The 54197-nt window shown below is 70.0% G+C and carries 52 protein-coding genes and 1 pseudogene; 22 read left to right on the forward strand and 31 right to left on the reverse strand.

The annotated features are described in order from the left end of the window. Nucleotides 1-40: 40 nt before the first annotated feature. The gene (uvrA, locus tag N4G66_RS08660) at nt 41-3076 is read right to left on the reverse strand and encodes an excinuclease ABC subunit UvrA (RefSeq protein WP_261703399.1); all 3036 of its coding nucleotides are present in this window, start codon (nt 3074-3076) and stop codon (nt 41-43) included. Between the two features lie 223 nt (nt 3077-3299). On the opposite strand from uvrA, the gene N4G66_RS08665 reads away from it, so the two are divergent. The 5 genes from N4G66_RS08665 to N4G66_RS08685 all read left to right on the forward strand — a co-directional run bounded on the left by N4G66_RS08665 (nt 3300) and on the right by N4G66_RS08685 (nt 7636). After that, complete coding sequence (locus N4G66_RS08665) at nt 3300-3989, forward strand: maleylpyruvate isomerase family mycothiol-dependent enzyme (protein WP_261703400.1); 690 nt, start codon at nt 3300-3302, stop codon at nt 3987-3989. A gap of 10 nt (nt 3990-3999) precedes the next feature. Beyond that, the gene (locus N4G66_RS08670) at nt 4000-4656 is read left to right on the forward strand and encodes an MBL fold metallo-hydrolase (RefSeq protein WP_261703401.1); all 657 of its coding nucleotides are present in this window, start codon (nt 4000-4002) and stop codon (nt 4654-4656) included. Between the two features lie 423 nt (nt 4657-5079). Continuing rightward, on the forward strand, nt 5080-5964 hold the full coding sequence (locus N4G66_RS08675; RefSeq protein WP_261703402.1) for an ABC transporter substrate-binding protein: 885 nt from the start codon (nt 5080-5082) through the stop codon (nt 5962-5964). Continuing rightward, nucleotides 5961-6872 carry an amino acid ABC transporter permease gene (locus tag N4G66_RS08680; RefSeq protein WP_261703403.1) on the forward strand — a complete coding sequence of 304 codons (912 nt, stop codon included), beginning with the start codon at nt 5961-5963 and terminating at the stop codon, nt 6870-6872. Before N4G66_RS08675 ends, N4G66_RS08680 begins: the two co-directional genes overlap by 4 nt. Then, nucleotides 6869-7636: an amino acid ABC transporter ATP-binding protein gene (locus N4G66_RS08685; protein WP_315903621.1), complete on the forward strand. Its 768-nt coding sequence runs from the start codon at nt 6869-6871 to the stop codon at nt 7634-7636. Before N4G66_RS08680 ends, N4G66_RS08685 begins: the two co-directional genes overlap by 4 nt. Nucleotides 7637-7679: 43 nt before the next feature. On the opposite strand, the gene aroQ is transcribed toward N4G66_RS08685, so the two are convergent. After that, the gene (aroQ, locus tag N4G66_RS08690) at nt 7680-8153 is read right to left on the reverse strand and encodes a type II 3-dehydroquinate dehydratase (RefSeq protein ID WP_261703404.1); all 474 of its coding nucleotides are present in this window, start codon (nt 8151-8153) and stop codon (nt 7680-7682) included. 101 nt (nt 8154-8254) lie between these two features. Here aroQ and N4G66_RS08695 point away from each other — a divergent pair, with 101 nt between their 5' ends. Both N4G66_RS08695 and N4G66_RS08700 read left to right on the forward strand, forming a co-directional pair. Then, complete coding sequence (locus N4G66_RS08695; RefSeq protein WP_261703405.1) at nt 8255-9301, forward strand: S66 family peptidase; 1047 nt, start codon at nt 8255-8257, stop codon at nt 9299-9301. A 60-nt stretch (nt 9302-9361) separates the two neighbouring features. After that, nucleotides 9362-10663: an MFS transporter gene (locus N4G66_RS08700; RefSeq protein ID WP_261703406.1), complete on the forward strand. Its 1302-nt coding sequence runs from the start codon at nt 9362-9364 to the stop codon at nt 10661-10663. A 7-nt stretch (nt 10664-10670) separates the two neighbouring features. On the opposite strand, the gene N4G66_RS08705 is transcribed toward N4G66_RS08700, so the two are convergent. From N4G66_RS08705 to N4G66_RS08735, 7 genes are all read right to left on the reverse strand, one after another. Next, entirely contained in the window at nt 10671-11771 is a 1101-nt protein-coding gene (locus tag N4G66_RS08705) for a calcium:proton antiporter (RefSeq protein ID WP_261703407.1), read from the reverse strand. A gap of 100 nt (nt 11772-11871) precedes the next feature. Further along, entirely contained in the window at nt 11872-12174 is a 303-nt protein-coding gene (locus N4G66_RS08710) for a hypothetical protein (RefSeq protein WP_261703408.1), read from the reverse strand. Nucleotides 12175-12301: 127 nt separating this feature from the next. Further along, nucleotides 12302-13291: a TerC/Alx family metal homeostasis membrane protein gene (locus tag N4G66_RS08715; protein WP_261703409.1), complete on the reverse strand. Its 990-nt coding sequence runs from the start codon at nt 13289-13291 to the stop codon at nt 12302-12304. A gap of 318 nt (nt 13292-13609) precedes the next feature. Then, on the reverse strand, nt 13610-15640 hold the full coding sequence (locus N4G66_RS08720) for a TerD family protein (protein ID WP_261703410.1): 2031 nt from the start codon (nt 15638-15640) through the stop codon (nt 13610-13612). Between the two features lie 43 nt (nt 15641-15683). Further along, nucleotides 15684-16262, reverse strand: coding sequence for a TerD family protein (locus N4G66_RS08725; RefSeq protein WP_261703411.1), 579 nt, complete (start codon nt 16260-16262; stop codon nt 15684-15686). Between the two features lie 161 nt (nt 16263-16423). Continuing rightward, nucleotides 16424-18556 (reverse strand): excinuclease ABC subunit UvrB, encoded by a 2133-nt coding sequence (uvrB, locus tag N4G66_RS08730; protein ID WP_261703412.1) that lies wholly within the window; start codon nt 18554-18556, stop codon nt 16424-16426. Nucleotides 18557-18596: 40 nt separating this feature from the next. Continuing rightward, on the reverse strand, nt 18597-19469 hold the full coding sequence (locus N4G66_RS08735; protein ID WP_261703413.1) for an MHYT domain-containing protein: 873 nt from the start codon (nt 19467-19469) through the stop codon (nt 18597-18599). 278 nt (nt 19470-19747) lie between these two features. Here N4G66_RS08735 and N4G66_RS08740 point away from each other — a divergent pair, with 278 nt between their 5' ends. Then, nucleotides 19748-20614, forward strand: coding sequence for a glycerophosphodiester phosphodiesterase (locus tag N4G66_RS08740; RefSeq protein ID WP_261703414.1), 867 nt, complete (start codon nt 19748-19750; stop codon nt 20612-20614). 80 nt (nt 20615-20694) lie between these two features. Continuing rightward, nucleotides 20695-21249: a methylated-DNA--[protein]-cysteine S-methyltransferase gene (locus N4G66_RS08745; protein WP_261703415.1), complete on the forward strand. Its 555-nt coding sequence runs from the start codon at nt 20695-20697 to the stop codon at nt 21247-21249. 181 nt (nt 21250-21430) lie between these two features. On the opposite strand, the gene N4G66_RS08750 is transcribed toward N4G66_RS08745, so the two are convergent. Then, complete coding sequence (locus N4G66_RS08750) at nt 21431-21793, reverse strand: cupin domain-containing protein (protein WP_261703416.1); 363 nt, start codon at nt 21791-21793, stop codon at nt 21431-21433. A gap of 325 nt (nt 21794-22118) precedes the next feature. On the opposite strand from N4G66_RS08750, the gene N4G66_RS08755 reads away from it, so the two are divergent. Together N4G66_RS08755 and N4G66_RS08760 are read left to right on the forward strand one after the other, a co-directional pair. Continuing rightward, the gene (locus N4G66_RS08755; protein WP_261703417.1) at nt 22119-23024 is read left to right on the forward strand and encodes a pseudouridine-5'-phosphate glycosidase; all 906 of its coding nucleotides are present in this window, start codon (nt 22119-22121) and stop codon (nt 23022-23024) included. A gap of 20 nt (nt 23025-23044) precedes the next feature. Next, nucleotides 23045-24019, forward strand: coding sequence for a carbohydrate kinase family protein (locus tag N4G66_RS08760; protein ID WP_261703460.1), 975 nt, complete (start codon nt 23045-23047; stop codon nt 24017-24019). A 59-nt stretch (nt 24020-24078) separates the two neighbouring features. Here N4G66_RS08760 and N4G66_RS08765 read toward each other — a convergent pair whose 3' ends face one another. Further along, a complete protein-coding gene (locus N4G66_RS08765) occupies nt 24079-24873 on the reverse strand; it encodes a methyltransferase domain-containing protein (RefSeq protein ID WP_261703418.1) in 795 nt (264 codons plus the stop codon). Nucleotides 24874-25133: 260 nt separating this feature from the next. Between N4G66_RS08765 and N4G66_RS08770 the strand changes: the two genes are divergently transcribed. After that, entirely contained in the window at nt 25134-26261 is a 1128-nt protein-coding gene (locus N4G66_RS08770) for a magnesium and cobalt transport protein CorA (RefSeq protein ID WP_261703419.1), read from the forward strand. A gap of 336 nt (nt 26262-26597) precedes the next feature. On the opposite strand, the gene N4G66_RS08775 is transcribed toward N4G66_RS08770, so the two are convergent. Together N4G66_RS08775 and N4G66_RS08780 are read right to left on the reverse strand one after the other, a co-directional pair. After that, complete coding sequence (locus tag N4G66_RS08775; RefSeq protein ID WP_261703420.1) at nt 26598-27035, reverse strand: CBS domain-containing protein; 438 nt, start codon at nt 27033-27035, stop codon at nt 26598-26600. Nucleotides 27036-27299: 264 nt separating this feature from the next. Beyond that, entirely contained in the window at nt 27300-27941 is a 642-nt protein-coding gene (locus N4G66_RS08780; RefSeq protein WP_261703421.1) for a uridine kinase, read from the reverse strand. A 132-nt stretch (nt 27942-28073) separates the two neighbouring features. Here N4G66_RS08780 and N4G66_RS08785 point away from each other — a divergent pair, with 132 nt between their 5' ends. From N4G66_RS08785 to N4G66_RS08795, 3 genes are all read left to right on the forward strand, one after another. Further along, complete coding sequence (locus N4G66_RS08785; RefSeq protein ID WP_261703422.1) at nt 28074-28769, forward strand: DUF2293 domain-containing protein; 696 nt, start codon at nt 28074-28076, stop codon at nt 28767-28769. 169 nt (nt 28770-28938) lie between these two features. Beyond that, nucleotides 28939-29418 (forward strand): anthrone oxygenase family protein, encoded by a 480-nt coding sequence (locus N4G66_RS08790; protein WP_261703423.1) that lies wholly within the window; start codon nt 28939-28941, stop codon nt 29416-29418. A 303-nt stretch (nt 29419-29721) separates the two neighbouring features. Continuing rightward, nucleotides 29722-31215: a glutamate synthase subunit beta gene (locus N4G66_RS08795; RefSeq protein WP_261703424.1), complete on the forward strand. Its 1494-nt coding sequence runs from the start codon at nt 29722-29724 to the stop codon at nt 31213-31215. 50 nt (nt 31216-31265) lie between these two features. Here N4G66_RS08795 and N4G66_RS08800 read toward each other — a convergent pair whose 3' ends face one another. Next, nucleotides 31266-31838 (reverse strand): carboxymuconolactone decarboxylase family protein, encoded by a 573-nt coding sequence (locus N4G66_RS08800; protein ID WP_261703425.1) that lies wholly within the window; start codon nt 31836-31838, stop codon nt 31266-31268. Nucleotides 31839-31879: 41 nt separating this feature from the next. On the opposite strand from N4G66_RS08800, the gene pdxR reads away from it, so the two are divergent. Then, a complete protein-coding gene (gene pdxR, locus N4G66_RS08805) occupies nt 31880-33319 on the forward strand; it encodes a MocR-like pyridoxine biosynthesis transcription factor PdxR (RefSeq protein WP_261703426.1) in 1440 nt (479 codons plus the stop codon). Between the two features lie 169 nt (nt 33320-33488). Here the strand turns inward: pdxR and N4G66_RS08810 are convergent, their stop codons facing one another. The 3 genes from N4G66_RS08810 to N4G66_RS08820 all read right to left on the reverse strand — a co-directional run bounded on the left by N4G66_RS08810 (nt 33489) and on the right by N4G66_RS08820 (nt 35517). Further along, a complete protein-coding gene (locus N4G66_RS08810) occupies nt 33489-34292 on the reverse strand; it encodes an SAM-dependent methyltransferase (protein ID WP_261703427.1) in 804 nt (267 codons plus the stop codon). An 85-nt stretch (nt 34293-34377) separates the two neighbouring features. After that, a complete protein-coding gene (locus tag N4G66_RS08815) occupies nt 34378-34656 on the reverse strand; it encodes a DUF397 domain-containing protein (protein WP_261703428.1) in 279 nt (92 codons plus the stop codon). Then, entirely contained in the window at nt 34657-35517 is an 861-nt protein-coding gene (locus tag N4G66_RS08820; RefSeq protein ID WP_261703429.1) for a helix-turn-helix domain-containing protein, read from the reverse strand. It abuts the gene before it with no gap. 260 nt (nt 35518-35777) lie between these two features. On the opposite strand from N4G66_RS08820, the gene N4G66_RS08825 reads away from it, so the two are divergent. After that, the gene (locus N4G66_RS08825) at nt 35778-36578 is read left to right on the forward strand and encodes an ATP-binding protein (protein ID WP_261703430.1); all 801 of its coding nucleotides are present in this window, start codon (nt 35778-35780) and stop codon (nt 36576-36578) included. Continuing rightward, nucleotides 36575-37021 carry a hypothetical protein gene (locus N4G66_RS08830; RefSeq protein ID WP_261703431.1) on the forward strand — a complete coding sequence of 149 codons (447 nt, stop codon included), beginning with the start codon at nt 36575-36577 and terminating at the stop codon, nt 37019-37021. The genes N4G66_RS08825 and N4G66_RS08830 overlap by 4 nt, the downstream gene beginning before the upstream one ends. A 338-nt stretch (nt 37022-37359) precedes the next feature. Here the strand turns inward: N4G66_RS08830 and N4G66_RS08835 are convergent, their stop codons facing one another. The 5 genes from N4G66_RS08835 to N4G66_RS08855 form a co-directional block, all read right to left on the reverse strand. After that, the gene (locus tag N4G66_RS08835; RefSeq protein WP_261703432.1) at nt 37360-37533 is read right to left on the reverse strand and encodes a hypothetical protein; all 174 of its coding nucleotides are present in this window, start codon (nt 37531-37533) and stop codon (nt 37360-37362) included. Between the two features lie 226 nt (nt 37534-37759). Beyond that, nucleotides 37760-38446 (reverse strand): DUF899 domain-containing protein, encoded by a 687-nt coding sequence (locus N4G66_RS08840; protein ID WP_261703433.1) that lies wholly within the window; start codon nt 38444-38446, stop codon nt 37760-37762. 215 nt (nt 38447-38661) lie between these two features. Then, nucleotides 38662-40560 carry an FUSC family protein gene (locus N4G66_RS08845; protein ID WP_261703434.1) on the reverse strand — a complete coding sequence of 633 codons (1899 nt, stop codon included), beginning with the start codon at nt 40558-40560 and terminating at the stop codon, nt 38662-38664. Nucleotides 40561-41253: 693 nt separating this feature from the next. Further along, nucleotides 41254-41991 carry a DUF7873 family protein gene (locus N4G66_RS08850; protein ID WP_261703435.1) on the reverse strand — a complete coding sequence of 246 codons (738 nt, stop codon included), beginning with the start codon at nt 41989-41991 and terminating at the stop codon, nt 41254-41256. A gap of 231 nt (nt 41992-42222) precedes the next feature. Continuing rightward, nucleotides 42223-43041 carry a nucleotidyltransferase domain-containing protein gene (locus N4G66_RS08855; RefSeq protein WP_261703436.1) on the reverse strand — a complete coding sequence of 273 codons (819 nt, stop codon included), beginning with the start codon at nt 43039-43041 and terminating at the stop codon, nt 42223-42225. A 176-nt stretch (nt 43042-43217) separates the two neighbouring features. Here N4G66_RS08855 and N4G66_RS08860 point away from each other — a divergent pair, with 176 nt between their 5' ends. Then, a complete protein-coding gene (locus N4G66_RS08860) occupies nt 43218-43655 on the forward strand; it encodes a RidA family protein (protein ID WP_261703437.1) in 438 nt (145 codons plus the stop codon). A 105-nt stretch (nt 43656-43760) separates the two neighbouring features. On the opposite strand, the gene N4G66_RS08865 is transcribed toward N4G66_RS08860, so the two are convergent. Next, a complete protein-coding gene (locus N4G66_RS08865) occupies nt 43761-44615 on the reverse strand; it encodes a uracil-DNA glycosylase (protein WP_261703461.1) in 855 nt (284 codons plus the stop codon). Between the two features lie 322 nt (nt 44616-44937). Here N4G66_RS08865 and N4G66_RS08870 point away from each other — a divergent pair, with 322 nt between their 5' ends. Next, nucleotides 44938-45630 carry an RNA-binding S4 domain-containing protein gene (locus tag N4G66_RS08870; protein ID WP_261703438.1) on the forward strand — a complete coding sequence of 231 codons (693 nt, stop codon included), beginning with the start codon at nt 44938-44940 and terminating at the stop codon, nt 45628-45630. A gap of 81 nt (nt 45631-45711) precedes the next feature. On the opposite strand, the gene N4G66_RS08875 is transcribed toward N4G66_RS08870, so the two are convergent. The 3 genes from N4G66_RS08875 to N4G66_RS08885 form a co-directional block, all read right to left on the reverse strand. Continuing rightward, nucleotides 45712-46164 (reverse strand): DoxX family protein, encoded by a 453-nt coding sequence (locus N4G66_RS08875; protein ID WP_261703439.1) that lies wholly within the window; start codon nt 46162-46164, stop codon nt 45712-45714. Nucleotides 46165-46244: 80 nt separating this feature from the next. After that, nucleotides 46245-46934: a class I SAM-dependent methyltransferase gene (locus N4G66_RS08880; RefSeq protein ID WP_261703440.1), complete on the reverse strand. Its 690-nt coding sequence runs from the start codon at nt 46932-46934 to the stop codon at nt 46245-46247. Nucleotides 46935-47179: 245 nt separating this feature from the next. Further along, nucleotides 47180-48166, reverse strand: coding sequence for an acyltransferase domain-containing protein (locus N4G66_RS08885; RefSeq protein ID WP_261703441.1), 987 nt, complete (start codon nt 48164-48166; stop codon nt 47180-47182). A 93-nt stretch (nt 48167-48259) separates the two neighbouring features. Between N4G66_RS08885 and N4G66_RS08890 the strand changes: the two genes are divergently transcribed. Next, complete coding sequence (locus tag N4G66_RS08890; RefSeq protein WP_261703442.1) at nt 48260-48571, forward strand: DUF6343 family protein; 312 nt, start codon at nt 48260-48262, stop codon at nt 48569-48571. Nucleotides 48572-48713: 142 nt separating this feature from the next. On the opposite strand, the gene N4G66_RS08895 is transcribed toward N4G66_RS08890, so the two are convergent. From N4G66_RS08895 to N4G66_RS08910, 4 genes are all read right to left on the reverse strand, one after another. Then, nucleotides 48714-49094, reverse strand: coding sequence for a tetratricopeptide repeat protein (locus N4G66_RS08895; protein ID WP_261703443.1), 381 nt, complete (start codon nt 49092-49094; stop codon nt 48714-48716). Between the two features lie 50 nt (nt 49095-49144). Further along, nucleotides 49145-49753, reverse strand: a complete 609-nt coding sequence (gene coaE / locus N4G66_RS08900; RefSeq protein WP_261703444.1) for a dephospho-CoA kinase — start codon at nt 49751-49753, stop codon at nt 49145-49147. A 60-nt stretch (nt 49754-49813) separates the two neighbouring features. Further along, nucleotides 49814-50752, reverse strand: coding sequence for a PAC2 family protein (locus N4G66_RS08905; protein WP_261703445.1), 939 nt, complete (start codon nt 50750-50752; stop codon nt 49814-49816). 174 nt (nt 50753-50926) lie between these two features. Continuing rightward, nucleotides 50927-52453 (reverse strand): flavin monoamine oxidase family protein, encoded by a 1527-nt coding sequence (locus N4G66_RS08910; protein WP_261703462.1) that lies wholly within the window; start codon nt 52451-52453, stop codon nt 50927-50929. 300 nt (nt 52454-52753) lie between these two features. Between N4G66_RS08910 and N4G66_RS08915 the strand changes: the two genes are divergently transcribed. After that, nucleotides 52754-53716, forward strand: coding sequence for a right-handed parallel beta-helix repeat-containing protein (locus N4G66_RS08915; protein WP_261703446.1), 963 nt, complete (start codon nt 52754-52756; stop codon nt 53714-53716). A 92-nt stretch (nt 53717-53808) separates the two neighbouring features. Here the strand turns inward: N4G66_RS08915 and rpsA are convergent. After that, nucleotides 53809-54197: pseudogene (gene rpsA / locus N4G66_RS08920) on the reverse strand (30S ribosomal protein S1); the annotation flags it as partial.

Here is a 54197-nt window from a genome sequence, read left to right on the forward strand (position 1 = left end):
TGGTGGTGAGTTGCCGGACCGGCGCTTCGGTACGGCCGGTTCAGGCCTTGCGAGCCCGCGTGGTCTTCTTCACGGGGGTCGCCTTCGTGGCGGTCTTCTTCGCCACGGCCGCCTTCTTGGTGGCCGTGCTGTTGACGGTCTTCGTGGTCGTCTTCTTCGCCGTCGTCCCGGCCGCGACCGTCTTCTTGGCCGCGGTCCTGCGAGGGGCCTTCACGGGAACGGCGTCGCTGATCCGGTCGGCGCCGAGGATCTCCCGCAGGAACTTGCCGGTGTGGCTGGCGGGGACACCGGCGACCTCTTCGGGCGTGCCCTCGGCAATCACGAGACCGCCGCCGTTGCCCCCCTCGGGGCCCATGTCGATGACCCAGTCCGCGGTCTTGATGACATCGAGGTTGTGCTCGATGACGATGACCGTGTTGCCCTTGTCGACCAGACCGGACAGCACCGTGATGAGCTTGCTGATGTCCTCGAAGTGCAGACCGGTGGTCGGCTCGTCGAGTACGTACACGGTGCGGCCGGTGGAGCGCTTCTGGAGCTCGCTGGCGAGCTTGACCCGCTGCGCCTCACCGCCGGACAGCGTCGGCGCGGACTGGCCGAGCCTGACGTAGCCGAGGCCGACGTCGTTGAGCGTCCTGAGGTGGCGGGCGATCGCCGGCACCGCCTCGAAGAAGCCGAGCGCCTCCTCGATCGGCATGTCCAGGACCTCGGAGATGGACTTGCCCTTGTAGTGGACCTCCAGGGTCTCCCGGTTGTAGCGCGCCCCGTGGCAGACCTCGCAGGGGACGTACACGTCCGGCAGGAAGTTCATCTCGATCTTGATGGTGCCGTCGCCGGAGCAGTTCTCGCAGCGGCCGCCCTTGACGTTGAAGGAGAAGCGGCCCGGCAGATAGCCCCGCACCTTCGCCTCGGTGGTCTCGGCGAACAGCCTGCGGACATGGTCGAAGACTCCGGTGTACGTCGCCGGGTTGGAGCGGGGCGTACGGCCGATGGGCGACTGGTCGACGTGCACGACCTTGTCGACGAGGTCGTCGCCGTCCACGCGGGTGTGCCGCCCCGGTACGTTCCTCGCGCCGTTCAGCTCACGGGCCAGGTGCGTGTACAGGATGTCGTTGACCAGCGTCGACTTGCCGGAGCCCGACACACCGGTGACGGCCGTGAGGACGCCCAGCGGGAAGGACACGTCGATGTCCTGGAGGTTGTTCTCGCGGGCGCCGTGCACCGTGAGCCTGCGGCCGGGGTCGGCGGGGCGGCGGATGTCCGGGGTCGGGATCTGCCTCTTGCGCGACAGGTACTGGCCGGTGATCGACTCGGCGTTGTCGAGGAGTTCCTTCAAGGGTCCGCTGTGCACGACCTTGCCGCCGTGCTCGCCCGCGCCGGGGCCGATGTCCACGACCCAGTCGGCGACCTTGATGGTGTCCTCGTCGTGCTCGACGACGATGAGCGTGTTGCCCATGTCACGGAGTCGGACCAGGGTCTCGATCAGCCGGTGGTTGTCACGCTGGTGCAGCCCGATGGAGGGCTCGTCGAGGACGTACAGGACGCCGACGAGTCCGGAGCCGATCTGCGTGGCCAGGCGGATGCGCTGGGCCTCGCCGCCGGACAGGGTGCCGGCCGCGCGGTTCAGCGACAGGTAGTCGAGGCCGACGTCGACCAGGAAGCGCAGGCGTTCGTTGACCTCCTTCAGGACGCGCTCGGCGATCTTCTTGTCGCGCGCGTTGAGCTTCATCGCCCCCAGGAAGTCCGCGCAGTCGCTGATGGACATGGCGGCGACCTCGGCGATCGACTTCTCCATGACGGTGACCGCGAGGACGAGCGGCTTGAGGCGCGTGCCCTGACAGGTGGGGCAGGGCACCTCGCGCATGTAGCCCTCGAAGCGCTCACGGCTGGCGTCGCTCTCGGACTCGCCGTGCCGCCTCTTGACGAAGGGGACGGCTCCTTCGAAGGGCGTGGTGTACACGCGCTCGCGTCCGTACCGGTTGCGGTAGCGGACCTCGATCTGCGTCTTGTGGCCGTAGAGCAGGGCCTTCTTGGCGCGCTGCGGCAGACCGGCGAAGGGGATGTCGGTCCGGAAGCCCAACGCGTCCGCGAGGGCGCTGATCAGCCGGCCGAAGTAGTCCTTGGTGTGCCCGTGCGACCACGCGTGGATGGCGCCCTCGTCGAGGGACTTCTCCTCGTCCGGGACGATCAGCTCGGGGTCGACCTCCATGCGCGTGCCGATACCGGTGCACTCGGGGCAGGCGCCGAAGGGCGAGTTGAAGGAGAAGGAGCGGGGCTCCAGCTCCTCGAAGGAGAGGTCGTCGTACGGGCAGTACAGGTGCTCCGAGTACATGCGCTCGCGCTCGGGGTCGTCCTCGGGGAGGTCGACGAAGTCGAGCACGACCATGCCGCCGGAGAGGCCGAGGGCGGTCTCCACGGAGTCGGTGAGGCGGCGCTTGGCGGAGTCCTTCACCGTGAGGCGGTCGATGACCACCTCGATGGTGTGCTTCTCCTGCTTCTTCAGCGTCGGCGGCTCGGTGAGCTGGATCGTCTCGCCGTCGACCCGGGCACGGCTGTACCCCTTGGTCTGGAGATCGGCGAAGAGGTCGACGAACTCACCCTTGCGCTCGCGCACCAGCGGCGACAGGACCTGGAAGCGGCTCCCCTCCGACAGCTCCAGGACCTTGTCGACGATGGCCTGCGGCGACTGTCGGGAGATGGGCCGGCGGCACTCGGGACAGTGCGGCTTGCCGATGCGCGCGAAGAGCAGCCGGAGGTAGTCGTATACCTCGGTGATGGTGCCGACCGTCGAGCGCGGGTTGCGCGAGGTCGACTTCTGGTCGATGGACACGGCCGGGGAGAGACCTTCGATGAAGTCCACGTCCGGCTTGTCCATCTGGCCGAGGAACTGCCGGGCGTACGAGGACAGGGACTCCACGTAGCGCCGCTGGCCCTCGGCGAAGATCGTGTCGAAGGCGAGGGAGGACTTGCCCGACCCCGACAGGCCCGTGAAGACGATGAGCGAGTCGCGCGGGAGGTCGAGCGAGACATTCTTCAGGTTGTGCTCGCGCGCTCCACGGACGATGAGACGGTCGGCCACGCCGGTCCGCACCTTTCTTGAGAGAAGTGACAGGGGCCGCAGGCCCCCGTCTTCTCAGACTAGGGGGAGCCACTGACAGCGCCGGTTGCTTTCCACGGTTCACAACAATCCCGGGCCATCCAGCATGCCCGACGCCACCGCCGAGCGTATAGCACGCGTATTCGATTTGCGGGGGTGGTGGACCACCTTCACCCGAACGTGTGGCGGAGCTAGGGTCGACCTCATGATTGATCATGTGCGCGACCTGGCGTCTGTACGTGACGCGACCGATCGGCTGCTCACCGCAGCCGCCGAACTGGACAACGCCGCCGTGGCCGAGCCGTCACGGCTTCCCGGCTGGAGCCGTGGGCATGTGCTCGCTCACCTGGCCCGCAACGCGGACGCTCTGGCGAACGTTCTGGAGGGGCGTCCCATGTACGCCTCCGCGAGCACCCGGGACGCCGACATCGAGCGCGACGCGCCGCGCCCCCTGGACGTACAGCTGGCGGACCTGCGCGAGAGCGCGGCCCGTTTCGGGGAGACGGGAGCCGCCCCCGCGGACTGGTCCCGCACGGTCGAGCTGCGCAACGGGGTCACGGACTCCGCGGCGCGGGTGCCGTTCCGGCGGTGGGTCGAGGTCGACCTGCACCACGTGGATCTGGGGATCGGATACGAGCTCGAGGATCTGCCGGAGGAGTTCGTCACCCGGGAGATCGACTTCCTCGCGGAGCGGTTCGGCGGCCACAAGGACGTGCCCTCCACCGGGCTCGACGCCGGTGGCGGCCAGGTGTGGACCACCGGCGGGGGCGCCGAGGGCGGACCGGTCGCGGTCCGGGGCTCGGCCGCCGATCTGCTCGGCTGGCTCTGCGGCCGCCGCGACGGCACCGGTCTGGCGGTTCGCGGCGGCCCGCTTCCGGCCCTCCCGCCGCTATAGGCTGGCCGTCATGACGTACAGCGGAGCGGTGACGGTCGGCGGCCCTGCCGACGTGCACGAACTGCAGAACCTGATGATCTCCAAGGTCGCGGTCGGTCCGATGAACAACAACGCGTATCTGCTGCGCTGCCGGGCCACCGACGAACAGCTCCTGATCGACGCGGCGAACGACGCCTCGACGCTGCTCACCCTGATCGGTGACGACGGCATCGCGTCCGTCGTGACCACGCATCAGCACGGTGACCACTGGCAGGCGCTCGCCGAGGTCGTGGCCGCGACGGGCGCGCGCACCTACGCGGGCCGGGACGACGCCCCCGGCATCCCGGTACCGACCGACGTCCCACTCCAGGACGGCGACACGGTCAAGGTGGGGAACGTGGAGCTCACCGCGCGCCATCTGGTCGGGCACACACCGGGATCGATCGCCCTCGTCTACGACGACCCGCACGGTCACCCTCACGTGTTCACGGGCGACTGCCTCTTCCCCGGCGGGGTGGGCAACACGCGCAAGGACCCGGAGGCCTTCGCCAGCCTCATCCACGACGTCGAGACGAGGATCTTCGACGTGCTGCCGGACGAGACATGGGTCTACCCCGGCCACGGCGACGACACGACGCTGGGCGCCGAGCGCCCGCATCTGCCGGAGTGGCACGCGCGAGGGTGGTGAAATTGGCGCCGGGCAGCGCGCGGGCGTGACCCCTCGCGTACGCCCGGCGCGCGGCAAGAACTCGCACCCGGTGTGAACCAACTGCACACGCCGGGGGACGCACGCGCTCCCCCCGATCCGGTACTGGTGCAGTCCACTGGAACCGGTCCCGCCCAGGATGACGGTTCCGGGCGGCAGGGGGGCCGCCGGCCTGTCGATCCCCGCCCTCGGCCGACGGCCCCGACAGCGTTGGCGGCCCTGGCAGTTCGCAACTCCGCAGCTCCGGCGGAACCCCTCCCCCTGTCCGCGGCTGATGAGTCCGAGTCGCGTGCCTGGACCCTTCGCGTCCAGGGTGTTCACAGGACTGCAACACACGTTCCCACCATGCGGACAATTACCGCCGTGACCTGGACAAAGAGCATGGTTCGCTGTCACTCTCCCGCCATGCATCTCGCCCAACACGCCCTGCGTCGTGCCGCGTCCGCCGGCACTGTCGCCCTGCTCGCCCTCGCCGTGGGTTGTGCCCCGCAGCCGGAGGAGAAGGCGTCCGGCAAGCCGTCCGGAAGCACCGCCGAGACCTGCGCCAAGGGCTCGTTGAGCACGCAGACCTCGGGCAAGCTCACCATCGCGACCGACGAGCCCGCGTACGAGCCGTGGTTCAAGGACGACAAGCCCGCCAACGGCAAGGGCTTCGAGTCGGCGGTGGCGTACTCCGTGGCGCGGCAGCTCGGCTACGCCGAGGGTGATGTCGTCTGGCAGAGCATTCCCTTCAACAAGGCCTTCGCGCCCGGTGCGAAGACCTTCGACTTCGACATCAACCAGGTGTCGATCAGCGCCGAGCGCAAGAAGGCCGTGGACTTCTCGTCCGGCTACTACGACGTGCGCCAGGCCGTCATCGCGCTGGAGGGCTCCAAGGCCGCGAAGGCGAAGAGCCTCGCGGACCTCAAGGGCCTGAAGCTGGGCGCCCAGGTCGGCACCACCAGCCTGAACTACATCGACGACGTGGTGAAGCCGGCCCGGCAGCCCGCCGCGTACGCGAAGAACGACCAGGCCAAGTCGGCGCTGAAGAACGGCCAGGTGGACGCCATCGTCACCGATCTGCCGACCGCCTTCTACATCACGGCCGCCGAGGTGACCGACGCGAGGATCGTCGGACAGTTCGAGAACCAGGGTGGTACGCCCGAGCAGTTCGGGCTCGTCCTCGACAAGGGCAGCGCGCTGACCTCCTGCGTGACGAAGGCCGTGGACGCCCTGCGCGCGGACGGCACGCTCGCGAAGATCGAGAAGGAGTGGCTGTCCGAGGCCGTCGACGCCCCGGTGCTCAAGTGACCGAGATGAAGGAGGAGTCGGGAGAGGACACCGCCGAGGGCGACATGCCCGGCGAGGGCGGAGCGTACGTCCCCTCGCTGCGGAGGATCGAGCGCGAGCGCCATCGGCGCGCCCGCGCCCGCCGTTCGGCGGCCGTCGCCGCGCTCTCCACGCTCGTCACGGCCGTGGTGCTGTACCTCGTCGTCGTCGACGCGCCGGGCTGGCCGCGCACGAAGGAGACGTTCTTCGACGCGTCGTTCGCGCGTGAGGCCTTCCCGAAGGTCCTCGAAGGCCTCTGGCTGAACCTCCGGTTGTTCGTCGTGTGCGGTGTCGTGGTGCTGGTGCTCGGCACGCTGATAGCCGTGGCGCGCACCCTGCGGGGCCCGATGTACTGGCCGGTGCGCGCCCTCGCCACGGCGTACACGGACTTCTTCCGCGGTCTGCCGCTGATCATCTGTCTGTCGATCGTCGTGTTCGGCGTTCCGGCGCTCCAGTTGCAGGGCGTCACCAACGACCCCGTCCTGCTCGGCGGCACGGGCCTGGTGCTGACCTACTCGGCGTACGTAGCCGAAGTCGTCCGCGCCGGCATCGAATCCGTCCATCCCTCACAACGGGCCGCGGCACGTTCGCTGGGCCTCACCACGCGACAGACCCTGCGCCATGTGGTGCTGCCGCAAGCCGTCCGCCGTCAGGTGCCCCCGCTCCTCAACGACATGGTGTCCCTGCAGAAGGACACCAGCCTCGTCTCCATCGGCGGCGCGGTGGAGGCGATGCGCTCCGCGGACATCATCGTGGGCCGCAGCCTCAACTACACGGCGTACATCGTCGCGGCGCTGCTCTTCGTGGCCCTGACCATCCCCATGACGCGCTTCACCGACTGGGTCACCGCCCGTACGGACCGGCGCCGCAGCCAGGGAGGCACCGCATGAGCAAGACCCCCGTCCCCGGCGGTCCGATGTTGCGGATGGAGTCCGTCCGCAAGACCTTCGGCGACTCGGTCGTGCTGCGGGACGTCGATCTGGAGGTCGCCCCGCACACAGTGACCGCGCTGATCGGCGCCTCCGGGTCCGGCAAGTCCACGCTGCTGCGCTGCGCCAACCTCCTGGAGGAGATCGACGACGGCGCGATCTGGCTGGACGGCGAGGAGATCACCGACCCGCGGGCCGATCAGGACGCGGTGCGCCGGCGGATCGGCGTCGTCTTCCAGGCGTACAACCTCTTTCCGCACATGACCGTGCTGGAGAACATCACCCTCGCCCCGCGGCGGGTGCACGGCGTGAGCCGCGCGGAGGCCGAGGAACACGCGCGTGAACTGCTCGAACGGCTCGGGCTCGGCGCCAAGGCGGACGAGTATCCGGACCGGTTGAGCGGTGGCCAGCAGCAACGGGCCGCGATCGTCCGCGCCTTGGCCGTACGCCCCAAGCTGCTCCTCCTGGACGAGATCACCGCCGCCCTGGACCCCGAACTCGTAGGCGAGGTCCTCAACGTCGTCCGTGACGTGAAAGAGGACGGCATGACCATGGTCCTGGCCACGCACGAGATGGGCTTCGCCCGCGAGGTCGCGGACCAGGTCTGCTTCCTGGACGGCGGCGTGATCCTTGAGCGCGGCACGGCCGAGCAGGTCTTCGGCGACCCGCAGCAGGAGCGCACGCGACGCTTCCTCAAGCGGATCGTGGCGGCAGGGCGCCTCTGACCTCAGGCGTCCGCGGCCTCGGGCGGACGCCTCCCCACGACGGTCAGGTGTCCGCGCGCCCCGTCCCCGCGAGCGCAGCCACCCGCTCCACCGCGAACGCGTAGCCCTGCACGCCACAGCCCGCGATGACCCCGTCGGCACGCAGCGACACATACGAGTGGTGCCGGAACTCCTCGCGCCGGTGGATGTTGGAGATGTGGACTTCCACCACCGGCAGTCCGTCACAGGTGTTGAGCGCATCGAGGATGGCGACGGAGGTGTGCGAGTAGGCCGCCGGGTTGATCACGATCCCGGCGTGGTTCTGGCGGGCCTCGTGGATCCAGTCCACCAGCTCGCCCTCGTGGTTGGACTGCCGGAAGTCCACCGTGCCACCGTGCGCTGCCGCCGCCTTGGCGCACAGCGCCTCGACGTCCGCGAGCGTGTCGGAGCCGTAGATCTCCGGCTGCCGCTGCCCGAGGAGGTTCAGGTTGGGCCCGTTGAGAATCATGATCGGGGCGTTGGCGAGGGTGCGGGGCACGGTTCCTCCGGTCCTTCGGGTCTGCCGGCCCGTCAAGGACCGCTGCTCGGACCCGGTTTATCACGATGCACCGAAAGGGTGACGGCTCGTACCCTGTCGCCATGACGACGCCGGCGTACCCTCCCAAGCCCGTACCCGGCGACCGCGTAGCCGTGATCTCGCCGTCCAGCGGGCTGCCCGGCCTCTTCCCGCTCCCGTACGAACTGGGCCTGGAGCGGCTGCAGGAGGAGTTCGGCCTGGAACCGGTCGAGTACCCGACGACCCGGAAGATGGGTTCGACTCCGCGGGAACGGGCCGACGACATCCACGCCGCGTTCGCCGATCCGACCGTCAAGGCGGTCGTCGCGTCCATCGGGGGCGACGACCAGATCACCGTGCTGCCGCTGCTGGACCGCGAGTTGATCCGCGCGAACCCGAAACCGTTCTTCGGGTACAGCGACAACACGAACCTCCTCGTCCACCTGTGGAACGCCGGGATCGTCGGCTATCACGGCGCGACGGTCATGTGCGAGCTCGGCCGGCCGGGTGCCATGGACCCGCTGACCGCGGAGTCGCTGCGGGCCGCCCTGTTCACGTCCGGGCCGTACGAACTGCGTCCCGCCGACCGGTTCCGCGATGTCGACCTGCCCTGGGACGCGCCGGAGAACCTTCTCGCCGAGCCGCGGACCGAACCGGGCACCGGCTGGACCTGGCTCCGCCCGGACCGGGTGGCCGAGGGCCGCTCCTGGGGCGGCAACATCGAGATCCTGTCGTGGCTGCTGATGGCCGACCGCGAGATCGCCCGCGATCCTTCCGTGTACGACGGTCACGTGCTGTTCCTGGAGACCTCGGAGGACATGCCCGGCGCGGACGACGTCTTCCGGATCCTGCGCAGCATGGGCGAGCGCGGCCTGCTGGGCCGCTTCCCGGCACTCCTCATGGGCCGCCCGAAGACGTGGTCGTTCGAGCGGCCCCTTGAACCGGAAGCCAGGGCCCGTTACGCGCACGATCAGCGCGAAGCAGTCCTCCGGGCCATCGACATATATGCCCCGGACATGATGGTCGTCTTCGATGTGGACCTCGGTCACACCGATCCGCAGATCGTCATCCCCTATGGAGGGGCTGTCCGCGTCGACGGCCCGGCCCGGCGCATCACCGTCACCTACTGACGCACACCGCACTCCCGCGCGCCCCCGTAACTGGCGGTCACTGTGGGTAGTTGATCCGGCATGCACGACGTACGCACCGTAAGGGCACCCTCCATGCTGCGGCTCGCGGCCGCCTCGCTCGCCGGGACGGCCATCGAGTTCTACGACTTCTTCGTCTACGGGACCGCGGCCGCGCTGGTTCTCGGCCCCCTGTTCTTCCCGACCTTCTCGCCCCTGGCGGGGACACTGGCGGCCTTCGGGACGTTCGGCGTCGGTTTCCTCGCCCGTCCGCTCGGCTCGGTGCTGTTCGGGCACATCGGGGACCGGCGCGGGCGGCGGCCGGTTCTGCTGGCCTCGCTGCTGCTGACCGGCGCGGCCACCGTCGCCGTCGGCTGTCTTCCGACGTACGACCGCATCGGCGCCGCCGCTCCCGTGCTTCTTCTGGTGCTGCGTTTTCTGCAGGGGCTCGGACTCGGCGGCGAATGGGGAGGTGCCGTGCTGCTGACGGTCGAGCACGCGCCCGCCGAACGGCGCGGGCTGTGGTCGAGCTTCCCCCAGATCGGTCCGTCCCTCGGATTCGTGCTGGCCAATGGCGTGATGCTGGCGCTCTCGGCGACGCTGTCCGACGCGCAGTTCGCGCAGTGGGGGTGGCGGGTGCCCTTCTGGGCGGCGGGTGTGCTCGCGGCGGCAGGGCTGTGGCTGCGCGGTTCGCTCGAGGAGAGCCCGCGGTTCCTGGAAATGGGGGACCACGCGCGCGTGCCGCTCGCCGAGGTGGTGCGCGACCACTGGCGGCTCGTCCTGCTGACGGCCGGCGGACTCGCCGTCGGATACGCCGTGTTCTACGCGGTGACGACCTGGGCGCTCGCCTACGGCGTCGAACGGCTCGGCGTGAGCCGCACCGTCATGCTGACCTGCATCATGGCCGCCGTGGTGGTGCAGGGAGCCCTGACACCCTTGGTGGCCCTGCTGGGAGATCGCTACGGACGGCGGCCGCTGTGCATGGCGGGGTGCGCGGGCGCCTCGCTGTGGATGTTCCCGATGATCGGGCTGCTGTCGACCGGCGAACCGCTGCTGATGTTCCTCGGCTTCCTGGTGGCACTCATCGCGTTCGTCACCATGTTCGCGGTGATCGCCGCGTATCTGCCGGAGCTGTACGAGCCGCGCGTGCGCTGCACGGGCGCGGCCGTCGGATACAACCTGGGCGGGGTTCTCGGGGGCGCGCTCACCCCGGTCGTGGCGACGGCGGTGGCGAGCGGGGAGCGCGTGCCGTGGGGCGTGGCCGCCTATCTGACGGGGATCGCGCTGCTGAGCCTCGGGTGCTTCGCACTGCTGCCGGAGACCCGGCCGGTGCCCCGGCTGACGGTCGTACCCGTCGCCGAGTGACTGCTGGTCAGGGGTTGACGGCCAGCTCCAGGTAGGCGGCGAACACGACCAGATGGACACCTCCCTGGAGCGGAGTGGCCCGCCCAGGAACGACCGTCAGGGAGCTCACCACCACGGTCAGCGCGAGCAGAACCATCTCGGTGGCGCCCAGACCGAGCACGAGTGGTCCGGAGAGCCAGAGTGACGCCAGGGCGACGGCGGGGATGGTCAGTCCGATGCTGGCCATCGCGGAGCCGAGGGCGAGATTCAGGCTGGTCTGCACCCGGTCGCGGCGGGCGGACCGCAGGGCCGCGATGGTCTCGGGGAGCAGCACGAGCAGCGCGATGATCACACCGACCACGGAATGCGGCATGCCGGCCGCCTCGACCCCGGACTCGATGGTGGGCGACACACCCTTGGCGAGGCCGACCACGCCGACCAGGGCGAGGCCGAGAAGTCCCAGGCTGATTCCGGCCTCACGGGCGGACGGGGCGTCGGCGTGGTCGTCCACGTCGATGACCTGGCCCTGTCGGGTGATCGGCAGGAAGTAGTCACGGTGTCGCACGGTCTGGGTCGTCACGAACAGGGCGTACAGGACCAGGGAGGCGACCGCGGCGAAGGTGAGCTGGGCGGTGGAGAACTCCCGGCCCGGCTTGCTGGTGGTGAAGGTGGGGAAGACGAGGCTGAGTGTGGCCAGCGTGGCGACGGTGGCCAGGGCGGCTCCGGTGCCTTCCGCGTTGAAGACAGCCAGCCCGTGGCGCAGTGAGGCGACGAGCAGACACAGGCCGACGATCCCGTTGCAGGTGATCATCACGGCCGCGAACACCGTGTCGCGGGCCAGTGTCGAACTCTTGGCGCCGCCGTCCGCCATCAGGGTGACGATGAGCGCGACTTCGATGATCGTGACCGCGACGGCGAGGACCAGCGATCCGAAGGGTTCACCCACCCGGTGGGCGACCACCTCGGCGTGATGCACCGCGGCGAGCACGGATCCCGCGAGGACCAGCGTCACCAGTGCGACAACCGCTGCGGGCAGGTCGCGCCCCCAGGTGAACACGAGCAGCACCACCGCGATCGCGGGCACCACGGCGGTCCACCGCCTCGCGAGCGACCTGAGCGGAACGATCATGCCGCGATCGTCGCAGTCGCAGGCGTGCCCCGCACCCCGGCGGCGCGGGGCACGCTCCAAAAGAACCGCGGCGGACGAGCCCGTCCCCGGGAGTGGACCGCTACTTCAGCTCGGTCATCTCCTGGACGTCGCAGTCCGTGAAGGACGGCGGCCTGGTGCACAGCGCCGCCAGCTGCTCCGCCATCTTTCCCGTCTCCGGGTCGCCGCTGTTGCGCATGGCGTCCTCATAGGACTCGAACTCGATCAGTACGAGGTAGCGGTTGGGCGTGTTGCGGTCCTTCAGGACGAGCCGGTGGGTGGGGCCGCCCTCGCGGCCGGCGTTGCGCTGTTCCGCCTCCTGGACGAGCCGACGCATCTCGTCCATCCGCTCGGACTCGATGTCGATGATCTGCACGAACTTCATGGATTCCTCCACCCGGCCCGGGCGCTCCCGGACGGGAGACGCTCGGGATCCAAGCAAGCACCGGGAGCGGTGGTCGGCAATTCGCCACGCACCGCTCCCGGGGTGGTTGTCGCTACGTTCGACGTGGTCAGACGTCGATGCTTTCCTTCGGAGCGCTCTCGGCCCGCTCGCGCGCCGCCTGCCTTCTTGTGGCGGTCAGGCTGGTGATCGTGGTGACCACGAGGACCGCGCAGATCACGCCGAGCGAGACCGGGATGGATATCTCGGGAACATGGACGCCGGACTCGTGCAGCGCGTGCAGGACGAGCTTGATGCCGATGAATCCGAGGATGACCGACAAGCCGTAGCTGAGGTGGACCAGTTTCTTGAGCAGGCCGCCGATGAGGAAGTACAGCTGTCGCAGACCCATCAGCGCGAAGGCGTTGGCCGTGAAGACGATGTACGGGTCCTGGGTCAGGCCGAAGATCGCGGGGATCGAGTCGAGGGCGAAGAGCACGTCGGTGGTGCCGATCGCCAACATCACGACCAGCATCGGCGTCATGACGCGCTTGCCGTTCCGGCGGATCCACAGTTTGGTTCCGTGATAGCGGTCGGCCACGCCGAACCGCCGCTCGGCGGCCTTGAGCAGCCTGTTCTCCTCGAACTCCTCCTCGTCCTCGTCGGCCCTGGCCTCCTGGATCAGCTTCCAGGCGGTGTAGATGAGGAACGCGCCGAAGATGTAGAAGACCCAGGCGAAGTTCGCGATGATCGCGGCGCCGGCGGCGATGAATATCGCGCGCAGGACGAGGGCTATCAGGACGCCCACGAGGAGTACGCGCTGCTGGTACTTCGAGGGCACCGCGAACTTCGCCATGATCAGGACGAAAACGAAGAGGTTGTCGACGCTCAGCGACTTCTCGGTGATGAAGCCGGCGAAGAACTCTCCGGCCGGCTCTCCGCCGGCGAAGAGGAACAGTCCGAGTCCGAACAGCCCGGCGAGGGCGATCCAGACGACGGTCCAGACTCCGGCTTCCTTGATCGATACGTCGTGCGGCTTGCGGCCGATGAAGAAGTCGACCGCGATCAGTGCGGCCAGCCCCACGATGGTCAGGACCCACAGGGTCAGGGAAACATCCACTGCGCCTCCGGCAGTTCGTAACGGCAGATTTCAGCGTCGTCGCGCTACCGGAGGTCTCTTCCACCCGCGGCTGCCGGGGCGCTGGGTGCGCCCGGGAGCCTGCGGGCCGACGTCCCGGGATCAGGCTCGATCCGTATTGACGGGTGCGTCGCAGCAGGTAGGGAGTACTCCCCTCCGTATGGAAAAAGAGTACCCGAATCACCAAGGAAAGGTAAAGGGATTAGTAAAAGAAAGGCCAAGTTACCTGGTCAGGGCACTTTACGGACGCTTGGCAAAGCGGCTTGACCTCTGAGGTCCGGGGGTCCGGAGGGGGCAGGGTCAGCGGTTCCACGACCGGCGGGCCGCCGCCACCTGCGCGAGGACCTGATGGAGCACCTGGCTGTTCGCGGGAACGAGCGAGGGCTCATAGGTCCACGCATGTCCGACCCACGGGTCGGCGAGATGGTCGTCGGGAACCGGCGTGATCCGCAGCAGCGACCGCCAGAGGGGGTCGAGCAGTGGTCCGTACGCGGCCGCGTCCTCCCGGTCGGCCACCATCATCAGATGGACGCCGACGGCCGGCCCCTCGTCCGCCAGGTAGCGGAGCTGGGTCACGGCGCGATCGTCGAAGCCGTGCGGGAAGTCGTTGACGATCAGAAGCTGTTCGGCGGTGTCGAGACCGGGCGGCAGCGAGTCGGCCGCTCCCCCGCGCAACGCCATCTGCACCAGGTCGACGCGCTGGGTGAGACGGGTCAGTACGTCCGCCACGCCCGCGGCACCCGCGGCCGGGGGGCTGCCGAGCACCCCGGACTGTGTCAGAGGCGCCAGGGACGAGGCTCCGGCGCCGGCCGGATCGATGACATGCACGGTGATCTCGCCCGCGGGATACACGGCGAGCAGCCGGGCGGCGTGCGCCACGGCGGTGTCCATGGCGAGGCGGCGCACTTGGTCGGAGTCTGCGAGCGTGCCCTCCAGGGAGGCGCGACCGCTGTCGATCCACAGGCCGCGCTCCAGTGGCAGGCGCACCAGCATCGGAATGCTCAGGTTCTCGCTCTCGGGCAGACGGAGGTCGCCGAGCCGCAGCGCCATGGGGATTTCCATGGGCGCGCGGTAGCCGTGCCAGACCGGGTTGTCCCAGCGCGCGTAGGCCATCGGCAGCGCCGGCTCCACGACCTCGGCCTCGGCCGTGAGCTGGGCGAGGTCCCGGTCGAGGACGGCCCGGGCCTGGTCGACCAGGTGCATGTGTTTGGCGCGGGCGGCCTCGCGCGCGGCGTCGCCCTGCCCGCCGATCCGGCTGCGCGGGTCGGACAGGACGTGGTCGAGCTCCTTCTCCATGCGCGAGTCGGCGAAGTCGACGGCGCTGCGGTACGCGGCAACGGTCCGGGCCAGGTCCTCGAACATTCCCCACACCTGGTTGTACAGGCGCTCCTCCATGGACCAGCCGGTCGCGTCTCCAGCGACGGGCTGGGCGGGCTGTCCGGGCTGGGCCGGCGGAGCGGTCGGTGGGGGCGGCGGCGGGGCTGCGGTCTGCCGACCGGGGTGGCTGTAGTCGACCGTGCCACCGGCGGTGGGCGACGACGGCTGGGCGACCGAGGAGGGGTCGGGTTGCGTGGAACCCCCCGGACGGCCGGTCTGCGGAGCTGCGGCTCCCTGTGGACCGGGCCTGTCGTACGGGGACTGCTGCGGCGTCACGAGCCCGGGGGTGCCCTGCGGTCCAGGTCCGGCGTACGGCTGGTCCGGTCCCGGCGCCGAGGCGGCCGCCTGTCGCGACCGGTCCGCGTCCGGGGTGCGCGGCGGGGGCGCCGCCACCGACCGCGCGAGGCCCTGGGCCACCGCTTCGTTGATACTGCCCGCGAGTTGCCGGGCCTCAGGAAGCCCCTGGTCGGTGAGGAGTTCGGCGAGGCCGCCCGTGTAGCCCTGGCCGACCGCGCGGACCTTCCAGACGCCCTGCCTGCGGTAGAGCTCCAGGGCCACGACGGCGGACTCGGCGTCCAGGCCGGTGAGCGTGTAGCTGGCCACCTCGGAACCGTCGAGGCCGGTGACCGCGACGAAAGGGGCGGCGACGGCGCCGAACCGGACCGGGCCGCCGACCCCGATGGGCAGCGCGAGCAGCACGCTGACCCGGTGCACGGTCGGCGGCAGGGCGTCAAGGTCGAAGGCCAGGCGATGATCGGCCGCCGCCTGTTTGGAGACCTCGAGCCCGGGAAGCGTGGGCGCGCCCGGGTGGGCCACCCACTCGACGCCCCGGACCCTGCCCTGCTCGTCGCTGAGCGTGGCCCCTGCCACGATCGGCTTCCCGGCCGAGACACGGACCTCGAGACGGACCTGGGGGAGCGGGTGGTTCTGCCCCCTGACCAGCTCGGCCGTCATCGTCTTGTCCCCTTATGTCGCTGTGTGCGTGTGCGCCGGCCGCCTACAGGTGCGGCAGGATCGCGGGCATCAGGTCCTGGAACGTGCGGCCGTTGGCCGGAGTGCCGAGGGCCGTCATCTGCCAGCCGGTTCCGGAGCGGTGCACCTTCGCCATGATCTGGGCCGTGTACTGGCCGCCGCCGGCCAGCGTGTAGCGGGCGAGTTCCTGGCCGTTGGTCTCGTCGACCAGACGGCAGAACGCGTTCTGCACTTCCTGGAAGGTCTGGCCCGTGAAGGAGTTCACGGTGAAGACGATCTGGTCGATGTGGACCGGGATGCGCTGCAGGTCGACGAGGATGGCCTCGTCGTCGCCGCCTTGGCCCACGCCGCCGACGAGGTTGTCACCGGTGTGCCGCACCGAGCCGTCGTCGCTGACGAGGTGACGGAAGAACACCACGTCGACGGGCTGCTTGTCGGCGAACAGCACGGCGGAGGCGTCGAGGTCGATCTCCCGGGTGCGCGAGCCGAACAGGCCGCGCCGGGGGGCCGCCTGCCAGCCGAGTCCCATACGGACCGCGGTCAGCGTGCCTCCGTCGTTCTTCTGCAGACTGATGGCCTGGCCCTTGGTCATGTTGACCGTCACGCGCTGTTCCCCTCTCGAACTGTCCCCTGTTGCCGCGGAGTCCGCGGATGAGCAGAACCCTACGCAGCGGCACTGACAGCGCCGAACCCTGGGGCAGACTTTGTGTCGGTCTTGCAACACACCGCGCGTCGGCCGAGGCCCGGGCGCCACCGGCGTGACCGTCAGGCGATTCCCGCCTCCTTCATCTGCCGCAGCTCCTTCTTCATCTCGGACACCTCGTCGCGCAGCCGGGCCGCGATCTCGAACTGGAGGTCGGCCGCCGCGGCGCGCATCCGTTCCGTCATCTCCTCGATCTGCTGGGCGAGTTCGGCAGCGGGACGATCGGTCGGGACGGCGTCCTTGCCCTTGGCGGACTTGGCGGCCCGGGTCGCCTTGCCGCCCAGCGCGGGGACGGGGGCCTTGGCGCCCTTGCCGTCCTTCGTCTTGCGGTAGCCGGAGCCGAGCAGTTGCTCGGTGTCGACGTCCTCGCGGGCGATCTGCGCCACGATGTCGTTGATCTTCTTGCGGAGGGGCTGCGGGTCGATGCCCCTCTCCTTGTTGTAGGCGATCTGCTTCTCCCGGCGCCGGTTGGTCTCCTCGATGGCCTTCTCCATCGCCGGGGTGATCTTGTCGGCGTACATGTGGACCTGGCCGGAGACATTGCGCGCCGCGCGGCCGATGGTCTGGATCAGGGACGTTCCCGAGCGCAGGAAGCCTTCCTTGTCGGCGTCGAGGATCGCCACCAGGGAGACCTCGGGAAGGTCGAGGCCCTCGCGCAGCAGGTTGATGCCCACCAGGACGTCGAACTCGCCGGCGCGCAGTTCGCGCAGCAGCTCCACGCGGCGCAGGGTGTCGACGTCGCTGTGCAGGTAGCGGACCTGGATGCCAAGTTCGAGGAAGTAGTCGGTGAGGTCCTCGGCCATCTTCTTGGTGAGCGTGGTGACCAGGACGCGCTCGTCCTTCTCGGTGCGCTGCCGGATCTCGTGCACCAGGTCGTCGATCTGGCCCTCGGTGGACTTGACGACGACCTGCGGGTCGATGAGGCCGGTAGGACGGATGATCTGCTCGACAAAGCCGTCCGAGCGGGAAAGCTCGTACTTCCCCGGGGTCGCCGAGAGATAGACGGTCTGGTCGATGCGCTTCTGGAACTCCTCCCATTTCAGGGGGCGGTTGTCCAGGGCTGAGGGCAGCCGGAAGCCGTGGTCGACAAGGGTGCGCTTGCGGGAGGCGTCACCCTCGTACATGGCGCCGATCTGCGGAACGGTGACGTGCGACTCGTCGATGACGAGCAGGAAGTCGTCCGGGAAGTAGTCGATCAGCGTGTTCGGCGGGGAACCGGGTTCACGGCCGTCGAAGTGCATCGAGTAGTTCTCGACACCGGAGCAGGAGCCGATCTGGCGGAGCATCTCGATGTCGTACGTCGTCCGCATGCGCAGCCGCTGGGCCTCCAGGAGCTTGCTCTGCTTCTCCAGCTCGGCGAGGCGTTCCCCCAGTTCCTTCTCGATGTCGTTGACGGCGCGCTCCATGCGTTCGGGACCCGCCACGTAGTGGGACGCCGGGAAGACGTAGATCTGGTTGTCGTCGCTGATGACCTCACCGGTCAGCGGGTGCAGCGTGGACAGGGCCTCGATCTCGTCGCCGAACATCTCGATGCGGACGGCGAGCTCCTCGTAGACCGGGAAGATCTCGATGGTGTCGCCCCGGACCCGGAAGGTGCCGCGCGCGAAGGCCACGTCGTTGCGCGTGTACTGGATGTCGACGAAGCGGCGCAGCAGGTCGTCGCGGTCGATCTCGTCGCCGACCTTGAGGCTGACCATCCGGTCCACGTACTCCTGCGGAGTGCCGAGGCCGTAGATGCAGGAGACCGAGGCGACCACGACGACGTCACGGCGGGTCAGCAGCGAGTTGGTCGCGGAGTGGCGCAGGCGCTCCACCTCCTCGTTGATCGAGGAGTCCTTCTCGATGTAGGTGTCCGACTGCGGGACGTAGGCCTCGGGCTGGTAGTAGTCGTAGTACGAGACGAAGTACTCGACCGCGTTGTTCGGCAGCAGCTCTCGGAACTCGTTGGCCAGCTGGGCGGCCAGCGTCTTGTTCGGTGCCATGACGAGCGTGGGGCGCTGGAGCTTCTCGATCATCCACGCGGTGGTCGCGGACTTGCCGGTGCCGGTCGCACCCAGCAGGACGACATCCTTCTCACCTGCCCGGATGCGCTTCTCCAGGTCGGCGATGGCCGTGGGCTGGTCACCGCCCGGCTGGAAGGAGCTGACGACCTCGAAGGGCGCCACCGAACGTTCGATCTTGGATACGGGCCGCATGGAATCCACCGTACGACCCCGCACTGACAACCGGGCCCGATCACCTGCTCTGCGGAGCGCGGGAGCGGCGGTACGCGCGCTCCGGCACTCGGCGGACGGCCGGGCGACGGCCGACGTGCACGGCGACGGGATGGGCCGGGATGCCCGGTCGCCTGATCTCCGCGGGACGCCGTTCGGGCCGGCCCATGACCATCTGCGGATCGAACATCATGACGACGCCCGCCAGACACAGGAAGGCCAGGGGGCCGATCATCATGGGCGCGAGCAGCGCCGCCGCCGAGTCCCCGGCAGGGGCCGCGCCGGTCGAACCGTGCAGATGGACGCTGAGCGCGGCCATGCCCGTGTAGTGCATACCGCTGACGGCCAGCCCCATGACGAGGCTCGCACCCACGCTCCAGAGGAATCCACGCACCTGTCCCGCGGCCCAGAGGGCGGCGGTGGCGGCCACGACGGCTATGACGACCGAGGCCGAGACCGTGAGGGTGTTGTACGCGAGCTTCCCGTTGAGCCGCATCCCGGCCATGCCCAGGTAGTGCATCGAGGCGATGCCCAGGCCGGTGACGGTCCCTCCGGTGAAGAGCGCCGTCCCGGTGGCGCCCTGATAGCCGACGATGAAGATCCCGGCGCCGACCATCAGGACGGCGACGCCCAGACTCGCGAACGTCGTCGGCTTGTCGTAGTGGACGGGGGTCTGCTCGACCGTGAATCCCATCATCGCGATGAAGTGCATCGTCCATATGCCGGACGCGATCGCGAACGAGCCGAGGGCGAGCCACCCGGCGCGCCAGGAACCGGCGACGAGCAGGGATCTGGTGGTGCAGCGAAGCCCCAGCGCTCCGCCCAGACAGGCCATGAAATACGCCACCAGCGGTGTGACGAGTCCATAGGTGAAGCCGTCGACCGTGCCCTGCATACGCGGCTGCCTTTCCCGCCCTGTTACTCCTGGAACTGCCCGGAACACCCCCGCCCTCCGGACCGCCGGAGCGGACCGGGTTGAGGCGAGAGTATGACCCCCACCGGAATGGTCGAACGATAATCCGGCAAAGAATCACGACCTCTCCTCACTTGTACGGCGCCAGTGACCGGACTTGGACAACTCCATTCAATCCGCGGCCATCTCGCCCCACCCCTCCGTCGACTCTCTGCTGTCAGTCTTGTACTGTCCGTGATCGTCCGACGCGAGGAGAACGCATGCACGCGCGCGTTGCCGCCGCCACGACCGCCGCGCTTCTTGGGGGAGCCGTTTTGATACTGCCCAGCCCGCACGCCAAGGCCGGCGGCCGGATCACGGCACCGCTGGTCGTCGCCCACCGCGGCGCCTCGGCCTATGTGCCCGAGAACACTCTGGACGCCATCGACCGCGCGGCCGAGCTGGGGTTCGACTGGGTCGAGAACGACGTCCAGCGCACCAGCGACGGTCAGCTGGTCGTCCTGCACGACGCATCGCTGGCGCGCACGACCGACGTCGAGGAGGTCTATCCCGGGCGAAGCCCCTGGAAGGTCAAGGACTTCACCGCGGCCGAGATCGCCCGCCTGGATGCCGGTAGCTGGTTCGACCCCCGGTTCGCGGGCGCGAAGGTGCCGACGCTGCGGGAGTACATGGAAGGCGTCTCGCGCAACCACCAGAAGCTCGTCCTGGAGATCAAGAACCCGGAGCTCTATCCGGGCATCGAGCGACAGACGCTCAGGCTCCTGAGCAACGAGGGCTGGCTCGACCCGGTGCACCTCAGGGACAGGCTGATCGTCCAGAGCTTCAGTGCGGACAGTGTCCGGACGGTGCACCAGCTGCGGCCCGGCATCACGACGGCCTTCCTGGGGACGCCTCCGGTCGCGCGGCTGCCCCAGTACGCGGAGTTCGCCGACCAGATCAACTCCGATCACCGGTCGCTGTCGTCCGACTACGTCTCCGCGGTCCACGCGCTCCATGGTCCGCACGGCCCGATGAAGGTCTTCGCCTGGACCGTGGACGAAGCGGCCACCGCGCGGCGTCTGGCGGGCTTCGGCACGGACGGCGTCATCACGAACGTGCCCGACGCGATCCGCGAGGCTCTGCGCTAGCGCGCCATCGCCCGGGGTGCGGACGGGTGCCGGCGTGGGTGCCCCGGGCGTTGTCAGTGGCGGGCCGTACGGTGGATCGCATGAACAGCCACGGGCGGTACGAGCAGCAGGTCGTGTGGTCCGTCGTCGGCACGGACATCGGTCCGCTGCTCCTCGCGGCGACGTCCCACGGCCTGGTCAATGTCGTCTTTCACGCGTCGGACGCGGTGCGCGACAAGGCGCTCGACCGGCTCGCGTCCCGTCTGGGCAGCGAGCTCGTCGAGGCCCCGGAGTCCCCGCTGCTGGCCGAGGCGATACGCCAGGTCGAGGCGTACTTCGCGGGCGAGCGGCAGGATTTCGACCTGCCGCTCGACTGGTCGCTGATCTCGGGGTTCAACCGCCAGGTGCTGCGCGAGTTGAACTCGGGCGTTCCGTTCGGTTCCGTCGTGGCCTACGGCGACCTGGCCGGGCGGGTCGGTGAGCCCCGGGCGGCGCAGGCCGTGGGGGTGGCCATGGGCTCGAATCCGCTGCCGGTCGTGGTGCCCTGCCACCGGGTGGTCGAGAGCGACGGAGGGATCGGTGGTTTCGGGGGCGGCCTGGAGACCAAGCGGAAGCTGCTGGCGCTCGAAGGAGTCCTCCCGGAACCGCTGTTCTGAGGTCGCGGCGGGAGCTGAAGGGGCATGGTGCGCATCACGCCCTCCCGGCTGCAGCCCACGCGGGAGAACGACCCGCGTGAGTACGCCCCGATGAGCGGCTCGCGGCACACCTCTCCGGCCTTCGAGCGGAGGGCGGGGAGGGTGCGCTGCGCGTGCGGCGGAGCATCCGCTCCTCGGATCCTCAGAGGCTGATGTGGTACGCCTTGCGCAGCGTCTCGTGGACGGTCCACGTCGTACGGTCGCCCTCGCGCAGGAACGCCGCGTCACCAGGACCCACCTCGATGACGTCGCCGCCCTCCACCTCGATGGTGGCGCGGCCACTGACGACGACAAAGAGCTCGTTCGCCTCGGTGTCGGTCACCACGCCGGGCGTGATCTGCCAGATGCCGCGCAGCTGCTTGCCGTCGGCGGACTCCCACAGCACCTTGCCCGTCACCGCGGGGTCGCCGGAGACGATCTGGGCCGGGTCCAGCGGCTCGGGTTCGAGTTCGGCGTCGGGAATGTGCACGGCGAAGGACGGTGCGGCCTGGGAGTTCATGGTCATGAGCGGACACCCTAAGGGCTTGCCCGCCGCCCGGGGCGACGAGGGTCTCCCTGTCCGGCCCGGCGCCGCACGGCACTTCGACAAGGTCCTGACGCGCAGGGTGGCCGTACCGCGCGGCCGCAGCGCAGTCCGACCGCCTTCTCGTAGGAGTCGCCGAGGTGACCGGATCACGTACCCGCAGGACGACATGGCCGAGACGTGGCGAGTTGTCCGTCATGCCCCCAGGCTGGTGTCGTACACCGCTGGTCACATGGGTTTGGCCGGGCGCGCCGCTCGCCAGAGATCCAGGGACGGGGAACGTCGACCGACGACAGGAGGCAGGCGCGTGATCGTGGTGTCCGAAGAGGTGCGGGAGGCGCTCGGCGCGCGCCGGCCGGTGGTGGCCCTGGAGTCGACGATCATCGCCCACGGGCTGCCCCGCCCGCGCAATCTGCAGGTCGCACTCGAACTGGAGGAGGTCGTCCGGGAGGAGGGCGCCGTACCCGCGACGATCGCCGTGCTCGACGGTCGGCCGCACGTCGGTCTGGACAAGGACCAACTGGAGCGGGTCGCGAACGAGGACGGCATCCGCAAGCTGGGCCACCGTGACCTGCCGCTCGCGGTGGCCGCGGGGGCGAGCGGCGCGACGACCGTGTCCGCGACGGCCCTGTTGGCGGCCCGCGCGGGGGTACGGGTGTTCGCGACGGGAGGGCTCGGCGGTGTGCACCGCGAGTGGACGGTGACCCAGGACGAGTCCGCCGATCTGGGCCTGTTGGCGCGCACCCGGATCACGGTGGTGTGCGCGGGCGTCAAGTCGATCCTGGACGTGCCGGCGACCCTCCAACGCCTGGAGACGCTGGGCGTGGCGGTGGCCGGGTACGGCACGGACCAGTTCCCCGGCTTCTATCTGTCCGACTCGGGGCACCCCGTGGACTGGACCCTGGAGTCTCCCGAGCAGGTGGCGGAGGTGATGCGCGCTCAGGACGCGCTGCACGCCCCGGACTCGTCGCTCATCGTCGCGAACCCCGTCCCCGAGGAGGAGCAGCTCGATCCCGCGCTCCACGCGCGCGTGCTGGCCGAAGCGCTGCGCGCGTGCGAGGAGGAGGGTGTGACCGGACAGGCGGTGACACCGTTCCTGCTCGGCTATCTGGTCCGGCACACGGACGGTGCCTCACTCGGCGCCAATCTGGCGGCGGTACGCGGCAACGTACGCCTCGCGGGGCGGATCGCAGCAGCCTGGGCGGGGGCGTGAGCGACGCGGACCGAGGCGACCTGGGCGGCAGCGCCGAAACGGCTGACCGAGGCGACCTGGCCGAAGGCGCTCTGCTCGTCGTCGGGGACGTGGTCACGGACGTCGTCGCCCGGCATCGCGGACCACTGGCGGCCGGCACCGACACGGTCGCGGCCGTCCGGACCGTGCCGGGCGGCGCGGGCGCCAACGTCGCGTGCTGGGCCGTGTACGACGGCTGCGCCGACGTACGGCTCCTCGGCAGGGTGGGCGGCGACTCCGCGGCGTGGCACGAACGCGAACTCGCTGCGAGCGGCGTACGGCCCCTCCTGGTGACCGATCCGGAGACGCCGACCGGAACGGTGATCTGCTTGGTGGACACCGGCGCGTCGGCGGAACGGACGTTCCTCACGGACAGCGGGGCGTCACTGCGGCTCGCACCGGGCGACTGGTCGCCCGCGCTGCTCGACGGGGTCGCGCGGCTGCATCTGTCGGGCTACCTGTTCTTCTCCGAGCCGAGCCGGGCGCTGGTCTCGGTGGTGTTGGAAGCGACACGCGCGCGTGGTGTGCCGGTGAGCCTCGACCCGGCGTCGGCGGGGTTCCTGGCCGAGCTGGGTGTGGACCGCTTCCTCGAACTGTGCGCGGGCGTGGACGTCCTGCTGCCAAGCCGTGACGAGGCGCGTCTGCTGACCGGGCTGCCCGATCCGGCCGACGCGGCGGCCAAGCTGAGCCGCCACTTCCCCTTGGTCGTCGCCAAGCTGGGGGGTGACGGGGCCCTGATCGCCCGTTCCGGATCCGTCCGGGCCCATGTCCCGGCGCTGCCCGCGACGCCTCGTGACACGACGGGCGCCGGTGACGCTTTCACCGGCGCTTTCCTCGCCGCACTGCTCGCGGGCGCCGAACCCGAGGAGGCGGCGACGGCGGGATGCGCGGCGGGAGCGAAGGCCGTGGAACGGGTCGGCGGAAGACCGCCCACGGGAAGCCGACGGCGACGCGATGGAGAGACGCGGGCCCGCTGAACGCCTCGCCCGCAGGAGGGCGTACCCGTGGCACCCGATTCCCGGCTTCCCGCTCTCGCTCAGTTCTTGCGCCCCCAGGCCGAGATCATCGGCGCCGTCGCCAGGTCCATGGACCCCGCGGCGACGTTGGCCAGGTGCCGGTCGATCTCCTCCTGGGTGGCCAGGCCCGCGGTGACGAGCTGGTCGCGGATCTGACGGATCGTCGCGGATTCCAGCGTGCCGCAGGCGGGTGAGGTGACGGGGAAGTACGCGTCGGCCTCCACGCCCCGCAGCCCCGCTTCCCGGAGCAGTCGCGGGAGTTTGCGGCCGTACGCGAGGTCGGCGCCGCGATCGGCGAGCAGTTTGCGAAAGCCCTGGCGCAGCCGGTTCGCGAGCTGCTGCTCGGGGCCGTACTCGTCGGGGCAGAGCAGAGGCTGCAGGGCGGGGTCGGCGTCCTCGACAAGAATCCGGCCGCCGGGCCGCAGTACCTTGATCATCGACCGCAACGCCCTCTCCCGGTCCGGCACATGGACCAGTACGAGCCGGGCGTGCACGAGGTCGAAGCCCTCCCCCGGCGGTTCCTCGGCACCCACGTCGTGGACGCGGACCTCGACCGGCGAGCGCGCTACGGAGGCCGCCCATGAGGTGTCGATGTCGGTCGCGACGACCCTCCCCGTCGGGCCCACCTTCTTGGCCAGCCAGGACACGACGGACGTGCCGCCCGCCCCGACCTCCCAGCAGCGCCAGCCGGACCCGACGCCGAAGCGCTCCATGTGCCGGAACGTCGTGGGGTCGAAGAGAGCGGCGAGGGCGTCGAAACGCTGTCCCGCCTCGGTCTGCTGGTTGTCGAGGAGATACCCGTCGGCTCGCGTCATGAGGAGATCATCCCAGTTGACCCGCTTGTCGGGAATCGTTGACGCTCCCGTTGTCGGCACCCGCATCACCTGAGGAGTTCCGCCCGGCGACACCGGGCGCCGGGCGGCTGACGCCGTGCGACGTCGAGTCGTCGGAGTACCTCGCGTCACGGAACGGAATGTTCCGTTCCCACAGCCTTTTCCGGTGTCCGACCAGGCCTGGCAGACTGGCGCGCCAGGCGCAAAGTGCGGCCCGAGGAGATCCACGCGAGGAGATCCAGATGTCCATGGCAGGGAATTTGCGGAGGGTGACGGCTCTCGGTGCGGTCGACGGCCTCCGCAGAGTGGCACGGCTGACACGGCGGCGGCGCCGTGTCGACCTGAGTCACCCGGCCCGGTCGCCTTTGGGCTCCGCGGTGGTGAACTGCGTGGCGTACAGGAACGGCGCCCGGATCCCCGAGGGCCGCGATCTGGTCGACACCGTGCAGCGGATCCGCAAGCGCGACGAGGGATTCGTCTGGCTCGGACTGCACGAACCGACCGACCTGGAGTTCGCGGGCATCGCCGAGCTCTTCGACCTGCATCCGCTGGCCGTCGAGGACTCGGTCGAGGCGCATCAGCGTCCGAAGGTGGAGAGGTACGGCGACACGCTGTTCGCGGTCTTCAAAACCGTCTGCTACGTAGAGCACACGGAGTTGACCGCGACCAGCGAAGTGGTGAACACCGGCGAGATCATGGTGTTCGTCGGGCCGGACTTCGTCATCACTGTGCGGCACGGACGGCACGGATCCCTGGGCCCGCTGCGCGAGGAGCTGGAGTCCGATGCGCAGAAGTTGTCCAAGGGGCCGGCCGCGGTCCTGCACGCGATCGCGGACCATGTGGTCGACGACTACATGAGCGTCGCGGACTCGGTCCAGGCGGACATCGACCAGGTCGAGGCCGATGTGTTCGCCGAGAACGGCGCACGCACGGACGCGGGCCGCATCTACCAGCTCAAGCGTGAACTCCTCGAACTGAAGCGGGCTGTGGTCCCGCTCGCCCGGCCCGTCCAGGAGCTGGCGACCCGGCCGACCCGCGTGGTCGACCCGGAGATACAGGCGTACTTCCGGGACGTCTCCGACCATCTGCTGCGTGCCACCGAGCAGATAGCCGCCTTCGACGAACTGCTCAACTCGATCCTGCAGGCGCATCTCGCGCAGGTGACCGTGGCGCAGAACGAGGACATGCGGAAGATCACGGCTTGGGCGGCGGTCATCGCCGTACCGACCATGGTCTGCGGCGTGTACGGCATGAACTTCGACAACATGCCCGAGCTGCACTGGAGGTTCGGCTACCCCATCGTCATCGGCGCCATATCCATCGGCTGCCTCGTCCTCTACCGAGGGTTCAGGCGCAACGGCTGGCTCTGACACGTCTCCCGCCCGGCACGGCCAGCCGGACGAGAGAGCGTGCCGCGTATTCGGCACGGGCCGGAGCGCGGGAGCGGGCGGACCGGAGAGCGGGAGCGGGCGATGCGACGTGGTCGCCTCCGGGGCGCATCAGGTGCGCCCAGTTGTCCGCTCGCTTCAAGTGCGCTCGCTTCACGTCGGATCGCCTGGAACCCGGCCGCTCGGGCCGGGTCGCTCGGGCCGGGTCGCTCGGGCCGGGTCGCTCGGGCCGGGTCGCTCGGGCCGGGTCGCTCGGGCCGGGTCGCTTCGCAGCGCTTTCAGTCGGGTCGGATCGGGCCGGTCGGGAGATCGACGGGGTCAGCCCGTCGCGCTGCTCGCGCCCCTCGCGTAGACGCTCTCGACCCAGGAGGCGAGTTGTTCGTCGCTGACGTGCTGGGCGAGGTCGGCCTCACTGATCATGCCGACCAGTCGCTTGTCCTCGATCACCGGAAGCCGTCGGATCTGGTGCCCCTTCATCTCCTGAAGCACTTCGCCGACATCGGCGCCGGCATCGATCCAACGCGGTGTGCCTTGGGCCATCTCGCCCGCGGTGACCCGTGCGGGGTCGTGACCCATGGCCACACAGCCGACGACGATGTCACGGTCCGTGAGGATGCCGCAGAGTCGTTCGTTCTGGTCGCTGATGGGCAGGGCGCCCACGTTGAGCTCGCGCATCAGCTGGGCGGCGCGGTCCAGGGTCTCGTGGGCGGGGATCCACTGGGCACCGCGGTGCATTATGTCTCCGGCGGTGGTCATGTAGTACCTCCCGGTGCCGGACGGCCGGCGCGGCGCGGAACACACCGCTAGTCCCGGCACCCTATATTCTCGCCGCGCCCCAGGGGCTGCGCACCTGGAGGTACGTGCATCCGGGCGGCCGGCGGACCGAGTCGAGGGCCATCGAGCCGGAGGAAGGCGCCGAGGGGACGGGGCGAAGGCCGAGAGACTGGGGCGACGACCGAGAGACTGAGGCGACGGCCGAGGGGACGGCGACGGCCGTCGTGGTCAGCCGTTCCATACCGGTCAGCCGTTCCACGCCGGGTGGCGGGGGTCGTCGGATCGCACCAGGACGTCGGCCGTGGCGGCCGGGTCCACCTCGCTCTCGTAGCGGGCGAACGCGGGAAGGGTCCAGTGCTCCGCCTCGGGAGTACGGCGGCGGAGGGCACCCGGGGAGAGGAGTACGTGGACGCTGAGGTCGAACGGGAACCAGTGGCGCAGGAGGAGGGGGCCATGGAGCAACAGGATTCCGCCGGGCGGGAGTTGGACATAGGGCCTGCGGGTGGCCCGGTCGGTGGCGGGGTCCCAGAGGTCGGGCAGGACCCTGCCGTCGCCGCCGGGTTCGAGGGGACCGAAGACCTCACGCCAGAGAGCGCCGGTGTCGAACCAGCCGTCGTAGTAGGCCTCGACGTCATGGTGACCGTATTCGAGCCGGAGCGAGGCGGGGCGTAGGAAGCCCTCCGCGCCGACGACCAACGAGGAACGGCCGCGTACGCGCAACGCATCGAAGACGCGGTGCGCGAGTTCACCGGGGCGGGCGGCCGGGGCTCCGTCGAAGGCGACGCGTGGCCAGGGGCTGCCGTCCTCGGGTTTCAGATCGAGCAGACGGTCGGCGAGGAGGTCGCCGAGCCGTTCCCAGGTGATCGCTTCGAGTCGCACAGGGCCCATGATGCCGCGAGCGAGCAGAGACCCGGTCGGCGCGGCGGGCCGCGAGGTGCACGGGAGACACCGGGGCGCGGGCCGTGCATGGGCATCTCCCGACGACGTAGATGTGGCGCCGGTCCGGGGAAGGAACCGCGTATGGCACCGATCGCTGATCCCCCGCACCGGAACGGGCTTCTCGTCGTCCAGCCGCTCAAGAAGCGGCGCTGTGTCGAGTGCCGGAACGGGCCCCTCGCGCTGCTGGTGCTGGAGGAGGGGGCACCTCGGTGTCTGGACTGTGCGGATCTCGGGCACCTGGTGTTCCTGCCGCGCGGCGACACCGCCCTGACGCGCAGATCGCGGGAGGGCAGCACGCTGTCGGCCGTGGTGGTGCGGTTCAACCGGCGGCGGGGCCGGTACGAACGGCAGGGCGTCATGGTCGAGGAGGTGGCGCTCTCCCGGGCCGAGGAGCGGTGTCTTGCGGACGCGGAGGCGCGGCGGCGACGCCGCGCCCGGGACGCGCGACGCCGGGAGGCGGAGGATGTCCGCTTCACGGACGCGTTCGCGCGGGAGATACGCCGACTGTTTCCATACTGTCCGGCCGACCGGGCGCGAGTGATCGCCGCGCATGCCTCGGTGCGCGGCAGCGGGCGGGTCGGGCGGAGCTCGGCGGGCCGCGCGCTGTCCGAGGCGGCCGTGACCGCTGCGGTCCGCGCGTCCGTGCGGCACACGGAGACTCCGTACGACCAACTGCTGATGAGCGGCGTTTCGCGGTACGAGGCGCGCCGCAGGATCGCGGCCACGGTGGACACAAGGCTCTGGGAATGGCGTGACGACATCACCGCGCGGGCGTGAGTGGACGTTCGCGCAGGTGTGAGTGGACGTTCGGCGGGCGTGAGTGGACGCTCGCGCAGGTGTCCGCGCCGCTCGGCCATGGCCACCGTCGTCGTGGCGGATTTCACTTGTGGTGACGATCGGCGCTGTGCAGGATCTTGGGCCCGGCCGGTTCGACGTGGGAGTGGACATGATCGATGGACCGTATTTCGTGCTGACGCTGCTGGGGGTACTCGGCTGCGGGCTGGTGGCGGGGGTGTTCTTCGGGTTCTCGACCTTCGTGATGAAGGCGCTCGCCCAGCTGCCGCCGGCGCAGGGAGTCGCCGCGATGAACGCGATCAACGTCGCCGCGGTCCGCCCCCCGTTCATGCTGGCGTTCATCGGGTCGGCGGTGCTGTGCTCGGTGCTGGCGGTGGTGACCTTCGTACTGCTGCCCGACGAGGGGACGGTGGAGTTGCTGCTCGGCAGCGCGCTGTATCTGTTCGGGGCGTTCGGGGTGACGATCGCGGCGAACGTCCCGCGCAATGACGCGCTGCTGAAGCTGGACCCCGGAACATCGGAGGCCGCCGTCTACTGGCCCACGTATGTACGCCAGTGGACGATGTGGAATCACGTCCGCACCGCGGCCGCGGCCGCCGCGGCCGTGTCGTACGCGCTCGCCCTCACCTGAGCCGTCCGCCGCTCCCCGACTGTGTGCGCCCGCGCCTCACCGACTGTGTGCGCCCGCGCCTCACCAGCCGGGAGCGCGTCCGTCCCACCTTCGACCGGGCGCGTCCGTCCCTCCCTCGGCTGTGTGCACGTCCGCCCTCGTCCGAGCCCGCGTCCGAGCCCGCGGTCCGCTGTCGTCTGGGGCGGCGGCGTATGCGCGGGCGACGTATCGTGGCGGGAAAGGAGTGCCGCCCGGATTCCGTGGCCGATGACGGCCGACGGCCGTGCTGCCCCGCACCGGTACGCGTACATGAGGGAGACGGCCATGGCCGATCCCAAGGGTTTCATGACCACACCGCGCCAGGAGTATCCGCGCCGGCCCGTCCAGGAGCGGGTGCGGGACTGGAACGAGGTGTACGTGCCCGGAGCCCTGCTGCCGATCATCGAGAAACAGGCCGACCGGTGCATGGACTGCGGCATCCCCTTCTGTCATGACGCGTGCCCCCTGGGCAACCTGATCCCCGAGTGGAACGACCTGGTCTCGCGCGACGACTGGCGGGCGGCGAGCGACCGGCTGCACGCCACGAACAACTTCCCCGAGTTCACCGGCCGGTTGTGCCCCGCGCCGTGCGAGGCCGGCTGTGTGCTGGCGATCAACCAGCCGGCAGTCACCATCAAGAACGTCGAGGTCGCCATCGCCGACCGTGCCTGGGAGGACGGATTCACACGGCCGCAGCCGCCGGACCGGCTCTCGGGACGGACGGTCGCGATCGTCGGTTCGGGGCCCACCGGGCTCGCCGCGGCACAGCAGCTGACGCGGGCCGGGCACACGGTGGCCGTGTACGAACGGGCCGACCGGATCGGCGGCCTGCTGCGGTACGGAATCCCCGCGTTCAAGATGGAGAAGCGACAGCTGGACCGGCGACTGGCCCAGATGCGTGCGGAGGGAACCAAGTTCCGCACCTCGACGACGATCGGCACCGACATCGGGGCGACCGAACTCAAGGCACGCTACGACGCCGTGATACTGGCGCTCGGGGCCACAGCCTGGCGCGAACTGGACGTACCCGGACGGCAGTTGTCCGGCATCCATCAGGCCATGGAATATCTTCCGCTGGCCGACCGGGTGTGCGAGGGGGATCTGGAGGTCTCTCCGTTGTCCGCGGCGGGCCGGCATGTGGTGATCGTCGGCGGCGGTGACACCGGAGCCGACTGCCTGGGGACGGCCGTACGTGAGGGCGCCGCGTCCGTGACCCAGCTCGACATCTATCCGCAGCCGGAGGCCGAGCGCGACGAGGATGCCGAGCCGTGGCCTACATATCCGAAGATCTACCGGCTCTCCGCCGCGCACGAGGAGGCCGGCGCGCTGGGCACGGCACCCGCCGCGGACGCGGACGCGCGGCTCTTCGCCGCGTCCACGCTCCAGTTCGGCGGAGGCGCCGACGGGCGGGTGCGCTCGCTGCATCTCGTCGAGGTCGACGAGCGGCGACGCCCGATACCCGGTTCCGGCCGGACCCTGCCGGCCGACCTCGTGCTGCTCGCGCTCGGCTTCCTGGGCCCGGACCGGCACGACGGCCTGATCGACCAGCTGGGACTGGTTCTTGAGCCGCGCGGCACGATCGCCCGCGGCGCCGACTTCGACACGAACGTGCCCGGGGTGTACGCCGCCGGGGACGCGGCACGCGGCGCGTCGCTCGTCGTGTGGGCGATCGCCGAGGGCCGGGCGGTCGCCTCGGCCGTGGACCGGGCGCTGAGCGGAGCGGCCCGTACGCGCCTGCCGGCCCCGATCGGCCCGTACGACCGTCCCATGACCGCTTAGCGCCGAGGACCGGCCGCGAGGCGCGGGCCGGACACCGGGCGGGCAGCGCCTCAGCGGCGTTCGTCCGTGCCGGCCACCTTCGCCGTCGACAGAGCGACCCTGTTCCAGGTGTTGATCGCGAAGATCAGTGCGAGGACGTGACCCAGTTCCTGGTCGTCGAAGTGGGCTGCCGCCTCGGCGTAGACGTCGTCGGGCACACCCGCGTCGGCGACCAGCGTCACCGCCTCGGTCAGGGCGAGGGCGGCCTGCTCCTTGGACGTGAAGAAATGACGGGCCTCGCGCCAGACCGCGACCATGTGCAGCCGGTCCTCGCTCTCACCTGCCTTACGGGCATCGTTGGTGTGCATGTGGAGGCAGTACGCGCAGTGGTTGAGGTGCGAGGCGCGGATCTGGATCAGTTCCACGAGGGCCGGGTCGAGTCCCTCGCGGGCCGCCGCGTCGAAGCCGATGAGGGCGCGGAAGACCTTCGGGGCGGACTTCGCGAGGTCGAGCCGGGCGGCTCCGGGCATGGCCGTCCCACCGGCGCCGACTGCGTCGGCAGCACCCGCTGCGGCCGTCGTGGTGCTCGGGTTCGTCGTGATGCTCGGGTTCGTCGTGGTGTTCGTGTTCGTCGTCATGACCATGAATCTACGGGCCGGATAGACCGACTGTAGGGTGCATTTCCATGGCGGAATCATGGGTCAATTCTGCGGAGCGGATCGGTGCCGATCTGCACCTGGAGCTGTCGGGTCCCGGCGGGCGGCGAGCCGCGCTGACCCGCGCGCTGCGCGAGGCCGTGCGCAGCGGGAGGCTCGTGCCGGGCACCCGGCTGCCGCCGTACCGCTCGCTCGCCACGGACCTCGGCGTCGCGCGCAACACGGTCGCCGACGCGTACGCCGAGCTCGTCGCCGAGGGCTGGCTGACCGCCCGGCAGGGCTCGGGCACCCGGGTCGCCGCGGGGGTGACTCCCCCGCACAGGAGGCAACGGGCGGGCGCCGCCTCGCCGGGCGCTCCCTCGCGCGTGCCCAGGAAGGCGCCCCGCGCGCGTGGTCCCCGGCACGACCTGCGGCAGGGCACTCCGGACGCATCGTCGTTCCCGCGTGCCGCATGGCTGGCGTCCGCTCGCCGGGCCCTCCAGCAGGCACCCAACGAGGCTTTCGGGCCCGGTGATCCGGCCGGGCGGGCAGAGCTGCGGGAAGCGCTCGCGGAGTACCTGGCCCGGGCGCGCGGGGTGCGCACGGAGCCCGGACGGATCGTGATCTGTTCGGGCTTCGCCCATGCCCTGCGTCTGCTCTTCCCGCAGGTCCTCAGGGGTCCGCTGGCGGTCGAGTCGTACGGTCTCGGCTTCCACCGGCAGCTCCTGGCCGACGCCTCCGTACGGACCGTACCCCTTCCGCTGGACGAAGACGGCGCACTGGTCGGCGAGTTGGGGCGTGAGCGGGCCGTGCTGCTCACGCCCGCGCACCAGTTCCCCACCGGCGGCCCGCTGCACGCCGAGCGGCGTGCGGCGGTGGTCGACTGGGCACGCGCGCGGGACGGAGTGATCCTGGAGGACGACTACGACGGGGAGTTCCGCTACGACCGCAAACCCGTGGGCGCGTTGCAGGGGCTGGACCCGGAGCGGGTCATCCACATCGGCTCGGTCAGCAAGAGCCTGTCACCGGCGCTGCGGCTCGGCTGGATGGTCCTTCCGGAGCGGTTCGTCGATCCCGTGCTGGAGACCAAGGGCGAACGAGAGGCGTGGGCGAGCGCATTGGACCAGCTGACGCTCGCGGACTTCATCGACTCCGGTTCGTACGACCGTCACGTGCGGCGTATGCGGCAGCGGTACCGGGGGCGGCGCGACCGGCTGGTGGCCACGCTCGCCGCGCGTGCGCCGCACATCGAGGTCACCGGGATCGCGGCCGGGCTGCACGCGGTACTGCGGCTGCCGCCGGGGACCGAGCGGTCGGCCGTCAAGGCGGCCGTCTGGCAAGGGGTCGCGCTCGACGGGCTCGCCGAGTTCCGGCACCCGGAGGCAGCGATGTCCGCGCCGGACGGACTGGTGGTGGGGTATGCGACACCCGCGGAACATGCCTACGGGGCGGCGCTGGACGCGCTGTGCGACGTACTGCCGCCCCGCTGAGCGCGCTCGTCCCGGCGCCGCACCGACGGCCGGCCGACGCCAGACCGCCCTCGTGACCGTCCCGTCGCATCGCGCCGTGGAGGACCCACACCCCGAAAGCCCGCACCCCGCCGCTGCGTCCCGTTACCCGGGAAACGCGACGGCGGGGTGCGCAACTCCCTTGAAAAACCTATGGTTTGCGTCCCACCGCCCCGTACCCGGGGATGACCCCGTCGTCCTGACCCGGCACCGGTTCGCCCAGCTCCGGGTGCCACTGGTGGACCACCGCCGCGCCCGGCTCGACCAGGTCCAGGCCGTCGAAGAAGCGGGTGAACTCCTCGCGGGAGCGCAGTGCCAGGGTGACGCCCGCCGCCTTGAGCTTCGCGATCGCCGCCGCCGACTCCTCGGGAGTGAAGTCGGCGGTGGCGTGGGTGACCATCAGGTAGCTGCCGGAGGGCAGTTCGGACAGCAGCCGGCCGACCAGGGCGTGCGCGCCGTCCGCGTCGGAGACGAAGTGGAGCAGCGCCACGAGGGAGAGCGCCACGGGCCGGCCGAAGTCCAGGACTTTCCTGGCCCCGTCGAGAATGGCGTCCGGGTCCCGCACATCGGCCTGCAGATACTCGGTCACTCCCACGTCCGAGCTGCGCAGCAGGGCTGCCGCGTGAGCCAGCACGATCGGGTCGTTGTCGCAGTACACGACCCGTGCGTCGGGTGCGACGGCCTGCGCGATCTGGTGAAGGTTCGGCTCGGTCGGGATCCCGGTGCCGATGTCGAGGAACTGCCGCACACCGTTCTGGGCCAGCCAGCGGGTGGCACGGTGCATGAAGGCGCGGTTGACTCGGGCCATCACCGGAACCCTCGGCTCGAGGGCGAGCATCTGACGGCCCATTTCCTCGTCGACGGGGTAGTTGTCCTTGCCGCCGAGATACCAGTCGTACATCCGCGCGGGATGCGGCTTGCTCGTGTCGATTCCTATGGGGGGCTGCCCGGTCATGACGGTCTCCGTAAGTCCGCGCCGTGGTAAGTGATCAACTCGGAACCAAATTCAGGGAAGTCGGGGAAAAGAGAAAACAAGTCGTTCAGGAAAGAAGGAAGTCCGCCTCTCCCGCTTTCGCGCCCTGGATGAACGCGGTCATCTCGCCGGGCGTGTAGATGAGGGCGGGACCGTCCGGATCCGCCGACTGACGCACGGCGATACGGCCGTCGGCGAGTTTCATCGCCTCCAGGCAGTTGCCGCCGTTGCCGCCGCTCCACGGCTTGTGCCAGCCCTCGCTGCCCAGTTCACGGGCGGGCATTCCGTTGTAGATGCGCACGTTGCCTATTCGCGGGTTGATGCGTTCCGGCGTGATGCGTTCCATTCACAGCTCCTTGCGGAGATCCCGGAGGATCTCCTTCGTGCGATGTGCCGTAGCGGCTTGAGCCGCCATGCGGTCCATGACCTCGAGGTGGGTCGCCACCTCGGAACGCGCGTCCAGGTAGACGGCGCCGGTCAGGTACTCGCTGTAGACCATGTCCGGGAGTTCCGGCATGGCAAATCGGAACAGCACGAAGGGCCCGTACGTGCCGGGGTGCGGACCCGAGGAGAACGGGATCACCTGCAACGTCACATGGGGCAGCTTCGTGGCCTGAAGCAACTTGTCGATCTGAGCACGCATCACCTCGGGGCCGCCGATGGTACGGCGCAGCACCGTCTCGTCCATCACGGCCCATATCCGGGGTGCGTCCGCGCGTGTGAGCAGATCCTGGCGTTGCATGCGCAGCGCCACATGACGCTCGATGTCCTCGGGCCTGGTCTGCCCGATGGCCCCCGCCTTCAGGACGCCGCGGGCGTAGTCCTCGGTCTGCAACAGACCGGGAACGAAGTGCGGTTCGTAGGAGCGCAGGAGTGCGGCGGCCCCTTCCAGACTGACGTGCATGGAGAACCAGTCGGGCAGGATGTCGTGGAACCGCTGCCACCAGCCGGGTTTGTTGGCGTCCTCCGCCAGTTGGACGAAGGCCTCGGCCTCCTCGTCGCCGACACCGTACGACTTCAGCAGGAGCTGGAGGTACGGGATCTTGAGGGAGACCTCGGCCATCTCCATACGGCGGACCGTCGCGGGGGCCACGCGCAGGATCCGCGCGGCCTCCTCACGCTTGAGACCCGCGCGTTCCCGCAGGTCCAGCAGTCGCCGGCCGAGGACGACCTGGCCGACCGTCGGCGCGGACCGCGGTTCGCTCACGTCCCACCTCCACTGAGTCCGGACAGCCCGGTCGGCGCCGTCCGGGTTCTTCCTCGTCTTCCTCGACGATCCCAACTGGCGCCGCTCGGCTTGCTGTTGCCAGCAGTGTGCCACGCACCCCCACGGCGTCACACGGCACTCTGCATTTTTCAGAGTGAGTCTTGCCAAGTGTTCGCGGCGCGGCGATAGTGGCAAGCGTGATTCCGTCCGCGCCGTTAGGAACAGACGCCGCCGAAGACCGGTTCGGTCTCCGTGCCGCCATGGGGCAGCATCCCGGAGCGGCCGCCGAGCGCCGGTTCCGCTTCGAGCTGGCCGCACACCCGGGCTCCGTGGCTCAGGCGAGACGCCTGACCCGGTCCCGCCTGTCCGGCTGGGCGGTGTGCGAGGACACCTGCGACACGGCGGCCCTCGTGGTCTCGGAGCTGGTCACCAACGCGATCGTGCACGCCGCCGGGCAACGCGTCGTCTGCGAGCTGCACGACGCCGACGACCTGGTGCGCATAGCCGTGTGCGACGAGGGATGCGCTCCGGGTGAGCCGCACCCTTCCCCGCAACGGCCCGACGAGGAGCACGGGAGGGGATTGCTTCTCGTCGCGGCAGTGTCCAGGGCCTGGGGGGCCCAGGACACCGGGCCCGGCCTGCTGGTGTGGGCGGAGATCGCGCGCTCGGCAGGCCGGGCCGATGACACCGCCGACACCACCCGGGAGACCTGGCCGGACCCGGACGACCTGGACGAACTGGACCGGCTCGACGCCGAGTTCACGGCCGGGTCGGACCTGGGGCTGGCCGGCCGGCCCCGCGAAGCCCGGTCCGGCCAGGGCCCGTCCGACGCGGACACCGGCCCGCGGGCGGATTTGGGCTGGAGCGCGAAGAAGCCTCCGAACGACGGTCGGGGCACGGGGGCGGAGGGATCCTGGGGGGCGGGAACCGTGGGGAACCCTCAGTCTCCCTCCGCCCGGAGCGGGAGTCAGGATCGGGACCCGCAGGGGGATCGGGACCCGCGTCGGGAACGGGATCAGGACAGGGAACGAGACAGGGAACGGGAACGGGAGAGCCTGTGAGCCGTACGTCTGCGGCAGGGTCTGCGACGCAGGTCCTGAGTCTGGACACGCTCGTCCGCCTGAAGCGCGGACGACGGCAGTCCGGGCCGCCGAGGCGTCTCCCCGTTCCCGAGGGCATGAAGGTGCCACTGGGCTGCGACGCGGTGTCCGTGCCCGCCCACTTCGGACCGCTGCTGCTGTCGCGGCTGCCTCGCGTGGGCTGCATCTACGCCGATGCGGCGCACTGGTGGTGGATCGTCCCTTCCGACTCCGATGTCGCCCTGGAGTGGCCCGTGCCCGCCCACTACGTCACGGGTGCGATCGTGCCGGACTCACCTGGGATTCCTGGGCTCATCCACAAACCGGATAGTACGCTTCCGTATACCCCGCCGATACCTCTGTATCTGGCCCTGTGCCGGGTGACGGGGACGACACCGGTCTGGTCACGTCCGATCAGCGCGTGAGCGCCGCCGCGGCCCGCGGCGGCAGGGGGCTCACCGGGGTCGCCCGACGCTCTCACGGTCGCGTCCGAAGCGCTCCGTCGCCGAGCGCCGGTAGCCGTCAACCAGCAACCGGTCGCGGTGAAATCACCGTCGGTCCGCCCCCAACGCGCGGGCGCATTGCCCGAGTTGATTCTCCGGGAGATGGTGGCACTGCCCCCGCTCCTGCCCCCGCTCCGGCTGCTGCCCCGACCTCGGCCTGGCTCCGGCTCCTGCCCTTGTTCCTGTTCCTGTTCGCGTGATGGGCGGATCGGTTCACGGTAAAGGTGCTCGTACCCAAGGGCCCTGGTCCCGCGCGACCCTCACTCGACGCCGTCTGCACCGCCCACGACGACCAGGAACGCGTCGGAGGCGAGATCCATGACGACCTCGGCGGCCTGGCCCTCCTGGCGGCGCGCCTGTGCGAACTCCTCCGCGGGCCACGACCCGCGTGGTCCGCCGGCGGGAAAGCGCTCCAGCACCATTCGCCCGTTCACCCTTTACCTCCATGTCGCGCTGCTCTCCAGAGTTAAACGCCTGCCATGGGGTGAACGGCTCTGGAAGTGACGGTACTGAGACGAAGTCGACACTAGGTAGCAGCCCCGCCCCGCGACGGGCGCCGCGAGCCTCCGGCACTCGTCGGTCCTCGTCCCTGTCCCGCCGGACCTCGTCCCGATCGCGCCGGACCTCGTCCCGATCGCGTCAGGCCTTGTCCCGATCGCGTCAGATCTCGTACTCGTCGTGGTACCGGACCCGCTCGCTGCCCGCGGGTGCCCCCAGTGCGGATGCGCGGCCCTTGGGCTCCTCCCACTCCTCCTGTCGCCCCAGCGCGGTGAGATCGAGGAGAGAGGTCGTGGAGCCGAGGCCGTCAAGCCCGCGTTCGTACGTGGAGTACGTATGGAAGACCCGTCCGCTGTCACGCAGGTAGCAGCTCATCCCGGGCCGCTCGTAGGGTTCTTGTCCACCGAACGACACCTGGAAGTCGTAGTTGAAGTCACTGTCGTACGACGAGTACCAGGGCACCGTCCAGCCCATCCGGGCCTTGAACGGCAGGATCTTCGTGTACGGCGCCCGGGACACGGCGGCGAACTCGGTTCCGCGGGACCGCAGATGGGCGAGGTGCCCGAACTGGTCGAGGAACGCCGAGCAGCTGCGGCAGCCCGCGTCCCACTCCGGGGCGAACATGAAGTGGTAGACGACGAGTTGATCCCGTCCCCGGAAGAGGTCGGGCAACGTCGCTTTCCCGTCGCCGCTCTCGAAGACGTACTCCTTTTCGATCTCGACCATCGGCAGTCCGCGCCGCTCCGCATTGAGAGCGTCACGCGCACGGGTGGCCGCCTTCTCCTTGACCAGCAGTTCCTCGCGCGCGGCCTGCCACTCCTCACGCGAGACGATCTGCGGAAGCGTCATGTCCTCCTCCTACGGAACGGTGCCTACTCTGTGGTGGACGCCCGGGAGAAGCGGAACTCATCGGAGTGGCGCCAAGATTTTTTCCGGGGCCGGAGCCGGGACCGGAGACCGGGACCCGAGGCCGGAACCGGAGGCCGGCGGCATCGGGGCGCGCGCTGAGCGAGCCCTCGGGCGTCGCGTTCCGGTGGACCGTACAGGTCCAAGTCCCGTGAGCGTCACACCGCGAGGGGACGCGTGGGCGCTGCGCAGAGTCCCGCCCACTCGCGTCGCTCGGCCAGTTCACCGAGGAGTTCGGTGATCCGGTCGGTGTGGCGGGGCGTGAGCCGACCGGTGTCGTCGAGCTGCACGGCACACGCCGTGGTCGTGTCGACGAGCCGTTCCAGGGTGGCGGCGATCTCGTCCGTGCCCTCGGAGTGCCGTGCCAAGGCGGGGAGTTCGGCGGCGGCGAGGTCGATCGCGGCACGGGCCTCGGCGAGCGCGCGATAGGCCTCCCGGCGCAGGACCCAGCGGCCCGTACGGTCGCGGGCCGTGCCGTCGCTCAGCACATGGGCGAGATAGACGTCCGCCGCCTCGGTGGCCCGGGTGAGCCTCGCCCGCACGGTTCCGCCGCGCTGTCCGAGCGTCGGCAGATGCCCGACGAGAATCACGATCGCGCAGGCCAGCAGCGTCTCCACGATCCGGTTCCAGGAGGCCTGCGGCTCGCCGCCGACCATCACGAGGGAGAGGACGAGGACGGTGACGACGGCGGTCTGCGCGGCGAAGTGCCGGGTGGCGACGGGGATGAGGGCGCCGCTGACGGCGACCAGGGCGACGAATCCCTCCGGCCGCGGCAGCACGAGGGCCAGCCCCGCGAAGGCGACCGCGCCGAGGACTGTTCCCGCCGCCCTGCACAGCACGCGTGAGGCGAGCGGTCCGAGATCAGGCTTGACGAGGAAGACGGCGGTCGCGGGGAGCCAGTACCAGTGCGGGTGATTGCCGTACCAGCGCGCGTGGTGCAGTGCCTGGGCCACGGCGACGCTCGCGCCGAAGCAGAGGGCGACCCGGATGCCGTACTCGCGCCCCGCGGAGCCGAGGACGGTGCTCACGAGGGAGACAGGCGTACGTCGCCGGGTGTGCAGGGCGCTCCCGGAGCCCCGGTCGAAGGCCTCGGCGGCGTACAGCAGGGCGTCGTGGAGGGCGCGCAGCGCGGGCGCGACGGTTGTGCTCCCGAGCGGCGTGGACCGGGTGCCGGGGACGGCGGGCGCCGGCAGCGGACCGGTGGGGGCACCGGTCCGGACCGCGACGGCGAGCCGCCGGGGACCCTCCGCGGCCAGCGCGGGCACGGCCTCACCCGCCCAGGCGAGCGCCGTCGCGGCCTCGGCGAGCGGCAGGGCTGCGGCGTACTGCGCGTGCAGTCGCCGCTCGGCCGCTGAACTGGCGTATCGCCGCAGCCGGGGTCCGTCGAGCGCGTCCTGGGCGTGGTCGAGGGCCGCGGTCAGCGCGACGCGCCGCCGGGCCGCGTCAGGGCCGCCCGCGGCGATCAACAGGTGGGCGATCGCGTCGTAGACACCGCCGACGGCCTCCCGCTCCCCGTCGAAACGGTAGTCCCCGGTGTTCACCGCGGTCGTCGGCAGTGCGAGCCGCAGCGCGAGCAGCCAGCCGGCCCCGCCGAGGAAGAGGAGCGCACGCACCCATCCCGGTTCGGGCAACGGCATCCCGGCCCCGATCGCCGAGGCGACCAACAACTGGGTTCCGGCTCCGGAGGCCACGGGTCCGATCGCGCTGACGGCTCCGGCGAGCAGTCCCAGCCCGGTGAGGACGAGGGTGAGCGTCACGGCGCCGGTGTGCTGTCCGGCGTACGACCCGATGAGCAGACCGGCGGCCCCGGCGAGGGCCGGCACCCCGAGCCGCTCGACGGCGACCCTCCTGCTGCCCGGCCGGTCGTTGATCCCCGTCAGCATGGCTCCGAGGGCGGCGATCACTCCCAGCGAGGTACGACCGCTCAGTACGGCCACGAGCAGCAATGGCCCGGCGGCGAGCGCGCCCCGCAGGACCGCGTTCCAGGGAACCGGTCCGCGCTGCGCGCGCAGGGCATGGGCGAGCCAGGGTGGTACGGCGAGGCGGGTGAGGCGCACGGGGCTCCTGTCGGGCGAGGGCGGGGTGCCTTCGGGCGACGTCGGCCGGGCTCGTGTCGTTACCAGGGTAGTGCGCGTTGCCTGCGGAAAACGAACGCGGGGATTTCCGCGACGTGACACTTCGCGGGAGACGGACGTGACACGTCAAGAGAGACGAGTCGGGAGAGGTTCACGGGAGACGGACGTGCCTCTTCGGGAGAGCCGGGTGAGGAGAGGTTCGCCGGAGACGGGTCGGGAGAGAGGAAGGGGGACGTGACACTTCGGGGAGGAGGAGCGGGTCCGAGGGCGTAGCCGGCCCCCGGACCCTGAGATGCCGCCATGTCGCACGCCGGCACGCTTGAGGACCCAGGTCAGTCGTTATGTCGCCGCGTCCTGCCTTTGGACCACCACGCATCGAGCTGCGCGGACTGGACTTGAACCAGCATCTCGGCGTACTGGGGCCTGGGCCCGGTCGATCCGGCGATCGGCGGCGAATGCTGAGTCTGGAGCAATAGTCTGAGATTGATCACGGTCTGCCTCTGCCGAGTTGGGCTACCGCGGCGCGTGGACACTCCGTGGATCCGGAGTGCCGCTTGGTGCCGCGGGGAGGACTCGAACCTCCACTGGAACCGTGCATTCACGACAAGCCTCAGGTTCAGCTTGCGCTCCTCGCGCACCCCGGCCGTGGTGCGTTGTGGCCGGGGAGTTCAGAGGCTACCCCTGTGCGAACAGGTAGCCGAAGACAGCGTCGCCGACGCGCTGGTCGACGACATCCGCGCCGTTGGCCTCCTCGCGGGCGAACTTGACCGCCTGCTGCAACTTCTCGACACGGTCGAGGAGTTCGTTCACGCGCCGCGCGGGCAGGGCGCCGGAGAACTTGACGGTCGTCCAGTAGCCGACGGGGATGTCCTCGTAGTACACCTCGACCTGGGCCGGGTGCTTCTCGGTGGCCTCGGCCTTGACGTGGTTCCGCGGGACCTTCTTCGTACGAAGGGTCCGCACCGGCTCGGTCTTCCAGGCATCGGTGGACGGATCCCGTACCCACGACTCGGAGGCGTCGAGGACGGGCAACTTCCGTACGAAGGTGTTGAGATCGGTGAGCTGCTTCTCGAGGAAGAGCAGATAGGACACCGGCACCTCGGCGACGAGTACGCGCCCGTCCACCACCACATCGGCCCTCGCCGCGCAGTTGGCCCAGTCCTTGGTGGCGGTCACGTCGAACAGCCGCGTCAGGGTCGCCGCGGTGGCCCGCAGCACGTCCTCGGCCTGCACCTGGACCCGGGTCGACTCGGGCGGCAGCTGCTCGCCCTCCTCGTCCTTCGGCTGGTACGTCCGCGAGATACCCGCGAGCAACGCGGGCTTCTGCAGGCCATGATGAGCAGCCGTCAGGTCCTGATGGGACTTGGACTTGATGCCCTTCTCCACTGCGATGATCTGATTGAGTTTCGCCACGTCGGTGACCGTAGCAGCGTCGGCCGGGATCACTCGAAGCATTATTCGCACCGGCCGGTTCCCCGCCGGGTCCGGGAACCGGCCCATGAACAGCGCCTCGCCCGGGAGCAACGCCCTCGACTCTGCTGAGGCAACGCGCTCAACCCTGCGGAGGCGACCTCCTCAGCCTGCGACGGCAGCACCCCCACCCCTGGCTGCGGCAGCGCCTCCACTCCCGCGGAGGCTGCGTCCTCACCCCTGCGGAGGGAACGGCTCGGACTCCACCGCCGCGGCGAAGTACGCCTCGGCGTCGGAGACGGCGCGGACAAGCGATCCGGGATCCGTCCGCATACCCGCGACGAGGTCGTCCACCCCTCGCAGTCCCGCGCGTTCCAACAGCCTCTTCTCGTTCGTCACCCACTCCCCGCGAGCCGCAAGCACGGCGTGACCGGTCTGCATGGCGGCTGTCGCCAGGGCTCCCGCCACCTCCGTGAGCCGACCGGCCGGTGCGTGCTGGGACTTCGCGTACGCGAGGGTGGCCCGCGCGGTGCCGTACCAGCGCGCGGAGGCGGAGGCGCGGAGCAAGGGCGGGTAGACGCGTATGCGCGGTAGGTCGTCGCCGCGCAGGACACGGTTGACGGCGAGTTCGGCAACGATCAAATAGGTCGGGATTCCGGCGAGATGGAAAAGGAGGGGCTCGACACGGAAGCGGCCGGACTCAGCCTGCGCCACCTCGTGCTCGACGACGTCGAGGTCCCGGTAGTGCACGTCGACCCGACGCCCGTCGATGGTCAGCCAGGCACCGCCGTTGAACACACCGCCGCCCCAGCCGCCGATCTCGGAGACTTCTCCCTGCCAGCCGACGGCTCTGAGGTGCTCGGGGTCGAAGTCGCCCCGGTAGTAGACAGCCAGGTCCCAGTCACTGCCCGACCCATGGGTGCCCTGAGCCCGGGAACCACCGAGGGCCACGACCCGGACGGCCGGGAGGGCGGCGAGCCGGTCGGCGACGTGCACGAGGAACTTCTCTTCGTCCGCGTTCAACGACACAGGCCTCCGTTTCTCCGTGCGCATGCGAAGGCGATGCTGCCGGGATGCATGAGATGAGGATGCTGACGGGACGGCGGTGGCGTCGAGGCGATATCGGCGGTAATTCGGATGCGGGCACCCGCGCCGGGCCCGCATCATCGGCAGGTTGCCCGTCAGCCCGTCGGCAGCCCCGCCCGCAGCCCCACCCACAGGGAGCCTCCATGGTCCAGCGCGTCACCGTTCCCGGCCTCTTCGCGCCGCCCCGCTACGCGCATGCGTCCGTCGTCGAGGCAGGGACGAAGCTGGCCTTTCTCGCCGGATCCGTGCCGCTCGACGCCGACGGGAAGCTGGTCGGCGCGGGCGATCCCGTGCGGCAGACCGAGCAGGTGCTTGCCAACCTCGACGAGCAACTGCTCGCCGCGGGGAGCGACATGGCCCATGTCGTGTCGACCGATGTGTACGTCGTCAGCGGTGAGCCCGCCGTGCTGTCCGCGGTCTGGGATGTCGTCGAGGCGTCGGGGCTGAGCATCGGACCACACTCCTCGACGCTGCTCGGCGTGGCCTGCCTCGGGTACACCGGGCAGCTCGTGGAGATCACGGCGACCGCCGTCGTCCCCGAGGTGGAACCTGCGGCCGAGATCGAGCCCGACTGCGCCTGACGCGCACAGCCTGGTCGGCGGGACCGAAGCTCCTTGACCGAAGGTGACTGAAGGCGTACTTGTCCGTGGCTGGTCCGTCTCCGGGCACAGGCTCATCGCTCTCGGCTAACCCCGTGGCGAGCGCGGCGTCAGCCCCGCCGACTCCGCTGCCGCGCTCAGCACCTCCCGCAGCATCTCGGGCGTGAGCCGCCCGGTGAAGGTGTTCCGCTGGCTGACGTGGAAGCACCCGAAGAGCTCGACCGAAGCGGAAGCGGAAGCGGAAGCCGGCTCGGGCGGGTACGCAGACACGGGGTCGGAATCGGTGCCGGTGTTGGTGCTGGCTTCGGTGCTGGTTCTGGTGCCGGTGTCGGCGTCGGCGTCGGTCCTTTCCGGCTCCGGCCGGCGGCCGAGCGTCACCCGTGCCCCGTGCGCGAACGTCGGCCTGGGCCGGGGAACCGTCCACCCCGCCTCCGCGAAGGCCGGCAGGGCGGCCTGCCAGCCGAAGGCCCCGAGGACGACCGCCGCCCGCAGCGTGGGCCGCAGCAGCTCCAGTTCCCGTACGAGCCAGGGCCGGCAGGTGTCCCTCTCCTGCGGCGTCGGCTTGTTGGCGGGAGGCGCGCAGTGGACGGGAGAGGTGACGCGTACGCCGTATAGCTCCAGTCCGTCGTCCGCGCTCACCGAGGTCCCCTGCGACGCGAGGCCGACGTCGTGCAGCGCCGCGTAGAGCACGTCGCCCGACCGGTCCCCCGTGAACATCCGCCCGGTCCGGTTCCCGCCGTGCGCGGCGGGCGCGAGCCCGACGACGAGAAGGGAGGCGTCGGCCGGCCCGAAACCGGGCACCGGACGCCCCCAGTACGTCTGGTCGGCGAACGCGGCGCGCTTGGTAACGGCCACCTCTTCGCGCCACGCGACAAGACGCGGACAGGCCCGGCAGCCGGCGATCCGAGCGTCCAGCCCCGCGAGATCGGCGGGGCCGTACAGACCTTGCACCGGACCGGTGGAGGGTGCCGGACCGGCGGATGGTGCCGGACCGGCGCAGGCTGCCGGACCGGCTTCCTTCGGACCGCTACTCTCCACGCCACCACCGTACGACCGGTCCGCCCCGCCCGTTCCTCGCTCCCCGCCGCGCCGGCTCATCGCCGCCACCGTGTTCCGCAGCTCCGAGAGGAGGACGCGCTCGTCATGGGCATGCACGACGGGCGGCGCGTCCGGGCTCGGCGACGGGATCTCCGACACATCCGGGGCGGTCCGTGCGACGGAAAAGGCATGCGATGCGCCGGACCGTGGGCATTAGAGTCGAGACATGGCTTCTCAGAGTGCTGACGGGGAGATGAAGGGCGCGGGTGCCGGCGGCGCGCGCGGCTCGGGCGACACGGAGGCCGCCGCGGCCACGGCCGGGGCCGCTTCCGCCGCCAAGCCCGCCGCCGCTGCCGGGCCTGCCGGCGGCGAGAGCGTGCGGGTCGACGCCTGGATCTGGTCCGTCCGTCTCGTCAAGACCCGTTCGATGGGTGCCACGGCCTGCCGAGGCGGCCATGTTCGAGTCAATGGCGAGCGCGTCAAACCCGCGTACTCGGTGCGCGTGGGCGACGAGGTGCGCCTGCGGCACGAGGGCCAGGAACGGGTCGTCGTCGTGAAGCGCGTGATCCGCAAGCGGGTCGGCGCGCCCGTCGCCGTCGAGTGCTACGCCGACAACAGCCCGCCGCCTCCGCCGCGCGAGGCCGTGGCCCCGGCGGGTCTGCGGGACAGGGGTGCGGGGCGCCCGACCAAGCGGGACCGCCGCGAGCTGGAGCGTCTGCGGGGCATGCAGACGGGCTCGTCCGGCCCGGTCAGCTCCTCCGGCCCGTCCACCGGTACGACGGGAGCGACCGGGTCCACAGGTGCTTCCCGCCGCTCGGCCGGTCTCCGTTGGACCGGTCCTCCCTGGGCAGGTCCCCGCTCCACCGGTTCGTCGGGCTCCACCGGTTCATCGGGTTCCTCCGGCACCTCGGGCTCCTGAATCTTCGGAAAACCGACTTGCCGTCGTACGACGTCGAGGGCTCCCCCGGTCCCGGGGGAGCCCTTCGTCCTTCCCGCGTCGTCACACCTGGCGTCCCACCCGTCGGCGTACCAGGTGAAGGAGCTCGGTCGTGTGGCCGCGCCGGGCCCAGGCGACCAGGGCGAGCGGCAGGATCAGGATGAGCGGGGTCGCCACGTACGGGCCGTGGATGACGGTGACGTTGACGATGAACGCGCCGGCCATCAGTGCGCTGAGGGCCACCGCCGCCACCGAGTCCAGCAGCGGGATCAACAGGGCGAGGCCTCCGGCGAGTTCGAGCGTGCCGATGGTGTACATGCCGGTGTGACCCCAGCCCAGCTTGTCGAACGACTCCGTCGCCGAGGGGTGGGCGATCAGCTTGGGAAGAGCACTCGCGAACGCGTAGAAGAGGCCGAGTACGACCTGCAGGGCGGTCAGGGAGATGCGGGCGAGGCGGGAGCGGGGTGCTGCGACGGCCTGGGTGGTGGTGGTGAGGGGAAGGGTGGTCTCGGACACGGTGGTCTCCTGTGCGAAGCGGGGGCTGGTGCTTTCACAGAGATAGACCTGGGGGCTGTCGGGAACTCATCGGCGCTCGCTCACCCCTTCACGGCCCTCACCCACACCCCGTCGTCCGTCAGGTACCGGTCCACCCTCAGCCCCGCCTCTGCCAGGGCCCCCTCGAAATCACCCTTGGTCAAGGGGCGGGACAGAAACGTCTGGGTCCAGGTGGCGTCCGGAAACGTGTACTCCGCGCGCACCGAGTTGACCCCGTCCCCGACGGGCTCGGCGGACATGATGCGTACGACGAATCCTGACGGATCGGTGCGCTCACGGGGCACGTCGGTGTGATAGGCCTCGCCCTCGCGCTGGATCAACACGCAGCCCTCGTCCGCGACATGGCGGACGCAGGTGTCCAGGAGCGCCCGCCGCACCCGGACATCCCCGGCATGGATGAGAAACGACGCCAGCAGCACGACGTCGAACGTCTCGCCGAGGTCGAGGTCCTCGATGCTGCTGCGTATCCTGCGCGCCCCACGGACGTGCTCCAGCATTTCGGCGGACTCGTCCACCGCCGTGACCGCGAACCCGAGCTCCAGGAGCGGGTGGGTCATCCGGCCGACCCCGCTGCCCAGTTCCAGAATGTTCGCGGCGGCGGGCACGGCGGCGGTGATGATGTCCGGTTCGGTTCCGACGGGCAGGCGGGTGTAGAGCTCGACCGCGCAGCCGTCCGGTGTGATGGCACCGGGTCCCGTGCCCTCGTATCCCTCTCGCTTCTCGATCCTCATGCCCGTCCAACGGACGGCTTCCGTGGGACTGTTCCCTCCCTTCATCACTCGTTCGAGTGAGATGTTCGAGGGACACCAGTCCGAGCCGGACCCTGGACTGGGTCTGCCGGACCCTGGACTGGGTCTGCCGGACCCTGGACTGGGTCTGCCGGACCCTGGACTGGGTCTGCCGGACCCTGGACTGGGTCTGCCGTAGCCCCGGACCGGACCAACCGAACCCCGGACCGGGGCTACGGCAGCACGGACTACAGCGCGAACCAGCCCCTCCCCCCGTACCAATGCCCACCACCGCGCAGGTGGTCCACCACCGCGCGCTCGACGCTGTTGCGCCGTGGCAGTCCGTCGAGCGGAAGCTCCGGATCGCCGAAGACGAAGCCGATGGGCACCGTGTCGTCCGGGGTCGTCTCCTCGCACTCCAGATGGAAGCGGTCCTGGAAGCGAATGATGTTGGAGTCGGCCGGCAGGTACCGCTTGAGCTGCGGGTCGAGCAGCCAGGAGTTGCAGACAGCGATCTCGTGGCGCTCGTCGGGATAGTGGCGGGCGAAGAACTCCCGGGCCAGGGCGAGTGAACGGTCGCACGCGGTCGGAGAGAGAGGGCCGCGGAAGTCGGTGATGTGCAGGCTCAGGCAGGGAGCGCGGGGGCCGAGGTCCAGGCCCGCCGCCGCGACGGCAGCGGCCGTGCGCCGCCCCAGCAGCACCCGCTGGAACTGGAGCCGGCCCAGCTGGAACAGCTCGCCGTGGAAATGCAAGGCGATCCACCAGGGAAACAGCAGTCCGGGGCCGCCAGCCCTTCTGTGGTGCACGGCCACATGACGGCCGAGATCGGCGAGCGTGCGCCGGGAGACGTCCTCCGGGACACCGCGCTCGCGGTGATGGGCGCGGACGTACGGAAGCGCCGCTATGAAGACGTACAGATGGAAGCAGCGCCCGAGAGGTCCCGTCGTCGCGGGAAACGCGGGCGGCTCCCAGCCCTTCCCCATCTCTCCCATGTCCCGGACGAAACGGGTGACACAGCGCGCGAGGAGGGTCACGGCTTCCGGGTCGTCGGCCAACTGGGCGCGGAGCGCGACGAGTTCATTGATGTGCTCATGGGGCACGGACAGGTCGAGCAGGATGTCGGGCAACTCGTCGGCGTCCGGAAGCGACGCTTCCCGCAGGGCAGAGCTCTCGCTCTCCAGGTCTCTCAGCCACTCGGCGAGCCTCGCGTCCGCCCGCAGCGCCTTCAGCAGCACCGTCGCCTCCCCCGGCGGCCGTCGTCCGGGCCGCTATCCCTTGGTGAACGTGCACCACAAAGAGTACGTTTTCTCGTAGGAGTAGTGATCCTGATGCGTACGGGCAGTGAACCGATGACAGCGCGCAGTGCTCTGCGCATGCGCTTCTGGCTGAGTGTCTGGGGCCTGATCTGGGCCATCTTCGGAACGGTCGCGTTCATCCTGGTGGGGCGGCCGGGATGGGCGGCCGCGTGCGGTCTGCTGTGGGTGATCGTCACCGTCGACATGACCATGATCCTGCGGCACATCAGGCAGGGCCCGCACTATCAGCCGGGCCGTGACGTCCCGCCGTACGAGCCCGTGGACGACCGGCTCCGGTACCGGCCGCCGGAGCGCCGCCGTCCGTCGAGGCCGTCGCACCCCTGAAACGGCCGGGCGGTCGGTCGCCACCGCTCTTATGACTCTTACGACGCGGTGCGCGGGGAGCGGTGAGCGCCCCCTGCCGGGTGCCGTCGTCGCGGGTTGCCGACAGGCAGTGTGCCCGTTGGCCGCCGTCGGCACGGACCCGCTACGAGTCGAACCGCGCCGCTTCCAGGTACTGCGGTTTCGGGTCGAGTGCGGCCGCAAGTCTGAAGTGCCGCTTCGCCTGCTCGGGGCGTCGCTGGCGCTCGTAGGTCCGGGCCAGTGCGAAGTGCGCGAACGCGTTGTCCGGCTCGCGCTCCAGGACGATGGTGAACTCGAGCTCGGCGGGGCGCAGTTGCGCGGCGGCGAAGAAGGCACGCGCGCGCAGCAGCCGGGCCGCGGTGTTCTCCGGGTGAGCCGCGACGACAGGGTCGAGCAGTTTCACCGCGCCCCGCGGGTCGCGCGCGGCGAGCAGTTGCTCGGCGGCGCGGAAGTCGATGACGTGCGTCTCCGGAGTGCGTCCGGTCGATCCGCTGGTCTCGGGCACGGCAGAGTCCTTCCCTCGCTGCAAGGGTTCAACGCCCCTTTCGAGGGGGGCTATTCCTGGGGCTGCCGGGCTCTGCGCACGAGATCGGCCCATACGTCCCGTACGCGCCGCTCCAGTTCCTCCAGCGGTACGTCGTTGTCGATGACGATGTCCGCGATCACCAGGCGCTTGTCGCGCGGGGCCTGCGCGGCCATGCGGGCGCGGGCGTCCTCCTCGGTCATGCCGCGCAGGCGGACGAGGCGGTCGAGCTGGGTCTCGGGACGGGCGTCGACCACGATCACAAGGTCGTACAGCGCGGCCAGACCGTTCTCCGCGAGCAGGGGCACGTCGTGGACGACGACGGCGTCCTTGGGGGCGGCGTCCTCCAGGGCGCGCGAGCGGGTGCCGACCAGAGGGTGAACGATCGAGTTCAGGACCGCGAGCTTCTGCGGGTCGGCGAAGACGATCGAGCCGAGCTTCGGCCGGTCCAGGCTGCCGTCCGCAGCGAGCACGTCCTCGCCGAAGGCGTCGACGACCGCCGCCAGCCCGGGAGTTCCGGGCGCCACGACCTCCCGCGCGATCCTGTCCGCGTCGATCAGCATCGCGCCGTGCTCGACGAGCAGCCGTGACACTTCGCTCTTGCCGGCGCCGATTCCACCGGTCAGGCCCACCTTCAGCATGCCTCGCAGCTTAGGGCCTGCCACTGACAGACCCTGTGCCCGGGAGTCCTGGAGGAGGGGTCAGGCGTCGCCTTCGCGCTCCGCCAGGAATCGCTCGAACTCCTGGCCGATCTCGTCCGCCGAGGGGATCTCCACCGGTTCCGCGAGCATGTTGCCGCGGGTCTCCGCGCCCGCTGCGGCGTCGTACTGGTGCTCGAGACCCGCGACGAGGGCGACGAGTTCCTCGTCGCCCTCCTGGATCTGCCGGTCGATCTCGGTCTGGGTGCGGTGCGCCTCGGTGCGCAGGGCGTGCGCTATCCCGGGAAGCACCAGGCCGGTCCCGGCCGTGATGGACTCCAGGACGGTCAGTGCCGCGTCCGGGTACGGGGAGCGCGCGATGTAGTGGGGCACGTGGGCGGCGACACCGAGGACGTCGTGGCCGGCCTCCATGAGGCGGTACTCGACGAGGGACTCGGCGCTTCCGGGGACCTGGGCCTCGTCGAAGGGGCTGCGGTGGCCGGGCACCAGGTCGGTGCGGTTGCCGTGCGGGGTGAGGCCCACGGGTCGCGTGTGCGGGACGCCCATGGGAATGCCGTGGAAGTTCACGCACAGGCGGACTCCGAGCCGTTCCACGATCTGCTGGACGGCGGCGGCGAAGCGCTCCCACTCGGTGTCCGGTTCGGGTCCCGACAGCAGCAGGAAGGGCGCGCCGGTGGCGTCCTGCACGAGCCGGACCTCCAGGGTCGGCTCCTCGTACTCGGTCCAGCGGTCGCGCTTGAACGTCAGCAGCGGACGGCGGGCGCGGTAGTCCACGAGCCGGTCGTGATCGAAGCGGGCCACGACCTGGTGGGGCAGCGAGTCGAGCACCCGGTCGACGATCTGGTCGCCGGTTTCGCCCGCGTCGATGTATCCGTCGAAGTGGTAGAGCATGACAAGACCGGCCGACTCCTGGGCGAGTGCCATGTCGACCACGGCCAGGCCCTTCGGCTCCCATGCGTACAAACCCTGCGGATCAAGCACTGTGACCGCTCCTCCTCGTGTTCGTACTGCACAACGTGGCACGGAGCACGGACATTCCCGTCCCGTGCTCCGCATCACTGTCCGGCGCCTTCTCAGCCTCCACGAGCGGCCGGCAGGAGTTCCGGGGCGGTGAGGACACCGCCGTCGGACCGCCACCAGCACACCACACGCGTGTTACGAGGACAGCACGCGTGCGTGGAGCGCGGTGACGGCGTTGCGGGCCGACGTGAAGGCGCCGTGCTGCCAGGCGTCGGCGTAGCTCAGCCAGTCGCCCGCGAAGTAGACCCGCCCGGCGGGCCGGTTCAGCGGCTTGTAGCGGACGTCATCGGGTCCGCCGGGCGTGTTGTGCCAGGCGCCTTCCAGGTGCGGTGTCTGGCGCCAGTGATGGGAGAAGGAGGAGTCGAGTTCGGTGCGGTACTTCTCACCGTAGATCTTCACGCCGACGGCCACCGCGCGCCGCTCGCGCTCCTTGGGAGTGAGTTTCGCGTATCCGTCGGCGTCGGAGCCGTAGTTGTAGTAGCCGATCATGACTCCTCGCCGGCCGTGGAAGCCGTACGAGGGGTGCCAGATATGGGTGACGTCCTGGTCGGTCTCGGTGATGCCGCCGTAGATCCGGTGATCGAGCTCCCACCAGCGCGACCGGTATTCGAGGCCGATCTTGCCCGCGGACTGCGGGGTGATCGCCTCCAGTGCGCTCTGGACACCGGAGCCGAGGTTGTGCGGGATCCTGGCGAGGATGTTGGGCGGCAGGGCTCCGATGCAGAAGTCGGCGTCCAGGGATTTCGTGCGCCCGCCCTGGGTGTACGTGACGGTGACGCCGCTTCCCTTGTCGGTGATCCGGCTGACCGCCGCTCCGGTACGGATGCGGTGGGCCCCGATCGCCCTGGTGAGCGCCTTGGGTATCTGGTCCATACCGCCCACCGGCTGGAACATCAGCATGGCCTGGTCGAACTCGAACTCGAAGGAGAAGTACCGGCCGACGCCGGAGGCGAAGACCTCGGAAGCGCTCGGGACGTCACCGAGAAGCACGCCCGGGGTTCCGGCGGCGGCGGGGACGGTGGTGTAGCCGCGGCGCGGACCGCCCTCGTAGGTGAGCTTGTCACCGAGTTCGCCGAAGTCCTTGAGGAACTCGACGAGCCTCTCCTGGTCGGCCGTGGTCAGTTCCTTGTCCAGGGCGCCCTTGTCGGTGGCCTTGGCCAGCAACTCGGAGACGTATCCGTAGACATCGGCCTTCGCGGTCCGATGGCGCACGGGCTTGGTCATGCCGGCCGACTCGTTGTACATGTACGCGTCCGCGTTCGTGTTCGTGAACACTTCGACGGGGACGCCCAGTTCCCGGCAGTAGTCGAGGGTGACCATCCACTGCGGGAGTCGGGCCGGACCGGCGTTCATGTACTGGCCCTCGCCGAACCGGGCGGTCTGCGTGTGGCCGTACAGGTCGGTGGTCGAATCACCGCCGCGTACTGTGAAGTTGCGGCCGCCGGTCCGGTCTCTGGCCTCCAGGACCGTACAGTCGTAGCCCGCCTTGCCGAGCTCGTACGCGGAGGCGAGACCCGCGATCCCGCCGCCTACGATCACGACTTTCGCGGCGCCCCTCCCGGTGAGCGTGAAGTCGCCCGACTTCGGTGCGCGGAAGGGCTGTTCACGCTGGGCGGCCTGCGCGGCGGGCGCGAGGCCGAGGGCCCCCATGGTGGCGAACATCGCGCCCGCGCCGCCGGTCAGACCGACGTTGCGCAAGAACGCCCGCCGGCTCGCCGCTGTCGATCGCTCGTGTGCTGCCATGCCTTCGACTCCCCTCACGATCTTGAATGACCCGGGGATCCTGGCAACGGCCTGTTACGGCCCGGCAGTTACTCGTGTATCCACCACGTTTCTCTCCGCGCACACCGGTCCGGTCCAGACCTTGACGCGAACCTGCACCCCCCTTACGTTCATATGGGCACCCGAAGTTCATGTACAAGAACAATTTTCTTGCGAACCGACGGGAAGGTCACCCCCCACATGCGCATCCGACGCACGCTTCTCATCCCCCTGTTCGGCGCGACGGCGGTCACGGCCGGAGCACTGACGGGGGCGCCCGCGGCGAACGCGGCCCAGGTCATCGAGGTCTCCACCGCCGCCCAGCTCAAGTCGGCCCTCACATCGGCCGCCCCCGGCGCCACGATCCACCTCGCGGACGGCACATACACCGGCAACTTCAAGACGACGACGGCCGCGAGCGCGGACTCCCGCATCACCCTCAGCGGCTCCTCGAAAGCCGTCCTCACGGCGGGCGGCGGCTACGGACTGCACCTCAACGGCGCCTCGTACTGGACGGTCCAGGGCATCACCGTCACCGGCGGCCAGAAGGGCATCATGATCGACTCGGCGAAGGGTGTCGTCGTCGACCAGGTCACCGTCCACGGACTCGACATGGAAGGCATCCACTTCCGCAACTCCAGTACGGACGGCGTGATCAGGAACTCGAAGATCTACGACACCGGCAACGACGGCCGCGGCATGGGCGAGGGCGTGTACGTCGGCACGGCAGGCGGGACTTCGGACAAGAGCGACCGCATCCAGATCACCGGCAACACGATCGGGCCGGGCGTGGGCGGCGAGAACGTCGACATCAAGGAAGGCACCACGGGCGCCCGTATCACCGGCAACACCTTCGACGGCAGCGGCCTGACCGGCGCCAACTACGACGACTCCTGGGTCGATGTGAAGGGCAACGACGTGCTCGTGGAGAACAACAAGGGCACGTCCACGACGAACGACGGCTACGAGACCCACACCCAGCAGTCCGGCTGGGGCTGCGGCACCGTGTTCCGGGGCAACACCTCGGACCTGCGGGGTGCGACGGGCGACAAGCAGCTGGCGGTCAACGTCACCAACTACGCCACCGGTTGCCGGACCACCGTGTACGCCTCGAACACGGTGACGGGCGGCAAGGGGCTCACCAACATCACGGTGACTCCCTGACCTGCCCCACGAAAGAAGACCCCCCATGGAAGTGGGCCCGCACCGAATCGGTGCGGGCCCACTTCTTTCAGCTACTTGCTAGCGGTGAGCTTTCAGCTCTGGCCGCCGGCGAGCTTCTCGCGGAGGGCGGCGAGCGCCTCGTCCGACGCCAGGGCGCCGGAGTTGTCGTCCGACTCCGAGGAGTAGGAACCGCCGCCGCCACCGGAGGCAGCCGGAGCCGCGCTGGAGGTGCTGGCACCCTCAGCCTCGGCCTGCGCGTCGGCCTCGCGGGACTTGATGACCTGAGCCTGGTGCTGCTCGAAGCGCTGCTGCGCCTCGGCGTACTGCGTCTCCCACACCTCACGCTGGGACTCGAAGCCCTCGAGCCAGTCGTTGGTCTCGGGGTCGAAGCCCTCGGGGTAGATGTAGTTGCCCTGGTCGTCGTACGACGCGGCCATGCCGTACAGCGTCGGGTCGAAGTCGACCGACGCCGGGTCGGCAC

The sequence above is a fragment of the Streptomyces rhizosphaerihabitans genome (assembly GCF_025399795.1).
GTDB classification, from domain to species: Bacteria; Actinomycetota; Actinomycetes; order Streptomycetales; family Streptomycetaceae; genus Streptomyces; species Streptomyces rhizosphaerihabitans.

What these genes read in the sequence shown, in the direction of transcription:
- N4G66_RS08665 (WP_261703400.1), top strand. Translation starts at nt 3,300, where the DNA reads ATGATTGATCATGTGCGCGACCTGGCGTCTGTACGTGACGCGACCGAT.
- N4G66_RS08670 (WP_261703401.1), top strand. Translation starts at nt 4,000, where the DNA reads ATGACGTACAGCGGAGCGGTGACGGTCGGCGGCCCTGCCGACGTGCAC.
- N4G66_RS08675 (WP_261703402.1), top strand. Translation starts at nt 5,080, where the DNA reads ATGCATCTCGCCCAACACGCCCTGCGTCGTGCCGCGTCCGCCGGCACT.
- N4G66_RS08685 (WP_315903621.1), top strand. Translation starts at nt 6,869, where the DNA reads ATGAGCAAGACCCCCGTCCCCGGCGGTCCGATGTTGCGGATGGAGTCC.
- N4G66_RS08695 (WP_261703405.1), top strand. Translation starts at nt 8,255, where the DNA reads ATGACGACGCCGGCGTACCCTCCCAAGCCCGTACCCGGCGACCGCGTA.
- N4G66_RS08700 (WP_261703406.1), top strand. Translation starts at nt 9,362, where the DNA reads ATGCACGACGTACGCACCGTAAGGGCACCCTCCATGCTGCGGCTCGCG.
- N4G66_RS08705 (WP_261703407.1), bottom strand. Translation starts at nt 11,771, where the DNA reads ATGATCGTTCCGCTCAGGTCGCTCGCGAGGCGGTGGACCGCCGTGGTG.
- N4G66_RS08710 (WP_261703408.1), bottom strand. Translation starts at nt 12,174, where the DNA reads ATGAAGTTCGTGCAGATCATCGACATCGAGTCCGAGCGGATGGACGAG.
- N4G66_RS08720 (WP_261703410.1), bottom strand. Translation starts at nt 15,640, where the DNA reads ATGACGGCCGAGCTGGTCAGGGGGCAGAACCACCCGCTCCCCCAGGTC.
- uvrB (WP_261703412.1), bottom strand. Translation starts at nt 18,556, where the DNA reads ATGCGGCCCGTATCCAAGATCGAACGTTCGGTGGCGCCCTTCGAGGTC.
- N4G66_RS08735 (WP_261703413.1), bottom strand. Translation starts at nt 19,469, where the DNA reads ATGCAGGGCACGGTCGACGGCTTCACCTATGGACTCGTCACACCGCTG.
- N4G66_RS08740 (WP_261703414.1), top strand. Translation starts at nt 19,748, where the DNA reads ATGCACGCGCGCGTTGCCGCCGCCACGACCGCCGCGCTTCTTGGGGGA.
- N4G66_RS08745 (WP_261703415.1), top strand. Translation starts at nt 20,695, where the DNA reads ATGAACAGCCACGGGCGGTACGAGCAGCAGGTCGTGTGGTCCGTCGTC.
- N4G66_RS08750 (WP_261703416.1), bottom strand. Translation starts at nt 21,793, where the DNA reads ATGACCATGAACTCCCAGGCCGCACCGTCCTTCGCCGTGCACATTCCC.
- N4G66_RS08765 (WP_261703418.1), bottom strand. Translation starts at nt 24,873, where the DNA reads ATGACGCGAGCCGACGGGTATCTCCTCGACAACCAGCAGACCGAGGCG.
- N4G66_RS08770 (WP_261703419.1), top strand. Translation starts at nt 25,134, where the DNA reads ATGTCCATGGCAGGGAATTTGCGGAGGGTGACGGCTCTCGGTGCGGTC.
- N4G66_RS08775 (WP_261703420.1), bottom strand. Translation starts at nt 27,035, where the DNA reads ATGACCACCGCCGGAGACATAATGCACCGCGGTGCCCAGTGGATCCCC.
- N4G66_RS08780 (WP_261703421.1), bottom strand. Translation starts at nt 27,941, where the DNA reads ATGGGCCCTGTGCGACTCGAAGCGATCACCTGGGAACGGCTCGGCGAC.
- N4G66_RS08785 (WP_261703422.1), top strand. Translation starts at nt 28,074, where the DNA reads ATGGCACCGATCGCTGATCCCCCGCACCGGAACGGGCTTCTCGTCGTC.
- N4G66_RS08790 (WP_261703423.1), top strand. Translation starts at nt 28,939, where the DNA reads ATGATCGATGGACCGTATTTCGTGCTGACGCTGCTGGGGGTACTCGGC.
- N4G66_RS08795 (WP_261703424.1), top strand. Translation starts at nt 29,722, where the DNA reads ATGGCCGATCCCAAGGGTTTCATGACCACACCGCGCCAGGAGTATCCG.
- N4G66_RS08800 (WP_261703425.1), bottom strand. Translation starts at nt 31,838, where the DNA reads ATGGTCATGACGACGAACACGAACACCACGACGAACCCGAGCATCACG.
- pdxR (WP_261703426.1), top strand. Translation starts at nt 31,880, where the DNA reads ATGGCGGAATCATGGGTCAATTCTGCGGAGCGGATCGGTGCCGATCTG.
- N4G66_RS08810 (WP_261703427.1), bottom strand. Translation starts at nt 34,292, where the DNA reads ATGACCGGGCAGCCCCCCATAGGAATCGACACGAGCAAGCCGCATCCC.
- N4G66_RS08815 (WP_261703428.1), bottom strand. Translation starts at nt 34,656, where the DNA reads ATGGAACGCATCACGCCGGAACGCATCAACCCGCGAATAGGCAACGTG.
- N4G66_RS08825 (WP_261703430.1), top strand. Translation starts at nt 35,778, where the DNA reads ATGGGGCAGCATCCCGGAGCGGCCGCCGAGCGCCGGTTCCGCTTCGAG.
- N4G66_RS08840 (WP_261703433.1), bottom strand. Translation starts at nt 38,446, where the DNA reads ATGACGCTTCCGCAGATCGTCTCGCGTGAGGAGTGGCAGGCCGCGCGC.
- N4G66_RS08855 (WP_261703436.1), bottom strand. Translation starts at nt 43,041, where the DNA reads ATGCGCACGGAGAAACGGAGGCCTGTGTCGTTGAACGCGGACGAAGAG.
- N4G66_RS08860 (WP_261703437.1), top strand. Translation starts at nt 43,218, where the DNA reads ATGGTCCAGCGCGTCACCGTTCCCGGCCTCTTCGCGCCGCCCCGCTAC.
- N4G66_RS08870 (WP_261703438.1), top strand. Translation starts at nt 44,938, where the DNA reads ATGGCTTCTCAGAGTGCTGACGGGGAGATGAAGGGCGCGGGTGCCGGC.
- N4G66_RS08880 (WP_261703440.1), bottom strand. Translation starts at nt 46,934, where the DNA reads ATGAGGATCGAGAAGCGAGAGGGATACGAGGGCACGGGACCCGGTGCC.
- N4G66_RS08890 (WP_261703442.1), top strand. Translation starts at nt 48,260, where the DNA reads ATGCGTACGGGCAGTGAACCGATGACAGCGCGCAGTGCTCTGCGCATG.
- coaE (WP_261703444.1), bottom strand. Translation starts at nt 49,753, where the DNA reads ATGCTGAAGGTGGGCCTGACCGGTGGAATCGGCGCCGGCAAGAGCGAA.
- N4G66_RS08910 (WP_261703462.1), bottom strand. Translation starts at nt 52,453, where the DNA reads ATGTTCGCCACCATGGGGGCCCTCGGCCTCGCGCCCGCCGCGCAGGCC.
- N4G66_RS08915 (WP_261703446.1), top strand. Translation starts at nt 52,754, where the DNA reads ATGCGCATCCGACGCACGCTTCTCATCCCCCTGTTCGGCGCGACGGCG.